Below are 57,671 nucleotides of genomic sequence, written 5' to 3'. Positions count from 1 at the left end.
GCCACGACGCCGTACAGGAAAAAGTCATACCATTCGACCGTCGCCCCTATCACGCTCGCGAACGCAACGCGGCGGATAACCCGCTTATCGATTGCCATAGCGCCTCCTCCAATGAATGGCCGCGTGCCGTCCCGGCAACGCAGCACTTTTGAGCCCCTGTCTGTCTCCTCCTCGGGGCACGAATTTCGCCACCTGCACGCTGCTGTTTTCTGCTTCGGATGCAGCGGGTCAGGTCGCGATCGTTTTACTTCCTGCAGCTACTTCGGTTCGGTGCTTCAGGTCTGCTTTTTGTTCTGCCTGGTTTTCCACTTTTGCGTCAATACTGCGCTTCCATGCTCCGCGACTGCACTTGCGCGGCGGGCAGACCGCCCGCGCGCGCATCTTCGAGGATCATGCTGGACGCCTTTTCGGCGACCATCACGATCGGCACGTTGGTATTGCCCGAAACCAGCGTCGGCATGATCGAACAGTCGACCACCCGCAATCCCTGCGTGCCGTACACACGCAATCGTTCGTCGACCACCGCGCCGGGATCGCTCGCGATACCCATCTTCGCGGTGCCCGACGGATGAAAAATCGTCTGGCCATATTCACGGCAAAAGTGCAGCAGTTCATCGTCGCTTTGCGCCTCGCGGCCAGGCCGCACCTCGCGTTTCATCAGCGCTGCCATGGGCTCCGTGGCGGCAACGCGGCGCGCAAAACGCACCCCCGCGACCGTGGTGCGCCGATCGAGATCGGTCGCCAGATAATTGGGCTGGATCGACGGGGCATCGCGCATGTCGTTCGTGCGGATTCGCACGCTTCCACGCGACTCCGGCCGCAACTGGCAAATCGAATAAGTACAGCCAGGAAATGCGTGGACGTCGCCTCCCGCGGTGTCGGCCGAGAGTGTGGAGAAGTGAAACTGGATGTCCGGCGTTTTCGCCTCATCCGGTAATGCACGGCAAAACATGCCGCCCTGATTGATACCGACGGACAGCGGCCCCTCGCGAAACAACGCCCATTGCAGACCCATCTTCGCGCGGCCGGTCCAGGAGTGCAGCAGGTCGTTCGTCGTGATCGGCCGTGTCACCTCATACGTCAGACGTATCTGCAGGTGATCCTGCAGATTTTCGCCAACGCCGGCCCGATTGGCGACCACAGGAATACCCAGTTCACCGAGCAGTTTCGCCGGTCCGACGCCCGACACCTGCAGCAATTGCGGCGACTGCAACGCGCCTGCTGTCAGCACCACCTCGCGGTGCGCACGCACTTCGTGAGTCTTACCGTGCTGCTCATACCGGATACCCGTCGCACGCGTGCCGTCGAACAGGATCTTCGAAGCCAGCGCGTCGGTCTCGATCTGCAGATTCGGACGCTTGCGCGCGGGTTTGAGGTAGGCGACGGCAGTGGAACACCGCCAGCCGCGCCGCGTGGTCAACTGGTAGTAACCGACCCCTTCCTGATCGCCCTGATTGAAATCGTCGACCGTTGGGACACCCAGGCGATTCGAGGCGGCGATAAATGCATCCACGAGTTCATGGCGCTGCTTGATCGTGGAAGCCCACAGCGGACCGTCCACGCCGCGCGTCGGCGATGCCCCAAGCTCGTTGTGCTCGAGCCGCCGGAAATAAGGCAAGCAGTCCTTCCAGCTCCAGCCACGATTGCCGAGCGCGGCCCACTGGTCGTAGTCCTCTTTCTGGCCGCGAATATAGATCAGCCCGTTGATGGAACTGCAGCCGCCCAGGGTGCGTCCGCGCGGCCAGTAGAGCTTGCGGTCGTTCATGTTCGGATCCGGGTCGGTGTAAAAGCCCCAGTTGTAGACCGGATGAAACATGGTTTTGCCATAACCGATCGGGATATGGATCCACAGAAAGCGGTCGGGCGGCCCGGCTTCGAGCAGGCATACCGAATAGCGGCCATTCTCGGAAAGGCGGTTGGCCAGCACACAGCCCGCCGATCCCGCGCCGACGACCACGTAGTCGAAACTCCGTACCATTGATGACGTCTCCGTGCCAATGCCTTTGCTTTTAAAACCGGATCATTTCGTCCCAATTTATTGGATGAGAGTTTCGACTTCAAGCAAATCCGGTTACGATTGAATAAACCGGTACGAAAACCGACTTTTTCGTTTCACTATTCAATCTGTCCGCACGCGTTCATCCGGGTTGTCACTGATCCGTTCGGACTGCATTCACCTTCATCCGCCTCGGGAAGGACAATGAGAGACACCACGCATCTCCCCTCACCCGCTCACGAACCCGCCGACGACACCCGCGTGCTGCGCGCGCTCAGCGTGCTGGAACAGCTTGCGTCCGCCGGACAACCGTCGTCGCTCTCGCAGTTGTCCTCACGTCTGCAGATTCCGAAGGCAACCTTGATGCGCCTGATCGAGTCGCTCGAAGCACGCGGCTACGTCACGCATATGCCGGACTCGCGCGGGGCCGATCGCGCCATTGCGCTCGGGCCGCGCGCCGCGCAACTCGCCCTGACCACGCTCGCGAACAGCACGTTCACACGAGCCTGCCGTTCGTTGCTGCGCACGCTCGTCGAATCGCTCGGCGAGACCTGCAACCTCACCGTGCTCGACGGCGATACCGTGCTGTACGTCGAGCGCGTGGAGACGAGCGAGCCCTTGCGTCTGCATCTGCAACCGGGCACGCGCGTGCCGCTGCATTGCACCGCCAGCGGCAAGCTGTTTCTTTCGCAGATGGCGCCTGCCGAGCGCGGGCTCGTCATCCGGCGGTTGCCGCTTAAATCCATGACGTATCGCACCCTGACCGATATCGATCTGCTGGAAGCCGAGCTCGACCGCCTCGCCATGCGCGGCATCGGGGTCGACAACGAGGAATTCGTACGTGGAATGGTGGCGGTCGCCGTGCCGGTGCGCCACGTCGAGGACGGCCACGTGCTCGCGGCGTTGGCCGTTCACGCTCCCACGGCGCGTGCCAGCCTGGAGGATCTGTTAAAAGCGGTGCCGAAGCTCAAGGAGATCGCGCTGCGCATCGGACCGCTGCTTCAACCGGCCACGGCGGCGGCCGTGGCGGTGTCGAAATAACGGGGACGCGCCACCAGCCTCGCGTCCCCTCAAACTGGCAGATTGCAGCGGCGATCTCGAACGGCTCGCCGCTGCACGTCACATCGAACAACGCATGTCAGACAGGCCTCAATGAGGACGCGGCCGATACTCCACGAATTCCGGCTCGGTCGAAGCGACGCCCCTTTTCCGGGCTCGCCACACATACGCCACGAGCAGCACGCCGAGACTCACCACACCGAGCCACAGCGGCGTGCGCTGGTCCGGTATGAACGCCATGGCCACCAGAATGCCAATCATGCCGACAATCGCGAAACAGGTCAGATACGGATAGCACCACATCCGCACGCGCAGCATCTCCGGCGCCTCGCGTTCGAGCCGGGCGCGCAGCTTCAGTTGCGAGACGGCGATCAGCACGTAGACGAAAATGGCCACCGTGCCGTACGAATTGACGAGAAATGCGAACACCGTGTCCGGCGATACATAAGACATGACAACCGACACATAGCCGAACAACGTGCCGACCAGGATCGCGCGAACCGGCACACCGCGGCGATTGACCCTGGCAAGCGCAGCCGGCGCGTCGCCGTGGCGGGTCAGCGCAAACATCATCCGCGATGCCGCGTACAGGCCGGAATTGAGCGCGGACAATACCGCCGTCAGCACGATCGCATTCATGACGTTGGCGGCGGCCGGGATACCCATCGCGTCGAGCGCGCTCACATACGGCGTGGCCATACCCGGCGAATTCCAGGGCACCAGCGCCACCACGAGCAGGATCGAACCGACATAGAAAATCAGCACGCGCGTAATCACCGAATTGGTGGCTTTGGCGACGGCCTTGACCGGCTCATGCGCTTCGGCGGCGGCAATCGTAACAATCTCCGCACCGAAGTAGAAACCCGTTGCCGCCACTGCGCCGCTCAACACCGGTCCGATTCCCTTCGGCATCAATCCGCCGTGCGAAAGCAGGGTCGGCATCACCGCCGTGGTGTGCATCGAAGCGGGCCACAGACCCAGCACATAAAGCGCGCCGAGGAACAGAAACACGACGATCGCCGCCACCTTGATGGACGCGAACCAGAACTCGAATTCCCCGTAGCTGCCCACCGAAATCAGATTGGTCGCCGTCAACACGACCAGCAACACGAGACTGATCGCCCACGCCGGCGTATCCGGCAGCCAGAACTGCACCAGCTTCGCGCCGGCCACCGCCTCCACCGCCACGACGATGACCCAGAAATACCAGTACATCCAGCCGGTCAGAAAGCCGGCAAGTTTGCCGGGCCCGCGCTTGCCGGCAAAGGCCATGCGCGCATATTCGTAGAACGAACCCACCGCCGGCATCGCACAGGCCATTTCTCCGAGCATGCGCATGACGAGCACGATCAGGCCACCGGTAATCAGAAACGACAGCACCGCCGCCGGGCCGGCCTGCTGGACCACAACACCGCTGCCGACAAACAGCCCCGCGCCGATCACGCCACCTAGCGCGATCATGGTCATATGGCGCTCCTTGAGGCCGGTCTTCAGTTCACTTCGATTCGATATTTGCATGTCACCTCCACATCCTGTTGATGTCGGCGCCGGTGGTACGGGACTGCGTGCGCGCTTCTAAACGCTTATCTGGGTTCATGTGCGCAGTTGTGTGCATTCCCGGAGCCTCGGCGCCGTCAATTCGGATCGAGCGAGGGCGCTTGTGCGCCTCGCTGCATGATGTTTTTTTATGGCTTGACGCGCGGACCTGTCTGGCCGCACCGCGCCGCGCGCGCATGGCGCGCCGGCGGGCGAATGACGTGCCGCGGGTGGCTCGGCACGCAGCGTGCGTTCAGGGCTTCTCGTCGCGCCGGAAGTACAACTGATAGAGCATCCGTTGGCCCAGACGCCGGAAAGGTGCGAACGGATGACCGGGCAATGGCGAAGTAAAAATCGGCAGCGTCTGCTTCGCCCCTTTCCCCGCGATCCGTTCGGCGAGGCGACGCCCCGCCTGCTGGGAATATGACACACCGTTGCCGCCGTAGCCTAGTGCGTAAAACACCGACTGCCGCGGGTCGGGCTGGCACACGCGCGGCATCATGTCGTGGCTCACATCCACCCAGCCCCACCATGAATAGTCGATCTGGATACCGCGCAACGCTGGAAACTTGCGGCCCATTCCTTCGATGAGCAACTCGTAGTGACGCACATTCGGTGCATCCGCGCCGGTGATGGCGCTACGGCTGCCGATCTGCAACCGGTTGTCCGGCAGGAAGCGATAGTAGAAGCGCAAGGTGCGCGTATCGGTGAGCACCTGCGTCGTGCGGAAATTGCACGCGGCGATTTCCTGCTGCGTGAGCGGGCGGGTCACCATCGAATTCGACAGGATCGGCATCACGCGGCTCGTCAGCGAGGGATGCAGGTTCGGCGCCGTATACGCGCCGGTCGCGATGCCCACGGAGCGGGCCCGCACGATGCCGCCCGGCGTGCGCAGATGATGAATGCCATTCACGGTTTCCCAGCCGATCACCGGGCTCGCCGGATGAACCCGCGCGCCCGCTTCGCGCGCAAGCCGCTGATAGCCGTACGCGAGCTTCAGTGCGTGGATGCCGATGCCTTCGGGTTCGTGCAGCGCGCCGGCCGCCTCGGAATCGTTGACATACTCGCGGCGCAACGTGGCCTGATCGATCAGTTCGGACGGGTAGCCGAACACGTCTTTCCAGACTTTGGCTTCGGCGGCGAGTTTGGCCATCATGCGCGGCCGGTGCGCAATCAGAAAGTGGCCACCTGGTTGCGGATCGCAATCGATTTCGGCCACCAGCGACTTGAAGTTGTCGAAGCCTTCCTGGATTTCGTCGTGCATTTTCAGCGCGACGTCTTTACCCCAACGCTCGATCCATTGCGAACGCGACAGACGTCCCGACGCATTCTGCCCTTGCCCGCCGTTGCGGCTGCTGCAACCCCAACTGGTTTTGTTGGCCTCGAGCACCACCGCCTTGATGCCGTGCTCGCGCGCGAGACAAAGCGCCGTCGCGAGCCCCGTATACCCTGCACCGATGATCGCCACATCCACGTCGATGTCTTTCGTGATCGGACCATCGTCGGGTGGCGGCGTGCCGGCGGTCGCGGCCCAGTACGTGGGGGCGTATTGCTTGCCGTGCCCGGGCCCCGGCGAGACCAGCGGGTCGTAGCGCGGGTCGTACTGTGTCGCCCCGTCCCGCCCTGCGGACAGACCGTCGCCGACCCGTGTGATGACACTTTGCTCCATGATGAAGCTCCTCGTCGGCGTCAAACGTTCTGCTTCGGACGTTCCTTGCGGAACGCGCGCTTGACCGCAATCAGGCCGTCGCGGAACTCGAACAGATCGCAGCCTTCTGCTTCGATGCGCCAGCCCTCCGCATGCGTGCCCGTGAACAGCCACTCGGACACGCCACGCTCACCGATAACGTAATGACGCCCGTCGCCCCAATGCGCATCCGGGAAAGTCTTGAAGACCGTTTCGAATGCCGCGCGCACTGCGTCGCGACCGACGAAGCGCGCACCGTAAACTTCGCTTCCGCCGGCGGCGTCGAACACACAGTCTTCGGTCATGAAGCCCATTAGCGCATTGGCATCGTGACGATTGAACGCAGCGGAAAATGCGGCGAGTGTGTCCGCGGTGACCTTCGCTGCGGACGTTTCTGTTGTGGCCATTCATGTCTCCTGCTTGGTGAATTGGGTGAAGCTCGTGAGGTCGCCTGAGCGGCGATCTGTTAAGGAAAAGTGTAAGTTTGGTGTCGGCGCGACGGTAGGGCCAGTGCGCTGGTTTCGCCTGGTGCAGCGTGCGGTGAGGAGGACGCGGGTTGACTGGCCTCGAATCGCGTTGCGGATTCAGGCCGTGGGTTTGCTTCGTGTGGTTCGTGCGCTTTGTGTGGTTCGTGCGCTGGGTACGCGCAGGCGCGATGAGCGCGGCACGCTAACGCGAACTGGACACTAACTCAGCACGCGCGTGCTTTCGAGGCAACGTTTGATCGCACGCTCGTCTTCGTCGGTGAAGCGGCCGATCAGCACGAGCGTCGATTCGGCCGGCGCGTGACCCGCGAATGGCGTAATGAGAATGCGGCCGCCCGCCACGTGAAGTTCTTGCGCCATGGCATCCTGATCCAGCCAGACAATGCCCTTCGCTCTCAGCAGCGTTGAGGACAGGCTGCGCAGCGCAGCCCTGAGCTTCTTCCTGTCCAGCGCAAAGTCCGACCTGAAGGAAAAGCTGCAGATATCCCGATGCAGATTCGAGGCGCCCGCCGTCGTAGCGCCGATTCCACCCGCGCGATGGCGAGGCACCACGCTCGCGTCGAAGATCAACGCCGGCGGTATCTGCCCATTGACCGACTCGAACAGAATGGACGTGCTTGCGAGTGTCAGCACCGCGTTCGTCACCGCGGTCTTTTCCTGCTCGGTCACGAGGTCGGTCTTGGTGAGCACGAGGGCCGTTGCACCCGCGATCTGCCGGCGCACGATATCGCCGACGTACGGGTCGAGCAAGGTTGCGCCGATGCGCCCGGTATCCACCGCAACGATGATCCCGACCAGCCTGAATGCCCGATCGAGCAGGCCGATCTGCGCGATCTTCACAGGATCGGAAACGCCGCTGGCTTCAATAATCAACAGCTCAGGGCGTTCGGGCCGCGCGCCGATTTTCACGAGCGCATCGACGAGACGGCCGCCAATCGAGCAGCAGATGCAACCGTTCTCCAGATTGATGACATCGTCCGTGCGTTCGCGGATCAGCGCGGCGTCGATATTGATATCGCCGAAATCGTTGACCAGCACGGCCACTTTGCGCTGCCCCGCCATCGACAGCACATGGTTGAGCAAGGTGGTCTTGCCCGCGCCCAGATAACCGCCGAGCACCACCAGCGCAATAGGCGGCCGGCTATTCGACGCAGCCATTTCTTTCGCAGTGCCGTTCATTTTTCCGGCGACTGGAACACGCGACCGCCCAGCACCGTGCCCCACACTTCGACGTCTTTCAGCCGCTCGGCGGCGACCTCGCTTGGGTCCTCCGCCAGCACGGCGAAGTCCGCGAATTTGCCTACCTCGATGCTGCCGATCAGATGATCCATCTTGAGCGTATAGGCCGCACCCAGCGTGATCGCACGCAAGGCGTCGGGCACAGGAATGCACTCGCTCTCGCCCAGCACGCGGCCGCTCGCCGTCTTGCGCTGCACCGCGCACCATGCGGTGAACAGCGGGCTCAACTGCGTAATCGGCGCATCCGAATGAAAAGCAAACGGAATGCTCAGACGCCGAGCCGACTCCGCCGCATTCATGCGGTTCGCGCGGTCGGGGCCCATGGTTTGCGCGTAGTGGGCGTCGCCCCAGTAGTAGATATGGTTGGAGAAAAAGTTAATGCACATGCCGAGTTTCGCCGCGCGCGCCAATTGGCTCGCATCGGCCATCTGACAGTGCTGCAGCGTGTGGCGGTGATCGCTGCGCGGAAAAGCGTCGAGCATCTTCTCGACGGCGTTCAGTACCACCTCGGTGGCTTCATCGCCGTTGGTATGAATATGGAGTTGCAGCCCGGCGCGATGAAACGGCGTGAACACCTCCTCCAGCTGGCTGGGCGGAATCAGCCACAATCCGTTCGGCTGCCCGCCGACATAACCCGGCCACTTCAGCCGCGCGGTGAAGCCCTGAATCGACCCGTCGACAATGAATTTGACCGGGCCAAACATCAATTTTTCCGTGCTGTCCTGAATCGCCGACAGCACTTTCCCGGCGCCGCCTTCAGGGCTTCGCTGCGGTGCGAACGCGGGCACGATCCTGACCGGATACTGCGGGTCGGCCGTGACTTCGCGCAGATTGCGATTGCCCAGCGCCGACAGATCGTTGACCAGGTCCGTCGCGGTGGTCACACCGGCGAGTTGCGCTACCTTGCCGAAATTCCAGATCGCCGCTTTCTTTTCACTCGCCGCGATGGAAAGCTGGCTGCCGATCACCTCGTACACCGGGAACATGGCGGCGAATTCCTGCAGTTCGCCGCTCGGCTGGCCCTCTTCGTCCTTGTCGATGCCGTCGATGTCGGTGTTCTCATCGATGCCGGCAAGCGCCAGCATGGCGGAGTTGACGTTCATCAGGTGCACGCTCGCGTGCAGCACGACGATGGGCCGGGTGGTCGAAACGGTGTCGAGTTCCTTGACCGACAAGCGGCTCGCGCCGAAGAAAATCGGATCGAAGCCCCACGCGAGCAATGGCGCCGCCGCGTCCGTCATCGTGCGTTGCGCTTGCGCGAGCCGCGCGATCACCTCGTCCAGCGTTCTCAGCCCTCGCCACAATGTGCCATCCGGGCCGCGCCGGTCGTAGTAGCCGAGATACACGGCGTCCCACATGGCGCCTTCCATCAGATGACAATGCCCTTCGACAAGACCCGGCATCAGCACCTTGTCCTTGAACGTCTCGACGATCTCAACCTCACCCCAACGGCTCACGTCCTCCAGATTGCCGACGGAAAGAATCTTGCCGTCGCGCACGGCAACATGCGTGGCATGCGGCTGGGCCGGATTCATCGTCAGAATTTTTCTGGCGACAAAGACAGTGATGGGACCTCGTTCAATCGAATTCATAAGTAGATATTCTCTGATTCAGGACGCGGACTGAGCGATCAGGAGAGCGCATGAACCGGTTTGCGCTTCCAGCCATGGTTCAGCACGGCAGTCACCGCGATATTGATCACGAGACACAGCAGGCCGAGGTTGAATCCACCAAGATCGGCGTGAAGGATGTACAGGATGATCGCGAGTATCTGGCCAGTCAGAATACCTGTTGCAATGGCGGCCGGTTTGACGCGAAGCGAAAACAGAATGACCATCACGCCCGGGAAAAACTGGGTCACGCCGTAGTACGCGGTATTGATCAGCGTGAGCATCAGATTCGGCGTCAGGAGTGTCATCACGATCGAGACCAGCAGGTAGATCACGATCACTGTTTTCGCCGTAGCTTTCTGCCGGTTCTCGGGCATTTTCGGCAACAGATTGCGCGTCACGATCGGGCCGATGGCAAGACAGATACCTGTGAGCACCAACAAACCGGATAGCGAGGCGCCGGCCGCAACCAGACCCAGCAGCCAGCCTGGCAGCAAGCGGATCGCCGCCGCAAAGAATGCCTCATTCGGCGAGCCGAGGTGCAGGTTCTGACTGATCGCATAGTACGAAGCAATCACCAGAAACGGATACATCAGCATATACAGCGGCATCGCCACCTGGGTGCGCCGGATCGTATTCGGGCTGGTGGCCGTGAAGAAAACCTGCACCGCGAACGGCATCACGTAGAACCCCAACGACTGGAACAGCATGGTGCTCATCGAGAACGTCAGTTGGTTGGCGTTCATGCTGTTGCTGACGTGCAAGCTGGCGGTGTGAAAAACTTCCGTGACGCCGGATTGCCAGGCGACCGCAATCCCGGTTATCACAATCGCCACGACCATCAGCACATCTTTAAGGATCGCGATGTACGCCGAGGCCCGCACGCCCGAAATGGCGATATAGGTAAAGGCCAGTACCGCGGAGATCAGAATCAGATAGAACGGCTGGAAATTCCAGCCAAGACCTTTGAACGCGGCGACGAGCCCCGTGAATTGCAATTCGCCCCACGGCAGCAGGAACAGAATTGCCGAGCCCGCGACGATCAGCTCCAGCGCCCGGCTGCCGAAATGGCCTTTGAACAGGTCAGGCAGCGTGATGGCGTTATAGCGTTTGCCGGCCTCCCAGATCTTCGGTCCGATGAAATAGCCAACGGGATAGGCCAGCAGGATATAGCCCAGAAACCAGACCCCATACGTGGGCCCCTTGGCATAGATGCCGCCAGGAAAGCCGACCATCGTGCCAATGCTGTAGATTTCGCCTGCGGCGAGGAAAAAGACCAGATACGCGCCAAACTGACGGGACGCGACAAAGAAGTCATGAACGCTTTGCGCGCCATGCCCTTTTTTGGACCGTATCGCCAGATACAGCGAGAAGAGGATCAAACCGAGAAAGACAACGGTGGACATCCGGGCTCTCCTGCTGCTTCAGTGGGTTTGCGGATCTGCATCGTCCGCGCGACGATCGAACAGCCGCCAGCAGACCTGCAGGCAGAGCGACGTCAGCACAAACCACGCGAAGATCCACGCATAGATGAACGGTACGCCCAGCACGAATCGATCGACTGAAGCGACCCAGGGCAGCAGGCCGATCACGCCGACGTAGGGGATGCCGATCCCAATCAAGAACTTGAGCATGAAGTCTCCGTCTGCTTTTTGTAACCCATGAAATCACCTCTGCCGAGTCCCCCCGTTCATTGACGGACCGGACCGCTTGACGCGGGTCCGCGGCGAGCGGATGCGGCAGGACGGTCCTGGCAGACGATTACAATGATTTCAGTATCGGTGGCCGAAAATGCACCTGACTAGTACCAGCGATAATAAATCGCCTGGTCCACATGAACGTGAACCGTGAGCGGACATTGCACCCGCTCATACCCCTGTGGCAAGGTCGTTTTTACGTGTTTTTTTACGCGCCATTACGTGCAGTGCGTGCAGTGCGCGCACTACGTGCCATCACGTGACCAGGGCAACCAGCCCGGAACACAGCAGCAAAACGCTCACGAGATGCTCGACCCGGCGCACCGGCACGCGCCGGCCCAGACGCTCCCCCGCGCAGACCCCGAGTACGAATACCGGCACGAGCAGCAGCAGCGAACCGAGCTGAGGCGTGTGAACCTGATGTTCGGCGACAAAAAGGGCCACCACCCCCACATAGAGCACCGCAAAATAGGCGAGAAGATTGGCGCGCAGCGCCGCGCCCTGGCCCACGCCGTTGAGATAGTAGACGGCCGGTGGACCGCCAATGCCGCCTAGCGCGGTCAGCGCGCCGCTCATTGCACCGGCCGTGAAGGTCGGTCGCCAGCCGCTATCGTGAAGCCAGCGCCAGCCCCTCATGTGCATCACGGTGGAGGCCAGAACGGCGAGCGCGACGAGCCGGCGCAGCGCCACCGCGTTTTCGCTCGCCATCCATAGGGTCGTGACTGCCGTGCAAGCCATGGCGACCAGCGCGAGTGGGATCACCGTGCGCCAGCGCACCGCGCTCGCCCAGTTGCGCACGCCTTGCAGCGAGGTCGCGAAATGGATCAGCACGATCAGCACACCGGCTTCGGGCGCGGGAATCAGCAACCCGAACAGCGGCGCCATGACGAGCGCGCCGCCGAATCCGGTCAAGCCCTTCGCCATGCCCGCCACCAGGGTCACCAGGGCCAGACATCCCAGTATGGAAGGGGTATCGGCAACATTCATGAGTCGTTCGTTCGCAATAGACGGAGAATCGAAGGTCAAATCGATTGCTACGTTTCGCGCACGACGACAGCTTCAGGAAAGGGCCAGCATAGTCGCAGTATTCCGAACGCCCGCGTAGTGCCAGTGGCGTCCTTTCGATGGTGCCAGAGCTTGACGGGCACGCCAGACGCCCCATAAAGCGCCGGGTCAGTCTGTGGCCGTGTTTCTGGTTCCTGGTCAAGCACGCTCAACAGGCATCGCTGCCCGCATAGCGCGTCGCCACGGCCAACGCGATACCCCAGACCAGCGCGGCCAGCAGCGACAAGCCGATCGCCAGATAGACGGCCACGCGAATCCCGGCGTCGAGCGGCTGGACCGCGCTCATCAGTGCGCCAAAGATCGCGACACCAAATGCGGAACCCGTCTGCCGGCTCGCGTTGAGCACGCCCGCCGCGACGCCGGCACGCGCCTTGTCCACCGCCGTCATCAGCGCAGCGGTCGCCGCCGGCGTAATCACGCCGGCCCCGAAACCGACCGCCGGAAAGCAAAGCGCGATACGCCAATACGAAGCGTTGTCCGCAAGCGCGAGTAGCCCGGCAAAGCCCAGTGCATAAAGCAGGAAGCCCCCGCAAACGAGCCTTTGCGCGCCATAGGCCCGGTTCAATGCACCGGATACGAAGCTGCCGATCGCCACCATGACGGTCAACGGCAAAAACGCCAGGCCGGTCTGCAACGGCGACCATCCGCGATCGGACTGGAAGTACAGACTCAGCAGGAAAAACAACCCGTAGAACACCAGACCGGAAATCGACGAGGCAAACGCCGAGGCAGAAAACACCGGACTACGAAAGAAATGCAAAGGCAGCATCGGCTGTTTGCGTTTGGTCTCGACCAGCACGAACCCAATCCACGCGACGAGCGCGACCACCGCGCCCGCACGTATTGCGCCCGCGTGCCACCCAAGCTTCGCGCTCTCGATCAACACGGCGACCGACGCGCCGAGCGCCACGATAGCGAGCATCTGACCCGCGATATCCATCGGCCGCTGCGCCGCGTCCGGGCGGACCGAATCGACGCGCGTGGTCAGCCAGGCGCCGAGCAGCGCGATCGGCACATTCACCAGAAAAATGCTTCGCCAGCCGAGCAGATGAATCAGCAGCCCGCCGGCGAGCGGGCCGGCCGCCATCGCGATGCCGCCGCATCCGGCCCACACACCAATCGCGCTGGCCCGCTGCCGCGCGACCGGGAAAGCGCGATTGATCAACGTCAGCGAACACGGCACCAGCAAGGCCGCGCCGACACCCTGCCCGATCCGCGCGGCAACGAGCACCGGCAAAGTCGGCGCCAACCCGCACAAGGCCGACGCGCAGGCGAAAATCAGCAAACCGGCGAGATAACCGGTCTTTGCGCCGATCCGGTCGCCGAGTGCGCCGCCGCTCAGCAGCAAGCTGGCAAACGTCAGCGTATAGGCGTTGACCACCCATTGCAGGCCGCTGATATCCGAGCGCAAACTGGCCGCAACCGGCCCGAGCGCAACATTTACGATCGATGTATCGAGTATGACAATGACATAGCTGAGGCTCGTCGCGATCAATACCCGTTTCTGATATTCACGTTCGTTGTTCAAGAGTTCCAGCCTTTGGTGATCGGTTCGCCGTTGACTATAAGGCGGCCCGCACAGAGAATGCTTCGGCCCGTATCGAAGTGTCGAGTCGAAGTGTCGAATCGCGCCGCCGCACCAGGACACCGAACAAACGAGCGGTTTTTCCCCCGCCAATAGACATCAAACGCGCATTCATGAAGGACGCCGCAAATCAATGGGCCAGCACAATATTTCGAGCGTTGCGCATCTGATCGCCGAACCGGTTCGTTCGGTGATGCTGATCACACTGGCCGACGGCAGCGCCATGTCGGCCGGCGCGCTGGCGAAAGCGGCAGGCGTCACCGCGCAAACCGCCAGTTCACACCTCGCCAAGCTGCTCGACGGCGGCTTGCTGAGCGTGGAAAGCAAGGGCCGGCATCGCTATTACCGGCTCGCCGGCGCACACGTTTCGCACGTACTCGAAAGTCTCGCGTCGGTCGGGCCGGTCACCCCGGCCTGGCGCAACACGCCGAACCGGCCGGCTCAGGCGCTGCGTTTCGCGCGCTGCTGTTACGACCACCTCGCGGGCCAGATCAGCATCGCGGTGACGCAAAGCATGCTCACGCGGGATTTCATCGTCGAAGCGGGCGAGCGTCAGTACGTCCTCACCCCGTCTGGCTGCGCGTGGCTGCAGCAACTCGGCGTCGATGTGAGCGATCTGGCATTCGACCAGCCCGACCATGCGCGCCAATGTCTTGACTGGACCGAGCGCCAATATCACGTCGCGGGACTGTTAGGCGCCCGCCTGATGGACGCCTTCCTTGCATGGGGCTGGCTGTGCAAGTCGTCCACTGCGCGCTCAGTGACCGTCACCGCGCTCGGCTGGGAAGGACTCAAGCAACATTTCGGCGTCGCCCGCGACGCCTTCGGGCCTGGCTAGAACTTGACGTCCGGCAGATGTGAAGGTAACCTGCGAAGGTAACCTTCACATCTGCCCGCATGTCCAGCAACGACACCTCCCCCCGCTCCCCCTCCGATCAGGACGCCCTGCACGGTACAGCCGAAGACTTGCGCGTGCTCATCGGCAAGCTGCGGCGCCGCTTGCGCGAAGAAGCGCATGTGGGCGATTTCACACCGTCGCAGGTGCAGGTTCTCCTCCTGCTCGAACGCGAAGGTCCCGCAACGGTCACCACGCTCGCGCGCATCCAGGGGATGCGTCCGCAATCCATGGGCGAGACACTTTCAATTCTGAAAGCTGCCGGGCTCGTGAGCGGCGCCCCTGACCCGAACGACGGGCGGCAAACCGTTCTCTCCCTCACACCGGCCTTCCGCAAGAAGATCAAGGCAAGTCGCGCGGCGCGCGAAGATTGGCTATTCCGGACGATGCAGACCCGCTTCTCCGCTGCCGAACAGAAACAACTCGCGATTGGCGTCGACCTGCTCAAACGCCTAATCGACTCGTAACGCTCAGGAAAACACCATGGCTCTCACTACGCTCGACACAAAGACCGCATTGGTCGTCATCGATCTGCAGCAAGGCATCGTTGCGCTGCCCACCGCCCACCCCACTGCCGAGATCGTCAAACGCTCAGCGCACCTGATCGATGCATTTCGCCGTCACGGTCTGCCCGTGGTGCTCGTCAACGTGGCGGGCGGCGCACCGGGCCGCGCGGAACAGTCGCGCCCCACGGGCGATTTCCCGGCCGGCTTCGCTGATCTCGTTGCCGAGTTGAAGCAGCAGCCGTCGGACCATCTGGTGACCAAGCGCACCTGGGGCGCGTTCACGAACACGGACCTCGAAGCGTATCTGCGCCAGCAAGGCGTCACGCAAGTGGTGCTGGTCGGCGTGGCCACCAGCATCGGCGTCGAGTCCACCGCGCGTTTCGCACACGAACTCGGCTTCAACGTCACGTTCGCCGTCGACGCAATGACGGACATGAACCTCGACGCCCATACCAACAGCATCACGCGAATTTTCCCGCGCCTCGGCGAAACCGGCACGACGCAAGACGTCCTCGATCTGCTCGATCAATCGCGCGCATGATCACTTGTTTGAACCGCTGCGCCGCGCGGATCGTCCACCTGGGGATAGGCTCGTGAGCGGCACATTCCGTTCGCTTCGTACGTTCAACTACCGGATCTGGGCCAGCGGCGCGATCGTCTCCAACATCGGCACATGGATGCAGCGCACGGCGCAGGACTGGCTCGTGCTCACGGAGCTCACGCATCACAATGCAACCTCCGTGGGCATTGTGATGTCGCTGCAGTTCGGGCCGCAAATGCTTCTGCTGCCCCTAACCGGCTACGCGGCCGATCATTTCGACCGCCGCAAGCTGCTGTTCTTCACTCAGGCGGCAATGGGCACCCTGGCGTTAGGCCTCGGGATTCTCACTGTGACCGGCCTCGTGCAGTTATGGCAGGTCTATGTGTTTGCCGGACTGCTCGGCTGCGTCACCGCATTCGATTCGCCGGCGCGTCAGACCTTCGTCTCCGATCTGGTGGGAGAGGCCGATCTGTCGAACGCGGTCGCGTTGAACTCCACCTCGTTCAACGCGGCGCGCATGATCGGGCCGGCCGTCGCGGGGCTGTTGATCGCCTCGGTGGGCACAGGCTGGGTGTTTCTGATCAACGCGCTCTCGTTCGTCGCCGTGCTCGGTTCACTGCGCACGCTGCGCCTTAACGAACTGAAGCTGAAGCCTCGCGCAACACGCACGCGCGGCAGTTTCGTGGAAGGCTTCAAGTATGTGTGGACGCGTCCCGATCTGAAGGCTGCGCTGTTGATGCTGTTTCTGATCGGCACCTTCGGGCTGAACTTCCCGATCTTCATCTCGACCATGTCGGTCACCGCGTTTCACGCGGGCGCGAGTGAATACGGCGTATTGAGCTCGACCATGGCGATTGGCTCGGTGACGGGCGCGCTGCTCGCCGCACGCCGGGCGAAACCTCGCATGGCCATTCTGCTCGGTGCAGCGGCGATTTTCGGCGTGAGCTGCACGGTAGCCTCACTGATGCCGAACTATGTCCTGTTCGGCCTCGCGCTCGTGGTGGTCGGCGCGGCCACGCAGACGTTCAACACCTCGACGAACAGCCTCGTGCAAATCTCCACCGAGCCGGCCATGCGCGGCCGGGTGATCGCGATTCTGCTGGCCATCTCGCTAGGCTGCACGCCGCTCGGTGCGCCGGTGGTGGGTTGGGTGGCGGACCGCTTCGGTCCGCGTTGGGCGCTCGGCGTGGGGGCTGCGTCGGGCTTTGCCGCGGCGGTGGTCGGTTTGATGTATCTGGTGAAATATCGCCAGTTGCGCGTGTATGTCGAGGCGGGGCGGTTGCGGTACAGCATCGATGATCCGCGCCAGGCGCCTGCGTATGTCACTCCTATCGTGGCCGTGCAGCAGGCTGTGCTGAGTGAAGCGGAAGAGGATTCGTCGGCTGGGGTTTAGAGGGGTGCGTAAGAAGCGGTGGCGTAACCGCTCAATTCATCGAGCGGTGCGCCACGCCCGCAGCTATACTCAACGGCATCATGAAGCCCGCCGCGTCGTCATTCCGCCGAAGCCGCAGCCGCCACGCCGATCCGGCGTGCGCGCACGCGCGTCTCGCCACGGCGCGTCTCAATCCCCTGCTGAACGTGATCCTCGCTTTCTGGGCAATCTGGCATTGCCGTCACGCACGCCCTCCGCTGTTCTCTCTGCATCCACCCGTTTGAACTGAATCCGAGGCCGCCATCCGCGCGGCCCCGCCGATTTTCTTCGCCGCTGCGCACAACTGATGCGCAGGGCAACGCACGCGCCAACGCGCAGAGAGAACCCACATGCAATTCGCTCATGAACAGGAAGCGTTGACTTTCCTCGAACAGCATCCCGACATCGACCTATTCGAACTCTTTATCGTCGACGCCGCCGGCGTGCCACGCGGCAAGCTGCTGCATCGCGAGGAGTTACTGGCCGTGTACCGCAGCGGCCGGCCACTGCCGAGCGCGATCATGAACCTGACGATCAACGGCGACGACACCGAAGATAGCGGTCTCGTCTGGGACGTCGGCGACATCGACTGCCGTGCGTATCCGCTGCCGGGCAGCCTCGTGCGCTTGCCATGGCGCAAGATGCCGACCGCTGCCGTGCAGGTGCAGATGCATCCCGAAGAAGGCCTGCCCGCCGGCGTCGCCGATCCCCGGCAATTGCTCGCGCGCATCGTCGACGGTTTGCAAGCGGAAGGTTTCTATCCGGTGATGGCGTGCGAACTCGAGTTCTACCTGCTCGACGCCAAACTCGATGCGCAAGGCCGTCCGCAACCCGCGCTCGATACCGACGGCCGACGCCCGCGCACCACTCAGGTGTACGGTCTGCGTGAACTCGAACAGATCGAGCCGTTTCTGAAGGACCTGTATGACGCCTGCCGTGAGCAAAACATCCCGGTACGCACGGCGATTTCCGAGTACGCACCCGGCCAGGTCGAGATCACGCTCGAACACGGTCCCGCACTCGAAGCCATGGATCATGCCGTGCGTTATAAGCGCGTGGTCAAGGGCGTGGCCAACGCGCACGGCATGAACGCGTGTTTCATGGCGAAGCCGTTCGCGGATATCGCCGGCTCGGGCATGCACATGCACGTGAGCCTCGCCAATCAGGCCGGCGACAATCTGTTCGCTGCCGAAGACAAAGCCGGCACGCCGTTGCTGCGCCATGCGGTGGGTGGCATGCTGCACGGCCTGCTCGCTTCGATGCTGATGTTCTGCCCGAACGCGAATTCGTACCGCCGCTTCCAGGCAAACAGCTACGCGCCGCTCACGCCGACATGGGGCGTCGACAACCGCACCGTCAGCCTGCGCGTGCCAGGCGGTCCGGCGCCGAGCCGGCACGTCGAACATCGTGTATGTGGCGCCGATGCAAATCCGTATCTGGCAGCGGCCGCGATTCTCGCCGCCTCGCATCACGGTATTCGCGAACGCCTCGATCCGGGGGCGCCGATCGAAGGTAACGGCTATGCACAGGCCACCACCCTGCTGCCGACCGACTGGCTCAGTGCGTTGAACGCGCTCGAACAATCGGACTGGGCGAAGGACGTATTCGGCGCGAAGTTCCTCAAGGTGTTCATGGCGATCAAGCGCGCCGAATACCGGCAGTTCATGGGCGAAGTCGGTGAACAGGACTGGCGCTGGTACCTGAACCAGGCCTGATTGCGGCCCTCAAATAAAAAAACCGCGCCTGAGATCAGGCGCGGTTTTTATCGCTGCAATATTGCCCGGTTGCCTACTTCGCAACCGGCATCGTAAACTCCGCACCCTTCGCGATACTATCCGGCCAGCGCTGCATGATGCTCTTATAGCGCGTGTAGAACCGCACGCCTTCCTCGCCGTACGCATGGTGATCGCCGAACAGCGAACGCTTCCAGCCGCCAAACGAGTGCCATGCCATCGGCACCGGAATCGGTACGTTGATGCCGACCATGCCCACCTGAATCTGCCGGCCGAACGCGCGCGCCACGCCGCCATCCGACGTGAAGAGCGACACGCCATTGCCGAACTCATGCGCGTTGATCAGTTCAACCGCGCTCGCGAAATCGGGCACACGAACCACCGCCAGCACCGGGCCGAAGATTTCTTCCTTGTAGATCTTCATCTGCGTGCCGACCTGGTCGAACAGCGTGCCGCCGATGAAGAAACCGTCTTCCTTCGCCACCGGATGAGCGCGCCCATCGACGATCAGCTGCGCGCCTTCCGCCACGCCCGAATCGATATAACCGGCCACCTTGGCCTTATGTTCGGAGGTAACCAGGGGACCCATTTCGGCGTCGAGGTGCTCGCCGTTCTTGATCACCAGCGACTTCACGCGCGGCACGAGGCGCTCAATCAGTTCGTCGGCGACATTGCCGACCGCCACCGCGACCGAGATCGCCATGCAGCGCTCGCCCGCCGAACCGTAAGCGGCGCCGATCAGGGCGTCGACCGCCTGGTCCAGATCGGCGTCCGGCATCACCACCAGATGATTCTTCGCACCGCCGAGCGCCTGCACACGCTTGCCGCGCTTCGACGCTTCCGTATAGATGTATTCGGCAATCGGCGTGGACCCGACGAAAGACAGCGCCGCGACGTCCGGGTGTTCGATCAGCGCGTCCACCGCCACCTTGTCGCCGTTCACGACGTTGAACACGCCGTCCGGCAGACCGGCTTCCTTCAGCAATTCGGCAATGCGCAACGCCGCCGACGGGTCACGTTCCGAAGGCTTCAGCACGAACGTGTTGCCGCAGGCCAGCGCCACCGGGAACATCCACATCGGCACCATCACCGGGAAATTGAACGGCGTGATCCCCGCCACCACGCCCAGCGCCTGACGCAGATTCCAGTTGTCGATGCCACCGCCGATCTGGTCGGTGAAATCGGTCTTCAGCAGGTTCGGAATGCCGCAGGCGAACTCGACCACTTCGATACCACGCACCACTTCGCCTTGCGCGTCCGTGAACACCTTGCCGTGTTCGCGCGTGATCAGCATGGCGAGTTCGTCGTGGTGCCGGTTCAGCAGTTCCTTGAACTTGAACAGAATGCGGGCGCGCTTGATCGGCGCCGTTTCGCTCCAGGCGGGAAAGGCGGCCTTCGCGGCCTTGACCGCCGCGTCCACTTCCTCGACCGACGCCAGCGCGACCGAGCCGGTCACCTGGCCGGTGGCGGGATTGAATACGTCCTTGAAGCGGCCGCTGGTCGCCGCAACCGGCGCACCGCTGATGTAATGGCCCAATTGCTGCACCGACAACTTCGCTTGTTCGTTCACTGCATTCATTTCGTTACCTCTGTTCGGAATAGGCCGCAAGCGTGGACCACTGGGCCATAAGCAAAAAGATCAGGCTACGTCGCGCGGCATACGAGCGGCGAAACGCCGGGGGCGTCCGCCAGGCGGTCCCCAGCTCGTCGGCAGGCTCCATCAGGACCTGCAAACTGTATCGACGGTGCCGGTCATATTCCCGATACAGCACAATAAAACCGCGCCTCACTGTATTGTTTTTTGCGCGGCAACTGTATTGGCAGGCGAAGTCAGAGAAGGATAGGAAACGGGCGCTATGCGGGTAGACACAGCCCCGTGCGGCGCGGCGCCGTCAGGTTGTGCGCCCGTACGCGACGATTCGCGTCGCCGTCGCCGCGTTCATATCGAACACTCAGCGCCATTGCTCGGTCAATTCGTTGGCCAGCACCATCTTCTCGCGAATGAGTTCGACGAGATCCGCGTCGGCGCCGCCTTGCGTCTTGAGGAACTTCAGCGCCGCGGAATGGACCGCCCGCATCGACCGGCCGTCGATCCCGGTCATGCGCGCCGCGCTGCGACGCGTTTCCTCGACCAGATCGCGCGCGTTGCTGAAATCGGGCGACAAGCCGCTCCGGGCCAGAAATCCGGCGCGCAGCCCGGCTGCGTAGTCGCGCGACTGCCCCAGGCGGTCGATGTCGATCATCAGATCGACGCCATCCGCCATCCGCAACGCGCAGAGAATCCATAGCGCGACAAACGCCCGATAGGCGTTGTTGCCCTCCGCCGTGCGTGCATACTGCTCGCACGCCATGGCGTAGGCATCATCCGAAGCCGGTGCAACGGGCGGCAGGCTCACGCCGCAGATCTCGATGGCCTGCCGGACCAGCGGCTCCGACTGATTCAGACCCAGCACGCGAAACGGTGCGGCCACAAAGAACGGATTGTTCCATTGCTGATTGAGCAGCCATCCCGAGGCAAACTGCGATGCGGGATTTCGCAGCACGGCGGCATGCATGACTTGCGGGAAGGCGCGCTTAAGCCACGGCAGCCGGCCCGACGAGCGGCAAAACTTGAAGACAGGTACGCTGCCTTGCTCGGCCGTGTATTCGCACAGTTGAGTCAAATAGGCCTGCAACGCGGAAAATTCAGCGTCGGGCGCAGGTGCGAAACGATCGGTGCCGAAGCGCTTCCTGTATCCGGCTACGCCGCGCGCGCCCTCCTGCAGAAACGGCCGGTACTCTTCGAAGTACGGCGCGGCGAGCGGAGGATGCCCGGAAGTCAGAGTAGGACGGGATGCCGAAACGTCGGCGAGGCTCAGATCGGCGAGCACATTGCTGAACGGCTCGTAGAATCCGGTCACGGAATCGAGCGCGCGCAGGCGCGACCAGATCCACGTTCCCGCGCTGCGCCAGCCCGTGTGCAGAAATATCCCCTGTTTCAGGGCACCGTGTTGCGGGTCTTCGGCTGGCTGGGAAGCTGGATCGTTCGGCATGCTGGTCAGACTGTCGGCTTCGTTACGGAAGCATCAGTTTACCCTGCGGCTGCGGCAAGCACCTCCAGTTGCGCAAGCAGCGCCGCCGGTATGCCAATGCCCTCACGCGCGGCGAGCGCGGCCACCTCGTCTCGCCGATAACCCGGCAGACGTACGCCGTCGTCCGCGAGCATCAGCTCGATCAACGTCTCGAGCCGCGCCTCGTAGATCGCGGTGCCCGCCAAGGCAGCCGGGTCGATGATCCAGAAGAGATGTCCGACGCGCGAACGCGCGCCCTCGGCGGTCAGAAACGATCCCGCTTCCGCGCCGAATTGCGCGCCCGATAGCGCTGCCGCCAACAGTTCGACCATCAGCGCAAGCATCGCGCCCTTGGCGCCGCCGAACGGCAGCATCATGCCGTCGAGCGCGGCCTGCGCATTGGTGGTCGGCTGGCCGTCCGCGGTCGTCGCCCAACCCTGCGGGATCGGCTTGCCGTCCCGCGCCGCCACCATGATCTTGCCGCGCGCTACCTGCGATAACGACAGGTCGATAGTGAGCGGCCGCCCCTTCGAACGAGGAAAGACCGCAGCAATCGGGTTCGTGCCGAAGAGCGGTTTCTTGCCGCCCCAGGCCGGCATCGACGCAGGCGCGTTGCTGAATGCGAGCCCGACGAGCCCGGCCGCGCCGATCGCTTCGAGGTGATACGCCCCCGCGCCAAAATGATGACTGCGCACGACGCTGGCCGCTGCCGTACCGAACTGCCGCGCACGTTCGATGCCGGTCGCAATGGCCAGCTCGCAGGCCGCGAACGCGAGGCCGTCGGCGGCATCGATCAGAAAGGCCGCGCCCTTGTCCCGTACGATGCCCGGCACAGCCGCCGGATCGACCCGGCCGTTGCGCAGTTGCGCGAGGTACATCGGCAGGCGCGCAACGCCGTGCGACGCGAGTCCGTGGGTGTCCGCGTAGACGAGCGCGCGTGCGGCAGCGTCGGCGGTCACAGGTGTTGCTCCCGCCCCGAGCAAGGCTGCGCGAGCCAGTTCGGTCAGTTTGCCCGCCTGAACGTATCGCAGGTCCGGATCGCTCATTTGTGACCCTCGCGTATTGCCTGACGCGAAGACAGCGGCATCATCCCGCCGTCCACTTCAGCCGTCGTTGCCTGCGGCTCCTTGTTACGCGGCGAGGCCAGTACCGCGCGCGCCGTCTCGACATCGAACACGCCTTCCCAGCGCGCGACGACTAACGTCGCCACCGCGTTACCTATCATGTTCACGATAGCGCGCACTTCGTTCAGCACGCGGTCGATGCCGATGATAAGCGTGATGCCCGCCACCGGAATGATGTTGTGCGTCGACAGTGTCGCCGTCAGCGCAACCAGCGCCGCTCCAGCAACGCCCGCCCCGCCCTTCGACGTCAGCATCAGGATCGCAAGCAGTCCGATCTGCTGCATCAGCGTGAGGTGCGTGTTGGTCGCCTGCGCGATGAAGAGCGAGGTCATCGTGAGGTAGATGGCGGCGCCATCCAGGTTGAAGGAATAGCCGGTCGGCAGCACGAGACCGACGACCGACTTCGGACAGCCGAGCCGCTCCAGTTTTTCCATCAGGCGCGGCAACACGGATTCGGTGGTCGAGGTGCCGAGCACGATCAGCAACTCTTCACGCAGGTATTTGAGGAGCGGCCACAGCCCCACGCCCGCCCAGCGGCAGGCCGTACCCAGCACGATCACGACAAACAGGATGCTCGTAATGTAGAAGCACAGGATCAGCAGGCCGAGCTGCTGGAGACTCGCGATGCCGTACTTGCCCACCGTGAATGCAATCGCACCGAAAGCGCCGAGCGGCGCGAGCCGCATGATCATCTCGACGATGCGCATCAACACGTCACCGAACTGCTCGATGCCGCGCTGAAGAATCCGGCTGCGCCCGGACATGATCGACAACGCGATCCCGAACAACACCGAAAAGAGCAGCACCTGCAACAGATCCCCGCGCGCGAACGCGCCGACGACCGAATTCGGCACGATCTGATCGAGGAAGCTCGTCTGCGCCTGCGTATGTGCCTCGCTGACAAAGCGCGTCACGCCGCTCGCATCGAGTGTTGCGGGGTCGATGTTCAGACCCGCGCCCGGATGCACGAGGTTCGCGATCACCAGGCCGATGACGAGCGCGATCGTCGTGACGACTTCGAAATAAAGGATTGTCTTGAAGCCCACGCGCCCGACCTGCTTCAGGTTCTCCATGCGCGCGATGCCAACCGACACCGTGCAGAAGATCAGGAGCGTGATCAGCATCTTGATCAGGCGGATAAAAGTGTCGCCGAGCGGCTTGAACTGAACGCCGAGCGACGGCGCGAAATGACCGACCAGAATGCCGGCCGCAAGTCCGATCAGGACCTGCACATAGAGATGCTTGAGCACGCGCAAGATGGTGTCTCCTCCACTCGCTGCTGCCAGAAGATAGACGGGCGCGCCGTAAGGCACGCACCGCTTCGTCGAGCGGTGTCGTGCCGGCGCGCACCGGACGGGGACTTCGTTCTCCCTGCTGCTATCGGTGACGCGGTGTTGCTTGGGTGCTTGCGGTTTATCAGGCCTATCAGGCCTACCAGACGTATCAGGCGCTTTCGAACAGCCGCGTCAGCACGAACTCACGATGGCCGAGCGTTTCCGCCGAGGTCCAGCGGCCGTTCGCCGTGGCGAGCATGCATTCGAGCAGGCGGTCGCCGGACTGGTCGAGGTTCTGCTCGCGTTGCAGGATGCCGGACACGTCCACGTCGATATGCTCACTCATCGTGCGCACGGTGCGTGGGTTCGCGCAAATCTTGATCACCGGCACGATCGCGTTGCCGATCACGTTGCCCTGCCCCGTGGGGAAAAAATGCACCGCGAAACCCGAGGCCGCGCACAGCGTGACCATCTCGGCCGCGGCGGACGACGAATCCATGAACCAGAGGCCCGGATGCGTCGGCGTTTCGGCCTTGTCGAGCACGCCGTCGACCATGCACTTCTTGCCGATCTTCTGGATGTTGCCAAGCGCCTTTTCCTCGATGGTCGTGAGGCCGCCCGCGATGTTGCCCTTGGTTGGCTGCGACTCGGAGAGGTCGTCGGTTTTCCAGCGATTGATCATGTCCTGGTAGCGATCGAACATCAACTGGAAGCGCTCGCGCACGCCGTCGTTCGCGCAGCGCGCAGCAACGATCTGCTCGCCGCCCGTCAACTCCGAGGTCTCGCCGAACACGAGCGTGGTGCCGAAGCCGTACAGTTTGTCGAACGCATTGCCGACAGTGGGGTTCGCGCCGCAACCGGAGGTGGTATCCGACTCGCCGCATTTGGTCGACACCCACAGGTCGCTCAGCGGACATTCCTCGCGCTCCAGCGAGGTCGCATATTGCACCATCTCCTTCGCTGCTTTCGACGCGCGCATGATCGTGTCGTGGTCGCCATGCAGTTCAATCCCGAAGCCCATGACCGGCTTGCCCGACGCCGCGATGCCATCGACCACGCGCTTGGTCCAGCCCTCCTCGATTCCGATCACGACGACCGCCGCGACATTCGGGTTGCTGCCTGCACCGATCAGCGTGCGAAAGTGCAGGTCGAGGTCCGCGCCGAACTGCAAGCGGCCATACGGATGCGGCAGCGCCATCGTGCCCTTGATGTTGTTCTCGACGGCCTGCGCGGCCGCGTTCGACAGATCGTCCACCGGCAGGATGATCACGTGATTGCGTATGCCCACGCGGCCGTTGCTGCGGCGATAGCCGCGGAAAGTCGTATCCAGTTCAATGACGCTCATAGTCTCTCTCTCGATATGGGGAAGCGAAATGTTTGCTGCTTAGGGAGCACGCCGCTTACCAGCGTTTCGTCTTGATGTTGTGCACATGGGCGTGCTCGCCCGCGCTAATCGGTGCGACCACCTTGCCGATATCGACGCCGTACTTGAACACGGTGTCGCCGACGGCCATGTCCTTGAGCGCCACCTTGTGGCCGATTGGAATGTCCTGCTTCGCGGCCACGGTCACGATCTCGTCCTCATCCATGATCCACGCGTTCAGTTGCGTTCCGGCCTGGATCCCTTCGACAACGGCCACGCCCACCGTGTCTCTCGCCTCGTGCAGCACGATATGGATCGTCTTGCGTTCGCCCGTTTCAGCCGCCGCGCTCGCGGCGCCTTTCTGTTCTGCTGCTGCGTAACTCATCTGCGTCTCCTGGTTGACTGGTTAGCTGGTTGACTGGTTGAGTTCAATAAGTGGCCAGTGCATGCCGCGCGGCGAATCGCATGTCGCCGCTGCGTTGTGTCGAAGTCATCCTAGGCGTCAAATTCATCCATGTCAACTAGATCATCTATATGTGTTACATGAGTCATGTTATGCCGTAAAATTGCGTCAACGCGTTTCACAAGAATTCAGGGAGAACCATGAGCACCATGACGGAAACGCCAGCCGCCGTCGGCGGTACGCGGTACAAGGAAGTGAAGAGCGCGCTGCTGGCGGCGCTCGCTGCGCACGAATGGAAGGGTGGCGAGGCGATTCCGGCGGAAAAACGTCTCGCGGAACGCTTTGGCGTCTCGATCGGCACACTGCGCAAGGCCATCGACGAACTGTGCGCCGAGAACATACTCATCCGGCACCAGGGCCTCGGCACGTTCGTCGCGATGCATCAGCGCGACCGGCATTTCTTCCGCTTCTTTCGCATCGTGCGCAACGATGGTGACAAGACCTATCCCACGGTAAGCCTCGTCAACTTCCGTAAAGCGAAGGCGACCCAGCAGGTCGCGGCCCGGCTGCGAATCAGCGAGGGCGCGCCGGTCTTTCAGTTCACCAATCAGCTCGCGCTGCACGGCGTGGTCGTGATCGTCGAGAACATCGTGGTGCCGCAGGCGCGCTTCCCTGATCTCACGGAAGCCGCCCTGCGCAATCGCCCCAACACGCTTTACAACTTCTATCAGGACGCGTTCGGCATCAACGTGGTGAGCACGGACGAGCGGGTGCGCGTCGGACAGGCAAGCGAGCTTGAGAGCGGCCTGCTCGAACTCGCCTCTGGCGCGCCCGTGCTGGAAGTCGAGCGGATCGCGTATTCCTACAATGAACAGCCGGTCGAGTACCGGCTTACTCACGTGAACACGCAGGAATACGACTATGTATCGAGTTATGCGCGCCCCTCGAGCGGCACATAAGCATTGGTCACGTTGAGAAAGCGACCGGGCCACTAAAATTTCCACCATGAACGACTCGGCCGATATCCGCTTCCTGCTGACCATCCGCGAAAGCGGCAGCCTGATCGCCGCCGCGCGAAAACTGGGGCTGTCGCCCTCGGCGGTAACCCAGCGCCTGCAGCAACTGGAAAAGAAACTGGGCGCACAGCTGGTGAATCGCACGGCACGCCGTCTGCAGTTCACGGAAGAAGGCGCGCTGCTGTGCGAACGCGGCGCCGAGCTGGTCCAGCAGTTCGATTCGCTGTTCGAAGACTTTCAGACCCATCGGGGCGGGCTGATCGGCACGCTGAAGATCAATGCGCCGCTGGGATTCGGGCGGCGCCACCTGGCGAGCGTCATCGCCGAGTTCCAGCAGGAGAATCCGGATATCGACGTGGCGCTCACGCTGTCCGATCAGCCATTGACCGAGACGACAGACCGCTTCGATATCGTCGTGCATATCGGTGAATTGCCGGTATCGAATCGGGTCGGCTACGCGATTGCGCCGAATGCACGCTTCGTATGCGCCGCGCCGGCGCTAGTCAAGCGCATGGGTCACCCGGAGTCGCCGGAAGAACTGGGCAAACTGCCGTGCATCGTGCTGCGCGAGAACAACGAGGACGTCTCGCTATGGCAGTTCAGCAAGGGCCGCACGCGAAGCAGCGTGCGCGTGTCCCCGCATTTGAGCTGCAACGACGGCGATGTGATCCGCCAATGGGCTTGCGAAGGCCGCGGCGTGATCCTACGCTCTGAATGGGACGTGGCCGACGACATCGCCCAGGGACGACTCGTGCGCCTGCTGCCAGGCTGGAAGGCGCCGGACGCGAACGTGATCGCGCTCACGCATCAGCGGGCCGGCTTGCCGGCTCGTACGCGGCATTTCATGCAGTATTTGCAGGGCAGATTCCGGCCGTTGCCGCCATGGAGAAGATAGCCGTCGAATTGCGGCAAATTCATTCTGACTGAATTTGACAGTTAGCCTGACTGAACGCCACGCGAACGGCGAAACTTTATAATCGGCTCACCGCCCCTCGCCGGTTAAATCATGAACTCACTCTCGCCCTCCATCGCTTATCCCAAGGCGGTTCTCTTCGACCTCCTGACCGCCCTGCTCGATTCGTGGACGTCATGGAATCACGCCGCGGGCTCAGAATCAGCAGGCCGTGCGTGGCGTGCCGCCTATTTGCGCCGCACCTACGGTTGCGGCCAATACATTGCGTATGAAAAACTGGTGCGCGAAGCGGCCGCCGAAGTTGGGTTGCCGGAATCCGCGGCGCTCGCGCTCGAAGCCAACTGGCTGAAGCTCACGCCCTGGAGCGGTACGCTCGACGCATTGCAGGCGCTGCGCCCGCATTGCAAACTGGCGATCGTCACCAACTGTTCCATTCATCTCGGCACCCAGGCTGCCGGGCTTTTCCCCATCCACTGGGACGCAATCGTCACTGCGGAAGAAGCAGGCATGTACAAGCCGGATCCGCTGCCTTACCGGCTCGCGCTCGGCAAACTCGGCGTCGGCGCCCATGAAGCCGCGTTCGTGGCCGGCTCCAGCTACGACATGTTCGGCACGGCCGCGCTCGGCTTGCGCACCTACTGGCACAACCGCGTGAGCCTGCCGCTGGTGGAGGGAGCGCAGCCGCCCGAGGTGGAGTCGCCAACGCTCGATGCACTGGTGCCCTGGCTCAGCCGGTTCGGGTCAGTCCCAAGCCACCCGATTTCCCGGTGAAAGCATGAAATTCGACCATATCGACACCCCCGCCGCGCTGATCGACATCCCCCGGATGCAGAAGAACATCGCGCGGATGCAGGCTCACATGAACACACTGGGCGTTGCCTTCCGCCCGCACGTCAAGACCACCAAATGCATCGACGTGGTCCGTGCGCAGATCGCCGCCGGCGCACGCGGCATTACGGTTTCGACCTTGAAAGAGGCCGAGGCTTTCTTCGCGGCCGGCGTGACCGATATTCTTTACGCGGTCAGCATCGCCCCGTCCAAGCTGCCGCGGGCACTAGCGCTGCGCCGCCAAGGTTGCGATCTGAAACTGGTGGTGGACAATTCAACCGCTGCCGCAGCCATTGCCGCATTTTCAGACCAGCACGGTGAGCGCTTCGAGGTGTGGATCGAGGTGGACACGGACGGCCACCGCTCCGGCATCACGCCGGAACAGGACACGCTGCTCGAAGTTGGCAGGATCCTGCATGAGAACGGGGTCACCGTTGGCGGCGTGATGACCCACGCGGGTTCCAGCTACGAGCTTCATACGCCGGCGGCACTCGCCGCGTTGGCGGAACAGGAACGCGCCGGCTGCGTGCGCGCGGCACAACGGCTGCGCGACGCGGGCATTGCATGCCCGGCCGTCAGTGTCGGTTCGACACCCACCGCCCTCGCCGCCGAGCAGCTGGATGGCGTGACCGAAGTGCGCGCAGGCGTCTACGTTTTCTTCGATCTGGTGATGTACAACGTCGGTGTGTGCGCGCTTGAAGATATCGCGCTCAGCGTGCTCGCCACCGTGATCGGGCATCAGCCGGATAAGGGCTGGGCGATTCTCGACGCGGGCTGGATGGCAATGAGCCGCGATCGCGGCACCTCGAAGCAGCCGCACGACTTCGGCTACGGCCAGCCTTGTCTTCTGAACGGAACCCCGCTTGCCGGCTATGTGGTGAGCGGCGCCAATCAGGAACATGGGATTCTGTCGTCATCGGAAGATGGCGTACAGGTCGACGACATCGCGGAGCGCTTCCCGATCGGGATGAAACTGCGCATCCTGCCCAATCACGCCTGTGCGACCGGTGCGCAATTCCCCGAGTATCACGCCGTTTCGGCGGACGGCGACAGCACCGAGTGGCGCCGTTTCCAGGGCTGGTGAGGATTACGTAGAACACCGGCACGGCGTGCAGGAACGCCGCCGCGCCGGGCGCATCCTTTTAGAACAGATGCTGGATGCCTGACGTCACCACCAGCTGCCGACGCGTACTCGAGGGCGACACGCCATAAATCTGCGCTACTGCATGACGCCCCTGCTGTGCAACGCCGATCAGATAGAGCGTGGTGCGCCTCGATATCGCGTACTCGGTGCCCAGGTTGATCTGATCCCAGCCTGGCTCTGCATCGCCCGTGCCGCTGCCTGAGTAGCGCCCATTGGTGCGAATGTAGGCCACGCCGGTTTGCCAGGACGGCGTAATCTGCCACGTCAGGTTCGCCTCATAGTTATCGAGCGTCAACGCGGTGGCATCCAGATAACGGTACTGCGTTTTCGAGTACATGCCGCCCAATGTGAGCGCGCCGAAGAACTGATACGAAGCCCCGGCGAGCCAGATACGCTGCCGTTCTACCCCTGCCGTGCTGGCAATGCTGCTGGAAAACGTATTCTCATAGTCGTCGTACACGCCGGCACCCGGTGCGCCGAGGGCGCCGGCGGGTTGCGCGTCGGGCCTGTCCGCCTGCAGAAAACCAAGGCCGGCAGCAAACGATCCATGTGTATAAGCCGCGCCGGCGCTCATCAGGCGATTATTCGCGAAGCCCGACGACGTGTCCGAGCCTGCTGCCTGATTGCTGAAACCATAGGTCGCCCCGAAGCTCAGCCCGGCGAACTGCGGACTCGCATATTTGACGGCGTTGCTAACCTTGAAGCTCGCATTGGTGTTGTCCGCATCGCCGACATGGGCGCCGATATAACCCGCCCATGTTTCGTTGGTCGCGAATCCCGAGACCGTGTCGATCGTCGTGTCCCACTGCCGGCCCACCGTCACCGTGCCGAAGCGATCGTCGGCGAGACCCACGTAGGCGACGTTGAATGCGCGACCGGTGCCGTGCCCGTTCTGAATATTGAACGGGCTCATCAAACGGAAAATCGCGTGCGATCCGCCACCCAGGTCTTCATTGCCGGTCATGATCCAGCGCGATGCCGTCAACTGTCCGCTCGTCGTCGACCAGTCGGCATGCCCGCCGCTATTGTTCGCGTACAGGATGCCCGCATCGATAATGCCGCTCAAGGTCACACGGCTCTGCGCATGAGCGGCGAACGGCACGCCGAACAGCCAGGCGCAGGATGCGGCGACGAGCGTCATCCTCACGGCCTTTTCTCGTGATTTCAAAAGTACTCTCCCAATCCGGATGATTATTGTTTTGCGCACGGCGTGAAAGCCGGCGCGTCTACGACCCAGGCAGTCTCAGCACCGTACGAAAACCGATGTGATTGGTGCCCATCGTCACGTCCTGCGCATGGCGCGCGCTCGGCCGGTAGCGTTTGCAATAGATCGGTGAACAGAGAAACGAGCCGCCTTTGATGGTGCCAAGCTCAGTGCTGCGCGCCTTCGCCACCAGCGCGTCTTCGAGATCGACGTTCGGGTTCGGCGGCGGCTCGCTCGCCTGTTGCGCGTGGTTCTGCTGCCACGGGTCCTTCACCCACTGCCAGACGTTGCCGACCATGTCATATAGCCCGTAACCGTTGGCCGGAAAGCAGCCGACCGGCGAAGTCGACACGAAGCCGTCTTTCGCGGTGTTCTGAAACGGAAAGGCGCCCTGCCAGGTGTTGGCCATCATCTTCGAGCGGATCGCGAAGGTGTCGCCCCACGGATAGGTGGTCGAGGTGCCGCCATGCGCCGCGTACTCGTACTCGGCTTCGGTCGGCAGATCGCGGCCACGCCATTTCGCGTAGGCGAGCGCATCTTCATAGGCGATATGCACGACCGGATGATTGCCGAGCCCGTCGATCGAACTGCCAGGCCCGGTGGGGTGACGCCAGTCGGCGCCGGGCACGAAATGCCACCACTGCATCGCGCCGACCAGCAAGTCCTTCGGCGGCAAAAAGACCGTCGAGCCGGGCCGCGTCATCTCCGCAGGCAACGACGGATAGCGTTTCGGATCGAGTCCGCGTTCGGCGAGCGTCTTGTAACCGGTCGCGGCAACGAAGCGGGCAAACTCCGCATTCGTCACGTCGTAGCGATCGATCATGAAGCTGCCCACTTTGACCGGCCGAGCCGGCGCTTCTTCCGGATAGCCGCCGTCTGAACCCATCACGAAGCTGCCGGCCGGCACACGGACCTGATCGTTCTCCGACGCTGCCGGCGGCACGCCGTTGAACGCCTTGCACGCCTGCAGGCTGCCAAGCGGCGGCACCGCTTGCGGTGCGGTACCGGCTGCCACCGTGACGGCCGGCGCCGCCTGGGTCAGCACGGCACACGCAAGCGCGGCGCCATACCGCACAATCGAGTTCCGGATGTGCCTGCTCATGCCCTCGCTCCTCAGTAGTCCATGCGCGGGTACGACGTATCGCGCCACGTCTCGACGACGTTGTTCTGCTGCACGTATTGCGCCCACTCGGTCAGCATCTGTTCGAGTATCTCGGGGCGCTTCGCGGAAAGATCGTGCAGTTCGGCGCGGTCATGCGCGAGGTCGTATAGTTGCCAGTGGCCCTTACCGTTGTCGTAGGAATAGACCAGCTTCCAGTTGCCCTTGCGCAGCGCGTTACGCCCCATCAACTCCATGCCGTACACGTAGTCCTCCACGTGCACGCGTTTGCGCTCGCCGGTCAGATACGGTTTCATCGACATACCCTGCATCGGCAGCACAGTGTGGCCGTGGAATTCGATGCCCGGTTGCTGGATATCGGCGAAGTCGAGAATGGTCGGCGTCAGATCCTTGACCGTGAGCACCTGTTCGCTCTTGCCCGCCTGAATATGTCCGGGGAACGAAATAAAAGCCGGCGAACGGATTCCGCCTTCATTGGTGTACGCCTTGAAGAGCCGGAACGGTTGTGCGCTCACCTGCCCCCACGCCGGTCCCTCGAACACGAACGAGTTGGCGCGGCCGATGTTGTCGAGCGAGTTGTCGAAGGTTTGCGCGATCCACTTGTCGTTGCCGGCGTCCTCGTCCCATTTGTTGCCTTCCGGACCGTTGTCCGAGAGGAACACGATCAGCGTGTTGTCGTACTGGCCGCTCGCTTTCAGGTAGTCGATCAGGCGGCCGACGTTACGGTCGAGATCGGCCACCAGCGCCGCGTAGGCTTCCATCGTACGGGCTGAACGTGCCTTCTCGTCGGCGCTCAAGGCGCTCCACGGCTTCGTGCCTTCGGGCAGCGGCGCGGGCTTCGCATCGTTCGGAACGAGACCGAGGCGCTTCATCTTGTCGATCCGGCGCTGGGCGATCACGTCATAGCCAACGTCGTAATGGCCGCGCACTTTCTGCAATTCGTCGTCTGGGGCTTGCAGCGGCAAATGCGCCGCCGTATAGGCCGCATACGCAAAGAACGGCTTGCCGCCGCGCTGCGAATCCTGCAGGTAGGCAATCAGTTTGTCGGTATAGGTTCGCGATGAATAGAAGTCGGCAGGCAGTTCGACCTTCTTGCCGTTCTCGCGATAAGTCGGTTCCGGCGCATCCGATGTGATCGCCATCACCTTCTGCCTGAAATGCGACGCGCCGCCGTTAATCAACGTATAGGAGCGATCGAAGCCACGCTGGTCAGGGCGCATGCCGTCGCTGCCGCCCAGGTGCCATTTGCCGGCCATCACGGTCCAGTAGCCGGCGTCTTTCATGATTTCCGGCAATGCCGCTACCCGCTGATTCAAGCCACCTTCGTAGCCGGGGTGGTTGACCTCTTCGGGTGTCAGATGCGGCGTAATCATCTCCGCCATGTTGCCCACGCCGGCCAGGTGATTGTCCATGCCGGAGAGCAGCATCGAACGGGTTGGCGAACAGGTCGGCGCGACATACATCGTGTCGAGCAGGCGGCCGCGCGCGACCAGCGCATCGAGATTCGGTGTGGCGATCTCGCTGCCGAATGCGCCGAGGTCCGAGCGCCCGACGTCGTCGGCCACGATCAGCAGCACATTGGGACGCGCGCCGGGTTTGGCGGCCGGTGCTGCGGGTGAGGACGCAGATACCGCCGCGTTTGCCGCGTCTGCGGCATTCGCCGCCTGCGCGAGCGGCATCGCGACTGTACACACGCCGCCTACAAAGGTTGCGGCAAGGATGGTACGAAAACTCATTTGATCTCCATTTCCACGATGTTTTCCTGACCTCGAATCAAGTCTCGTCGTCGCGAGGTCTTAACGAAGCGCTTTACAACCTTGAGCGCCCTAGCCGCTCGAACGCGCCACGGTCGCGTTGCCTGAGTTTCTTCGCCGCAAGTACGCCAAGCACCGCAAAAATCGGCAGTAACGCGGTCAACGCGTACGACACACCGGCGCCCGCACCGGTCAGCAGCGGAAAATTCACGATTGCGAGCACCAGTACGACCGCCAGCGCGAGCCCGGACAGCACCGGCAACACCGCCACGCGCATCACGCCCGCGTCGTCATGGTCGATACGTTTGAAGAACACGAACACGGCGGCGGAAGAAAGCGCCATCAACGCGATAATGCAAAGGGTCGCCACATTCGTGAGCCAGGAGAACAGTGTCAACACCGGATCGGCATGCGCGACGATGAACACCAGCACCACGAGCGCCGCCACCGCCGTTTGCACAAGCGAGCCGATATGCGGACTGCAATGCACACGATGCGTGCGGCCAAGCGCTTGCGGCAACAAACCCTCGCGGCCGGTTGCGAAGAAGTAGCGCGACGCCGAGTTGTGAAACGCCAGCAGGCCTGCGTACACGCTCGTGATGAACAGCACGCTCATCGCCGCGGTCAGCGTCTTGTTGGCGTAGTGATCGGAGAGCGTGTAGAGGAACGTGGTCGGATCGCTCAACGCGGTGAGCGTCTTGACGATCTTGTCGCTGCCCGCGCCAATCACCATGCACCACGCGGAGAATGCATAGAACACGCCGATCAGCAGCACTGAAATATAAGTCGCGAGAGGCACCGTGCGTTGCGGGTCTTTCGCCTCTTCGCTATAGATCGTCGTTGCCTCGAAACCGATGAAGCTGGCGAAGCAGAACAGAAAACCGATCGCGGGCGTGCCGCTCATGATGGTGTGCGGCGTGAACGAGGCCGCGTTGATGCCGCTATCGCCGCCGCTCTTCAGAATGGCCAGATCGAGGATCAGCACAACGATATATTCGCCGAACACCAGCAGCGAAAGCACCTTCGCCGACAGATCGATTTGCCGGTAGCCGAACACGCCGATGCTCGCCATCGCAGCGAGCGAGCAGATCCACCACGGCGTATTGAGGTTGAAGTGGGTGTGCAGGAAGTCCGAGACCACGGCGCCGAACATGCCATACAGGCCGATCTGCATCGTGTTGTAGCCGAGCAGCGCGATCAATGCCGCCGCGCCGCCCGCGGTGCCGCCGAGACCCCGGGCCGTGAATGCATAAAAGCCGCCAGCGTTGGTCACGTGCCGCGACATGGCCGTATAGCCGGCGGAAAACATCAGCAGAATCACTACGGTGGCGATCAGCAAGGCCGGCGTGCCCGCGCCGTTGCCGAGCATGATGCCGATCGGAAAACCTCCTGCGATCGCGACCAGCGGTCCGGCCGCCGAAATCACGAAGAAGATGATGAAGCCCAGTCCCAACGCCCCCTTGCGCAGCTCGGTAGACGGTGACGGTTCAGCAACGATGCTCATAGTTTCGGCTCCTGGATTTTTCTTCGTCCGCGTCACGACGAAATCAGACGCAGCGCAAGTGTTGACGCACTGTAGAAAACCAAAAATGCCGAGCGGGAGCACAAATCGGCAACGCAGCACGAATCTGGGTTTACGCCTATGCGGCGTCGCTCATGCTCCGAACCAGGGACGTGAAAGATCGGGCGGCACGCGTGCAGGCACGCCCGCAAGCGGGAACCGTTCATGGGTGAAAATCAGGCAGAAAATCGAACCGGGAGCCTGGGCCTGCAGGCGCCCCCGCCCGCGCGGCCGAAGCAACGTGCGTTGGGCGCGCGTTGGGCCTTAGCTCAGGCGCTGTGTCTGCGACGGCAATTCGCCGAACAGGTCACGATACTCACGGGCAAAATAGCCGAGATGCGTGAAGCCCCAGCGGCAAGCGGCATCGCCGATCAGAAGTTCTTCCGCACTCGTCATACGCAGCAGCCGATGCACGGCATTGAGCCGGATCGAACGCAGGTATTCGACAGGTGTCACGTTGGCCACGCGCTGGAAACTGGTTTGCAAGGTTCTACGACTGCAGCGCAGTGCGCGGCACAGATCGAGCACGGTAATGGGTTGCTCGGCGTTGTCTTGCAGAATGCGTTCGCAGCGCCGCACGATGTCGCTATACGTGGTGTGCGTGAGATCGCGCGGCGGCGCCTGCGACGCGCTTTCGATCAGGCCGAGCAGGACGCTGATCATTTCGTCGCGGAACACCTTGGTTGCGGCGGGATGTGCAAACGCGGCGGCGTTGCGCTCCGCGGCGTCGAGAAACGGTGCGAGCCGCTCGCGCAGCATGACGCCCTGTTCATCGGAAAGCGCCAGCACACCGCCTTTCACCTGACGGCTGGCGTGCTCGCCCACCATCACGCCCAGCAGTTCGTCCATCATGTCGGCGCAGACGCTGATGCCGGCATAGTGCATCGACTCCGGCGTGTAGAAACGAAATTCCTCGCCCGCGCCGAGCAGCAGCAGCGCGTAACCCTCCACGCGCCGCCCCTGAAACGTACCGACGAGCGGTGCGTAAAGCGGCACGGCGATCGAAGCCAGACCGGCCGGCGAGACGCCATGCTGCGCCACACGGCGATTGGTGGTTTCGCGAAAGAAATGAAAGTCGTTCGAACTCGCCTGCACGAGCGTGCTCTGGAAGCGGCCCGGCGTCATCTGACGATAGACCTGCTCCCAGCCGCTCACGGCCAGCGAATGATCGTGCACGTCAGCAAGCGTGCTGACCCGGAAGTCCATGTCCCCTCCCGCCTACTCTGAACAGGCTACATTCATGCGATGACGGCCCGGCCTGTCATAGCGGGCGCCAACCTGGATGCAGGCGAACACCGCGGCGCGCGGTGTTCCTTTCTGCAAATGAAGAAGCAATGTTATGCCAGGTTGGCGGATGCGGTTCGATTCAGACAAACCGCGGCATTTCCGCGGATTCGATTTCACCGCGCGCTGCCCCAACCCGGAATGCACCTGTGCATTCTGCAGCGCGCCTCAACACTTGACCAAGTCAATTATGCAAATTTCACGTTATCGAAACCCGCAGCCAATGCGCCGACCAGCGCGTCGAGCTGCGCCGATTCGACCACCAGCGGCGGCGACAGAATGATTTTCGTACCGACCGGCCGCACCAGGGCGCCGTGCGCGCGCGCCACTTCGGCCACCGCGTTGGCATAGCCTGAGGTGGGGTCGATCGGTTCGCGGGTCTGTTTCGACTTCACCAGGTCGAGCGCCACCATCAGGCCCTTGCCGCGCACGTCGCCCACCGCCGCGTAGCGCTCGGTGAACGGCCGCAGCGCTTCGAGCAGATGGGCGCCCTGCTGTGCGGCGTTGGCCGGCAGGTTCTCGTCCTTGACGATCTTCAGGTTGGCGAGCGCCGCTGCGCACGCAACCGGATGTCCCGCATAGGTGTACCCGTGCATCAACGCGCCTGTGAAGTTCGCGTTGCTCATGAAGGCCTGCTCGATACGCTCGTTGAACGCGGTCGCGCCCAGCGGAATGTAGCCGGAAGAAATACCCTTGGCAAAGCACATGATGTCGGGCTTCACACCCCAGCCGCGACTGCCGAACATGCTGCCGGTCCGGCCAAAGCCCGTGACGATTTCGTCCGCGATCAGCAGAATGCCGTACTTGTCGCACACCTCACGAATCAGCGGCCAGTAGTTTTCTGGCGGCACGATCACGCCACCCGCGCCCTGCACCGGTTCAGCGATGAACGCGGCCACCGTGTCGGGACTCTGGAAAATGATCTCGCGCTCCAGCATCTCCGCGCAAATCCGGCCGAGCTCGGCCGGGTCCTGCGTGAACGGATTGCGATAGAGCCACGGCGTTTCAACATGAAAACAACCCGGCAGATTGGGCTCATAGTTACGGCGGAACGCCGTATTGCCGTTCACCGACGCGCCGCCGAAATGCGTGCCGTGATAGCCCTGCTTCAGCGAAATGAACTTGGTGCGGTCCGCCTCGCCTTTCAGCTTCCAGTACTGGCGCGCGAGTTTCAATGCGGATTCCACCGCATCCGAGCCGCCTGAACTGTAGATCACGCGGCGCATGCCTTCCGGCTCGAGCATCTCGATCAGCACTTTCGACAACTCCTCGGCGCGCGGATGCGAGATACCGTCGAAGAGCTGGAAGTATTCGAGCTCGTCCAGCTGACGCACGATCGCGTCCTTCACTTCGCGCCGGTTGTGGCCGACGTTGACGTTCCAGAGACCCGCCACGCCGTCGACCAGCTTATTGCCGCGATCGTCGAACACATAGCAGCCGTCGCCACGCACAATACGGATCGGCTCGCGTTGCTGCATTTCGGCCGGGTGCTGCATCGGATGCCAGAAGGCGGAATCGTTCGTTCCCATCATGCTTACTCCATTAAGTCCAGTATGTTGATACGTTCGTGTGTCTGCGCCCGGTTCAATGGGCAATGCTCAATGTGCGATGCACACGGACTTGGTTTCCGTAAAGCCTTCGATCGCGTACTTGCCGAATTCGCGGCCGATGCCCGACTGTTTGAAGCCGCCGAACGGCATGCCCGGGTCGAGCGGCACGTGGCAATTGACCCACACGGTGCCGGCCTCGATTTGCGGCACGAGGTTCATCACGGTCTTCAGGTCATTGCTCCACAGACTCGCGGCGAGCCCGTACGGTGAGTCGTTGGCCAGACGCAGCGCCTCGAGCGGATCGTCGAACGGAACGATGGCGAGCACAGGGCCGAACACTTCGTCGCGCACGATTGCTGCGTCGTGCGGCACGTCGGCGATCACGGTGGGGCGAACGTAATAGCCCGGCAGATCGACCGGCTTGCCGCCGGCAAGAAACGTCAGACCAGCCGCCTGGGCGCGCGCGATGTGCTGATTCACGCGGTCGCGGTGCAGCGCGGAGACGAGCGGATTGATCTGCGCGGCCGGATCGAGACCGGGTCCGAGTGTCATGGCGTCGGCAATATCGGCAAGACCTTCGGCCACTTGCCGGTACTTGCTGCGATGCACGTAGATGCGCGAGGCTGCGGCGCACACCTGCCCCTGGTTGAAGAAACCACCGGCCAGCGCCCCCTGAATCGCCTGCTCGACGTCGATATCGGCGAGCATGACCGCCGGATTCTTGCCGCCAAGCTCAAGCGAAAAGCGCGTCATGTTCTGCACGGCGGCCGCGCCGACCAGCTTGCCCGTCGGCGTCGAGCCGGTGAATGAAATCTTGCTGATACCCGGATGCGCCGCGAGCGCGGCGCCGCATTCGCGGCCCCCGGTGACGACGTTGAACACGCCTGCGGGAACACCGGCTTCCAGCGCCAGCTCGGCCAACCGCAGCGCCGTCAAAGGCGTTTCGGGCGACGGCTTGATCACAATGGTGCAACCCGCCGCGAGCGCCGGCACCAGCTTCCACGCGGCAATCATCAGCGGGAAATTCCATGGCACGATGCCGGCCACCACCCCGATCGGTTCCTTACGCGTGAACGCCGTATAGCGCGTACCGGGCGGAAACGGAATCGATACATCCAGCGTTTCGCCGGTAATCTTGGTCGCCCAGCCCGCCATGTAGCGCACATATTCGATCGTCGCGCCCACTTCCACCGCACGGGCGATGTTGATCGACTTACCCTGATTCAGGGTTTCGAGTTGCGCGAGGTCTTCCGCATTGGCTTCGAGCAGCTCAGCGAAGCGCAGCAGAATGCGTTCGCGATCGGCCGGGCGCAAGCCGCTCCACACACGTGCATCGAATGCGGCGCGCGCGTTGCTCGCCGCGCGATCGACGTCGGTTGCGTCCGCATCCGCTACTGTCGCGAGACGTTCGCCGGTCGCCGGATTGAACACGTCCAGACGACGCTCCGAGTGCGCGCGTTGCTGCGCGCCGCCGATAAACAGGCCGAAATCGCGTTGCACGAACGCGCGAACCGCGTCGCTGACGATAACCGTTGCATCGTTACTCATATCCTGGGTCTCTCGTTTGTGTCTCGTTGGTGTCCTGCTGCTGTCTGATCCATGGCCGCGAGGCCATCGTTTTGCAGCATCGTGTCACGCCGGTTTTTCGACCGTTAGCGCAGATCGGCAGCCGAGCCATTGCTTAAGGGAAAACATCTAACGCTCGCTCGCCTGCGCGCGCTTAGGCATACAGGCAGTGCTCGAATGCGTCACGCTGCACGAACAGCCGTTCGGGCAGCAACACCGCTTCAGCCGCATTGATCTGCATGAGCAGGGCAAAACGCGCGCCATCGCTATGGCCAACAATGGCGCAATTCGCTTCGGACAGGCCGTGGTTAAAGCGCGGATCGCCGGACAGAATGTCGGCATCGTCGTGCAGGCCGACACACCGCGCGCCGTCGACGATGTTCCAGCTATCGGGCAAACGCAGCAGAATGTCGGACACGTCTTCTTCACGCGAAATCACCGCGGCCAGCGCGGCCTGGCGGCGTTGGAACCAGGCTGCGCCATGCCTCTTGCCGGCGCGCTCCACGGCGACCGCCGCGACGGCGTAGAGCAGCATCGAGCCATCGGCCTCGACCGCTTCGACGCGCGTGCCATCCATCGCCCAGCTATCGATCATGGCGTCGGTCCTCTACAGAAAAAGCGCGCCGATCATTTCCGTGCGGCTCGACACGCCGAGCTTGCGGAACATGCGCAACAGGTGGGTTTTGACGGTGGGCTGCGCGAGCGCGAGCTCGCGTGCGATCTCCTTGTTCGACAAGCCGTTGCGTACGAGACGCGCGATCTGTTGTTCGCGATGTGTGAGATTGGACGGGGTGTCGGCGTCGGTGTCCACGCCATGGCGCCGATGCGTGCGCATTGGCCTCTGGTCGCGCAGCGCCGGCATCAGCGCGGCCTCCAGCAATGGCTGCACCGCTCTCGCGTGCTGCTGGTCGCTCGCGGAGAACGCCTCGGCGGGCGCCATGCGCAGCAGTGAAAACGCCGCCGCCGGCCGCGTGCCTTGCGTACATTGCGTGTTGTCGCGCAGCAGGACCTCCATCACATCGACCACCTGATGCGGATTCAGGAAGCGCCGCCAGTACACCGAGCCGCCGCGCACCGTCTCAGGCAGCTCGCCCGCGAGCGTGAGCACATTGCCGGTCTGAGTCGAAAAACGCGACGGATGCATCGGATCGAGCGTGCAATAACGCTGCAAATACGTGCGATGCATCGTCTCGGTCATGCCGAACAGCTCGAATCCCGACGGTTCGTTATCCGCGCCGACCCAGTAAAAAACCGTTGCCGACGGCCGCACCAGCTGCGCGAGCGCGCTCACTGCAGCGCCCAGCGCGGGCATGAAGGCGCTTTGAGACGCGGCTTCGTCGCGGATCGTGTTCAACATGGCGCTCTCCCGGTTCACCAGCTCAAGACCATCGTACGAACGTGCGATTCCAGAGCGTGAGCACGAATCGGCAAATCGACGCGCCCCGCGCGCACAAACGGCAGCGGCGTTGTCATCCTTTTGCCTGATTCCGCGCTGTCACCCGCGTGCCTAGACTTTGAGTTCACGTTTCACCCCTTCCATCACGCCAGATCGCGTTCATTCACATTCGCAAGGAACACCATGTCCAAACAACGCACGGTAGTCATCACAGGCGCAGGCACCGGGATCGGTGAAGCCTGCGCGCGGCTCTTTGTTGCTCGCGGCGCACGCGTGGCGCTGATCGGCAGGCGCCGCGAACCGCTCGAACGCGTGGCCCACGAAACCGGCGGCCTGGTACTCGACGGCGACGCAGCCAACGCTGCCGACTGGCAGCGCTTCATCGCCGCGATCAAGGCGGACGGCGGCGCTGTCGATGCGTTGATCGCCTGCGCCGGCGGTTTCGGCATGGGCACCGCTACCGAGACCGACGACGCTGCCTGGTCCGCCGCCATGCGTGCGAATCTCGACACCGCCTTCGTCGCCGCCCGCGCCTGCCTGCCCGATCTGATCGAACGGCGCGGCGCAATCGTGCTGGTCGCCTCGATCGCCTCGCTCGCGGCCGGACCGGCCGTATGCGGTTACACCACGTCGAAACACGCACTGATCGGCCTGACGCGTTCGCTCGCACGCGACTACGGACCGCACGGCGTACGCGTCAACGCGGTCTGCCCCGGCTGGGTCCGCACACCAATGGCCGACGCGGAAATGCAACCACTCATGCAGCGCTACGACGAAACACTCGACGCGGCCTATCAGCGCGTTTGCACCGATGTGCCATTGCGCCGTCCCGCGCACGCGGAGGAAATCGCCGGCCTATGCGAGTTTCTGGCGTCGCCGGCTGCGTCGATCGTGACGGGCGCCACCCTCGTTGCCGACGGCGGCGCCTCGATCGTCGACGTGCCGACCCTGGCGTTCGACCATATGTAAGCGGCGCCTCAACCCATCACGGCGGTCGACTCAGGCAAGGTCGCGCCGCCGTCGACCACGATGGTTTGGCCGGTGATATACGCTGCGGCATCAGAAGCCAGAAACAGCATGGCTGCCGCGATATCCGCCGGCTCGCCCAGCCGCCCAAGCGGGATTGCCTGTTCGATGCGGCGGTTGTGCGCGTCGTCGCCGAGATTGTCCATTGCCGGCGTGCGGATCATGCCGGGCTCCACGCCGTTGACCGTGATCCGGTGCTTCGCCAGTTCCAGCGCCGCGGCGCGAATAAAGCCGTTCACGCCCGCCTTCGACGCCGCGTAGTGCGCGAGCCCCGGATACGCCACGCGCGGCCCCGTCACCGACGAGGTCGCCAGCATCCGCCCGCCGCCTTGCCGGATGAACGCGGGCGTTGCCGCCTGGGCGAGCCAGAAGAGCGCGGCGAGATTCACGTCGAAGGTACGTTGCACTAGTGCGGGCGTAATCGCATCGAAGGCCGTGAGCGGAAAATACGCGGCGTTGTGCACCACCACGTCAAGCCTGCCGAAGTCCGCTTCCACACCGGCGACGAGGCGCCCGATCTGCGCATGCCCGGCCATGTCCGCCTCGTATGCGCGCGCCGTGGCGCCCTGCCGCGCGAGGCGCTGCGCCGTTTCCGAAGCCGCATCGATGCGCAGATCCGCAATCGCCACCGCCGCGCCGCGCGCAGCGAAGGCCTCGGCAATGCCGCGCCCGATGCCTTGCGCGCCGCCGGTTACCAGCACCGCCTTGCCGGCGAAATCACGCACGCTCGCCGTTTGCTGCGCGGCGCCGCTCATCGCGGATACCGGGTCACATTGAGCACTTGTGCGAGTGCGCCGACCGGGAAATTCGACAGCGCGTCGAACTGATTGCCCTGATAGCCGAAAATCTTGCCGTCGGTTTTCTTGCGCTCGAGGTCGATCATCACCACACCGAGCGTCGGAATGATTTTTTCGCGCCAGACGAACAGATACAGATCGTTGGCGATGGCGATGTAGTGGCAACGGTCCACGTCGGCGAGTCCGGCTTCCACGCCCGAGAGGCATTGCCACGCATAGAAGTTCTCGTTCAGATAGACGTGTTCGTACTGTTCCGTGGCGCTATACGTGTACAGGTTGCGCATGCCGATCAGCTCGCGGGTCGGATGATGCAATGCCGCCGGCGAGCCTGCTTCTCCACTTATCCGGGCGCCCTGCGGCACGATCCTGCCGTGACGGAAGCGCGCCTGCACGCCGGTCAGTTCCATGCCTCGCTCGACACGCGTGAACGCATCGGTACGGGCTTCGCTTTCGTTCGGCAAGGTGCCGGCCACCGAGGTGCACAAGCCCTGTTTCACATCGAGCACGTAACTCGTCGCCGCCGGCCGCGAGCCGTCGCCACCGCTGATATAGTCGACAAAGTAAATACCGTCGCGTACCGAGGTGATCCGGCATTCGAATTGATCGTTCGCCGTACGCACTACTCCGGCGGAGACGAACGTCAAGGTCTCGGCAGACCCATCCGCGAATTCGAGCTGCAATGTACGGCCCGTCAGATCGTCGACGGGCGGCAGGATATGGCTGTCGGGTGCGAAACCTTCGGCCAGTGCACCGACCTGAATGAAAACGGGTTGAGATGTCATGTCTGTATGGCTCCAGTAGTTCGATGATTGGCCGCGGCCCGACTCACATCGCGCATCGGGCCGCGGCGCCTTTGACTACTGTACGGAGGCCCCGGGCGCGGCGGCATCAACCATAAGGATGACAACGCCCGCGGCTTTCAGGCGTCCTGAAACATCCGAAGAACCCGCAGCGCATGGGCCTGCGAGGTTCCAGACGCATCAGGACGGTTGCGGGCATCACAGCCCGAATTCGCCTGCCAGTTCATCGATCAGGCCGCGCTGGAACGACTTGAAGCGATCATTGGGCTGCTGCGCGATCGCGAGGTCCAGCATCGGATCGCTCACCTCGGTTCGCACGTCCGCCAGCGTTTCGACAATCGCGTGGCCGCAGAACGGCACATACGCTTCCGAGTACCCGCCCTCGTGCACGATCACCAGACGTCCGCCGCAATAGCGTTCGGCGGCATCGCGCATCCATTGCGTCATCGTGCGATAGCTCTCGCTGTGCAGCAGCATGCGGGCGAGCGGATCGACCGCGCTCGCATCGAGCCCGCTCGCCACGACGATCAGATCCGGCCTGAACGCCTCGAGCGCGGGCAGCACGATGCGCTCGAACGCATACAGATAGGCATCGTGCCCGCCGCCCGGCAGCAGCGGAATGTTCAGGTTGGCACCCACGCCCGCACCCGCGCCGCGCTCGTCCGCGCCGCTATAGCCAGGCGGAAAGCAGCGATCCTGGTGCAGCGAAATCGTCAGCGTGTTCGGATCGTCGTAGTAGATCGACTGCGTGCCATTGCCGTGGTGGACGTCCCAGTCAATCACCGCGACCCGTTCGACGCCATGCTTCGCACGGGCCGCTTCGATCGCAATAGGGATGTTGGCAAACAGGCAGAAGCCCATCGGCTTGTCGCGCAGACAGTGATGGCCGGGCGGGCGCGACAGCGAGAATGCGTTGCCGGCCCGTTGGCCGAGCACGGCGTCGACTGCGCCAATCGCAAGCCCCGCGGACAGCGCGGCGATCTCGTAGCTCCCCTTGCCGAATGGCGCGAGTTCGCCCAGGTCGCCGCCGGTCGTGTCGCTGAGCGCCTTGAAACGGCTCAGATAATCGCGCGGATGGATGCGCAGCAAATCCTCCTCGGTCGCGAGCGCCGCGCCCTGCATGTCGAGCGACGCCGCCAGCCCCGAGGTTTGAATCAAGGCCAGCAGCCGGCGTTTCGAATCGGGCGATTCCGCGTAACCGCTGCTCGATGGCGGCTGCACCCAGCCGCCGACCGGAAAGAACAGCGCGTGCGTGCCCCCCGTATGCCAGAAAGTGCGTTCGTCCGTGAAAAATGCGGTTTTACTCATGATTTCTCTTACCTATAGTTCACCTGCGGATTCAGATCGACCGGGTTGGGCAGCGCGATCATTGATGCGCACCCGGCACTTCGCGCCCACTGCGCTCGACGCGCAGCAGGCAAACAAAAGACAGCGCGCAGATCACCGCCGCGCCCTGAAACAAGGTATTGAGTCCCGCGCCGGCGTCGAGGAGAAAGCCGGCGATCAGCGGACCGACCGCGAGCCCCGCGCCGATCACGAAGTTCAGCGTGGCGATCAAACGGCCCGACGTATCGGTTTTTGCAGCCGCGGCGAGGATGAACGGCAACACGAAGGTCCACGCGAATTTGAAAGCGAAGATCGCGGCGGCGTAGCCCGTCGAACCCGGATGCGCCGACAGACCGAGCAAAGCCGCGACGAGAATCGCGTAGCCTGTCAGCAACATCGCGGCACGCGCGATCCGGTTGCCGATGAACGACGCGCACCCCGCGCCGACGATGCCCATCACGCTCGCGATCGCCAGCAGTTCGCCGGTATGCCCGGCGTCGAGTCCGGCAAGCGATGCCGCCTTGCTTGCGAACGTCCAGACACCGCCGATCGCCACATAGAACGTGAGCACGCCGCCAATCACCAGCGTCGCCAGCAACCACCTGCTACTTCCGCTGCGGGTCCCGTCGATGCCGGACACGGTCTGTTGCACCGGCTTCCCGCCCGCCCCGCCCAACGCCGGATCGAAGCCGCGCGTGAGCGGCGAGGCGATCAGCGCGAGCACGGCCAGCGTGACATACAGCGCGCGCAGACCGAACGCGTCGAACAGATGCGGCAGCACGACGAGACCGAGCGCACCGGCCACCAGTTGGCCGACTACCCACAAGCCATACACGCGATCGCGATTGCCGCTGGTCGCCGCGCTCGTCATGCACAGCACCATCAGCGTGCCGCCGCCGAGCGCGGTCAACGCGCGCAGCACCAGCAACGCGACGAAACCCGGCATCAGCACCGCAGTGGCGAGATTGCCGATGCAAAACACCGCAGTGGCGATCGCCGCGACACGGCGCGCGTCGGCACGACCGAGCCACAGCAGCGACGGCAAGGTCGCGCAACTGAACGCGCCGAGTTCGACGAAGAAGTACGTGCCGATCTGCGAGGCGCTCAACCCGAGCTGTCCGCCGAGTTGCGCTGCCACTGCCGGCGCGACCAGCAGCAACAACGGTGTGATGGCGGCGAATACCACCAGCGACAGCAATGTGGACGTCGCGAATTCGCGCGGCGCGGCCGTGGGTGTCGCGGCCGCGGTGGCCGCGGCAAATGAGGAGGTCGAAGAAGTTTTCATGGGGCTCATGAGGTAACGGTTGCGGTTGCAACGAAGGCCGATACGCGGCCTGCGACGGCGGCCAATCAGAACGTGTGATACATGCCGAGCATCGCGCCAAACTGCGAGGCGCCGTTGAGCGGCGTTGCGTCGTATTCATAGACCGGCTGCGAGCTTTGACTGCTGTTGCGCGAGTAGCCGAGATTCACATACGCCACCGTGCGCTTCGACAGCGCATAGGTGCCGCTCGCGATGAACAGCGTCGGATGACCGACGCTCGGCGTGCTCGACCAGGTCTGATAGACGCCGCCCGCCAGGCCGACGAAATTGTTGAGCTGGTAGCGCGCCCCACCCCACGCCACGGTTTTCGAAGGCGCGAGCGTTCCGGTTTGCCGTTCCGCACCGCCGTACAGCGAAAGCGTGGCGATGTCCCAATGCGCGGCCAACGTGCCGATGGTCTGTTGCAGTCCCGAGGTGTCCGCGTCCGCGGACGCCGTGCCTTGCGCACGATGCAGCGCGGCGCTGACGCCGTAGCCATTGCCGCTGTATTGCGCGCCGATTTCCAGCACCCGGCCCGAGCGCGAATTGCCGGCCACACCACCGGTTGCCGCCAGCGCTTCGGCGCTGAAGCCGCCGTAGTCGGCGCTTTTGAACTTCACCGAGTTGTCGATGAAATTGGCCGACAGCGGCACCAGCACGCCCTGCCCGCTATACGCCGCATACAGCAGCGGGTCGTAGAAAACCGTGCGATCGAACAGCACGCTGAACTGCCGCCCAAGCGTGACGGTGCCGAATTTGCCCGTCAATCCCACGTAGGCACCGCGAAAAAATGCATAGCCGGGCACCGTGGCCGTCCCGTCGTTCACATTGAGACCCTGCTCGAGGCGGAAGATCGCCTGCAGACCGCCGCCCAGATCTTCCGTACCCGTCAAACCGATTTGCGACGGCAACACCCCGTAGTTCTGCAAGTTGACCGCGCTGTGCTGGCCGTCCGCGTTGCTGCGGTACTGAATGCCGGCATCGATCAAACCGTACAGCGTGACACTCGATTGCGCGTGCGCGGTCGAGGCGCACAAGCCAGCCGCCGCGCTCAATACCGCCAACGTCTTTCGTCGGCCACCGCGCTGCCGTGATTCGTTTCGTTTCATCGCGAAGCTCCAAACCGTCTGATGTTTTTGTAATGTGTCCGCCACTGCGGGCTGCATCCCTGATCGAGTGCAACGGCAGTGTCCGTAGCGGCAATTGCGCTGACTAGACGTCCAGATGAACGGTATGGAAAACCCGCACGCGATTGCGGGCAGCCCCGGTGCGGTTGACATGGAAGGCCGGTTCGGGCGGCCCGGCGGGTTGACGCGGCACGGCATGAGCGGCCGGGGGCCGTTCAAATGAGGGGGCGCAGGGCCATTTCGAGCGATGCGTTTTTCAAAAAAGCGCCACGTATAATCGGTCGGCACACCGCACGAGCGGCCAGAGCGCCATATCGACAGCCGAAGGAAACAGCGTGACAGTCACCGCAGACACCAGGCGGGTTTTCGATCAGTGGGGTGAAATGCCCGCTGCCATTCCGCTCGACGATTACGCAGGCGCGCCGCTCCAGCAGCGCAGCGCCGACTTCGAAGGCACGCTTGCCGGCAACGGCACCGCGACGCGCGGCCTGAGCCTGTTCCTGCTCGACCTCTACGCGCTCGCCAACCGCACCGGCATCGGCGAATTCGAGCATGGCTTCTTTCGCCTGCTCTCCCAGCATTTAGCCTTCGACGCCGGTTGGACAGGCGTGGCCACGCACACGGCCAATGGTCCCGTGATGCATAACAGTTTCGTGTATGGCCTGCCCGGCGAGTTCTTTACCGACTGGCAGCGCGTGCGCGACTGCGACCCGCTCGCGCTCGGCTCGATGAACAGTTACGGCCGTGCGCTGCCGGTGTCGATCGTGGCGCCCGGCATCGATCAGCGCTTTCGCAACTGGGCGATCAAATACGGCCTCGCACAACTGATGGTGGTGTCGGCGCTCGATCATCGCTTCGGACTCGCAACGTTCCTCTCGGTGTATCGCCGCGCGCTCGACAAACCGTTCTCAGCGGCGGATGCGCAAACGCTGGAGGACGTGATTCCGCATCTGAGCGCGGCACTCACGATCAATCGCTCGTTTCAATTGACACGCGAGCGCGGCGAGGGCGTCACGACGCCGGCGCGCGCGATCTGCGATAGTTTTGGTGCGGTGCATCAGGCGGATAAAGCGTTCGAGACCATTCTGCGCAGCGAGTGGCCGGGCTACCAGAACCAGCATCTGCCGGCGCCGCTGATCGCGCATCTGCATGCGGACACGGGGCAGCCGTATGTCGGCGAAACGGTGACGGTGAACTGTTCGCCGGTCGTCGGCCTGTTCCAGCTGGAAGCGCGCCAACGCTCGCCGCTCGACCGTTTGAGTCCACGCGAACTGAGTGCGATCAAGTTGTACGGCGACGGTCTCTCACACAAGGAAGTCGCGCAGCGCATGGCGATTTCGCCCACCACCGTGCGCCACTATCTGCGCTGTGCCTACAAGAAGCTCGGCATGCACGACAAAAGCCAGATTCCGTGGCTGCTCGGGCTCAGGGAGAACGCTGCCGCCAATGCCCCGGCGCCCGATCAGGGCGATTGAGCGGCTGCTTCACTCGTCCTCCTCTTCCAGGCCGGCAAGCAGATCGTCGACCGCGCGATACACGCGCTCGACGATTTCCGGCCCTACTTTGCGCTCCAGCTCGCGATAGTGCGCTTCGAGATCCTTCGAGATCACGCGCACCAGTTCCACGCTCGTATCGGTGAGCGAGACCAGCACGCGGCGCTGGTCTTCCGCGAAACGCTCCTTCGTCACCAGTTCCATGCTCTCCATGCGCGCGAGCACGCCGGCCATGCTCGGACTGGAAATCGTGCAGATGTCGGAGATATGGCGCGGCTCCATCGGGCCGTGCTCATTGAGCGCGCGAATCACGCGCCACTGCTGTTCGGTCAGCCCGTGCGCGGTAATCAGGGGGCGGAAACGCTCCATCATTTTTTCTCTGGCGCGCAGCAACAACATCGGCAGATTGCGATGCAAAACTCGGATAGAAGCAGAAGCGGACATGGCGGAAGATAGTTAAAAGCAGCCGTCGAAGCTTAAGGGAAAACCCGCAATCAGCCGACAGGCTATTGACCGTAGATGATATCAAGCGCAATACTACTAACATGTTAGTGTTTTCTCCGAGAGACAACAGATTTATGTTTGCACTTGCCGATTACCTGCTGCATCCCGAAGGCGACGCGCTGCCTCGCGACGTGGACGCGCAAACCGTTGCCGCGCTGCTGGCGCGCGGCGTGGCCTGTCGCGCTCCCGTTTCCGGCGCCGTGTACGGAACCCTGCTGAACGACCGCGCCGCCCTGCAAGCCCTGGGCGAGGCGGTGCATGCCGCTCCGTACAAAGCGCCGCCGAAGGCCCCCATTCTCTATCTGAAGCCGCGCAATACGCTCGCCGGTCATCGCGCGCGCGTTGTCGTGCCTGACAATGCATTGGGTGTGGAAGTGGGCGCTTCGCTGGGTATCGTGATCGGACGCACCGCCACGCGCGTCGGCGCGAGCGAGGCGTTCGGCTACATCGCCGGCTACACGCTGGTCGCCGATCTGAGCGTGCCGCACGCGAGCGTATACCGGCCCTCGGTACGGTTCCGGGCCCGGGACGGCTTCTGCGTGATCGGACCGGCAGTGGCGGCCGCCCGTCACGTTGCTGCGCCTGACGCCCTGAGCATCGAGGTTGCGCTTGGCGGACGTGAAGTCTTTACCGCCAACACCGCGTCGTCGGTACGCAACGTGGCGCAACTGATTGCGGATGTAACCGATTTCATGACACTCAATGCCGGCGACGTCATTACGCTCGGCGTGCCTCATGGTTCGCCGGTGGCTCATGTCGGCGACACGGCCACACTGTCGATCGGCGGATTACCGCCGCTCGAGGTGTCGTTTGTCGGTGCAAAAGAACACGCTGGAGAACAACCATGATGCGCGGCCGCGTTGCCTATGCAGGCGCGATTCACGAAGCCTACCCGGACGCCCAGGGCGTACGCCTCGCCGACGGCCGTGTGCGCCGTGAGGATGAAGTGGTGTGGCTCGCACCGATCGAGGTCGGCACGATCTTCGCGCTCGGCCTGAACTATGCCGAACATGCCAAGGAATTGCAGTTCAACAAACAGGAAGAACCGCTGGTCTTTCTCAAGGGCCCGGGCACCGTAATCGGTCATCGCGGCTTCACCCGCCGCCCCGCCGACGTCACCTTCATGCACTACGAGTGCGAACTGGCTGTCGTGATCGGCCAAACCGCGCAGAACGTCAAGCGCGAAAACGCCATGCAGCACGTGGCCGGCTACATGATCGCCAACGACTACGCGATCCGCGACTACCTGGAAAACTACTACCGCCCCAACCTGCGCGTGAAGAATCGCGACGGCGGCACGGTGCTCGGCCCCTGGTTCGTCGATGCGGCCGACGTCAAAGACGTCACGCAACTCGAATTGCGCACCTTCGTGAACGGCACGCGGCAGCAACACGGCAACACGCGCGATCTCGTCACCGATATCCCCGCGTTGATCGAATACCTGAGCAGCTTTATGACGCTCGCACCCGGCGACGTGATTCTGACCGGCACGCCGGAAGGCATTGTCAACGTCAATGCGGGCGACGAAGTGGTCTGTGAAATCGACGGCCTTGGCCGTCTCGTCAATACGATTGCATCGGACGCGGACTTCGGCCGCGCCTGATCGTCAGTGAAAAGAGAAAGGACAAGGCAATGCGAATCGAACATCTGATCAACGGCAAATCGAGCGCCGCGAACGACTACTTCGAAACCGTCAATCCGGCCACGCAAGAGGTGCTTGCGGAAGTGGCGCGCGGCGGTGCGCAGGAAGTCGACGCCGCCGTGCGCGCGGCTAAGGAAGCGTTTCCCGCATGGGCCGGCAAGCCCGCGGCAGAACGCGCAAAAGCCATTCGCAAGCTCGGCGAGTTGATCGCGAAGAACGTGCCGGAAATCTCGGAGACCGAAACCAGGGACACCGGCCAGACGATCTCGCAGACGCGCAAGCAACTTGTGCCGCGCGCCGCCGACAACTTCAGCTATTTTGCGGAGATGTGCACGCGCGTCGACGGTCATACGTATCCCACCGATACGCACCTGAACTACACGCTGTTCCACCCGGTTGGCGTCTGCGCGCTGATCTCGCCCTGGAACGTGCCGTTCATGACCGCGACGTGGAAAGTGGCCCCCTGTCTCGCGTTCGGCAATACCGCCGTGTTGAAGATGAGCGAACTGTCGCCGCTGACCGCCTCGATGCTCGGCAATCTCGCGCTCGAAGCCGGCATTCCCGCCGGCGTGCTGAACGTCGTGCACGGCTTCGGCAAGGACACCGGCGAACCGCTGGTGGCGCATCCGGACGTGCATGCGGTGTCGTTCACCGGTTCCACGGCAACCGGCAACCGTATCGTGCAAACCGCGGGCCTGAAGAAGTTTTCGATGGAACTGGGCGGCAAATCGCCGTTCGTGATTTTCGACGACGCCGATTTCGAACGCGCGCTCGACGCCGCCGTGTTCATGATCTTCTCGAACAACGGCGAGCGCTGCACGGCCGGTTCGCGGATTCTGGTGCAACGCTCGATTTACGCGCGCTTTGCCGAACGTTTCATCGAACGCGCAAAACGCCTGAGCGTGGGCGATCCGCTGGCCGACAGCACGATCGTCGGCCCGATGATCAGCCAGGGGCATCTGGCCAAGGTTCGCAGCTATATCGAACTGGGTCCGAAAGAAGGCGCCACGCTCGCGTGCGGCGGACTCGACACGCCGGATTTGCCTGACGCCATGCGCAAAGGTAATTTCGTTCAGCCAACGGTGTTCGTCGACGTCGACAATCGCATGCGGATCGCCCAGGAAGAAATCTTCGGCCCGGTTGCCTGCCTGATTCCGTTCGAAGACGAAGCCGACGCGATCAAACTCGCCAACGACATCTCCTACGGCTTGTCGAGCTACATCTGGACCGAGAGCACCGGTCGCGCCTTGCGCGTCGCCGCCGCAGTCCAGGCCGGCATGTGCTTCGTCAACAGCCAGAACGTGCGCGATCTGCGCCAGCCGTTCGGCGGCACCAAGGCATCGGGCGTGGGCCGCGAAGGCGGTACGTGGAGCTACGAGGTGTTCCTCGAACCGAAGAACGTGTGTGTCTCGCTCGGCTCGCATCATATTCCGCACTGGGGCGCCTGACACGCGCCGCCATGGCGCGCGGGGCCAGCAGGCCTCGCGCCACACAGAACAGGAGATCGCGATGGGCAAACTCGCGTTGGCAGCAAAAATCACTCACGTTCCGTCGTTGTATCTGTCCGAACTTGACGGTCCGCACAAAGGCTGCCGTCAGGCTGCGATCGACGGCCATCATGAAATCGGCCGGCGCTGCCGCGAACTGGGCGTGGATACGATCGTCGTGTTCGACGTGCATTGGCTCGTGAACAGCGAGTACCACATCAATTGCGCGCCGAATTTCGAGGGCGTCTATACGAGCAACGAACTGCCGCACTTCATCAAGAACATGCCGTACGCGTACCCCGGCAATGTCGGACTCGGCAATCTGATTGCGGAAGTCGCCAATGAAATGGGCGTCAAAAGCCGCGCGCACAGCGAGACCACGCTCGAACTCGAGTACGGCACGCTGGTGCCGATGCGCTATATGAACGGCGACCAGCACTTCAAGACCGTATCGGTATCCGGCTGGTGCATGTGGCATGAACTCGAAACCAGCGCGCGCTTCGGCCTTGCCGTGCGCAAGGCCATCGAGGAACGTTACGACGGCACCGTGGCGATTCTGGCGAGCGGTTCGTTGAGCCATCACTTCGCCGACAATGGCACCGCCGAGCAGTTCATGCACAAGGTGTGGAGCCCGTTTCTCGAACAGATGGACCGCAAGGTGGTCGAGTTATGGGAAGCCGGCGACTGGAAGACCTTCTGCGAGATGCTGCCGCTCTATAACGAGAAATGCTGGGGCGAAGGCGGCATGCACGACACCGCGATGCTGCTCGGCGCGCTCGGCTGGGATCGTTACGAGGGCAAGGTGGAAGTCGTCACGCCGTATTTCGGCAGTTCAGGCACCGGCCAGATCAATGCGATCTTCCCCGTGACACCCCTGCCCGCTTAAATCCTGAGAAAGGAGCCTGCCGTGCCGCATTTGACACTCGAATACAGCGCCAATCTTGCTGATGAAGACAGCATCGGGCGGCTGTGCACATCGCTCGCTCAATGCCTCGACGCACAACGCGAGAACGAACAACGCATTTATCCGCTTGGCGGCATCCGCGTGCGCGCCTTGCGCTGCGAGCAGTACAGCATTGCGGATGGCCGGGCCGACGCCGCCTTCCTGCACGCAAGCCTGAAGATCGGCGCAGGCCGCTCGGACGCGGCCAGGAAGGCGACCGGAGACGCGCTGTTTGACGTGATCAAACAGCACTTCGCCGCCGAGTTTGAAAAGCACGGCCTCGCGCTGTCACTGGAAATCAGTGAATTCAGCGAATCGGGCACGTGGAAACACAACAATTTGCACGCACGGCTTAAGGCCTGATACCTGGGCTAGAGGCATGAGCCTCAAACCTCGACCTGAGATTTGGGCCCAGGACCTGGGCTTGACGCTCCGGCCTGATATTCCGACCCGGTAGCTGGGCGCGGCAGCCGCTCATAGAGAATCCATCATGCTAGACGAACAGACAATCCGCGACCTTGCCGCGGAACTCGACAACGCCGAGAAAACGCGCACCCAACTGCGCCACTTCTCGGCAAGATATCCCGGGATGACCGTCCAGGACGGTTACGCGATCCAGCGCGAGTGGGTGAAGCTCAAACTCGCTGAAGGACACGTGATCAAGGGCCGCAAGATCGGCCTGACTTCGCGGGCGATGCAGCGTTCGTCGCAGATCGACGAACCCGACTACGCGCCGCTGCTCGACAGCATGTTCATTGAAGCCGGCCAGGACATCCGCGCCGACCGCTTTATTTCGCCGCGCGTGGAGGTCGAACTGGCCTTCGTGCTGAGCAAGCCCCTGAAGGGCCCGGGTGTCACGCTATTCGATGTGCTGGACGCCACTGCCTACGTGACGCCGGCTGTCGAGATTATCGACGCACGCATCGAGCAATTCGACCGCGAGACAAAAGCGCCGCGCAAGGTCTACGACACCATCTCCGACTTCGCGGCCAACGCGGGGATCGTATTGGGCGGTCGTCCGGTGCGTCCGCTGGACGTCGACCTTCGCTGGGTTGGTGCGTTGCTTTACAAGAACGGCGCGGTGGAAGAAAGCGGCCTCGCCGCGGCGGTGCTGAACCACCCGGCGACCGGCGTTGCATGGCTCGCCAACAAGATCGCGCCCTACGACGAAGTCCTGAACGCGAACGACGTGATTCTGAGCGGCTCGTTCACGAGCCCGATTCCCGCGCGGGCGGGCGACACCTTCCATGTCGACTATGGTCCGCTGGGCGGGATTGGTTTGAATTTCATCTGAGTGGGCGACATGTCACTACCGCAAAACACATTCAAGCGTGCGCTGGCCGAGGGAAAACCGCAATTTGGTTTGTGGGCGGCATTGGCCGATGCGTACGTCACCGAGTTGCTGGCCACGGCCGGGTTCGACTGGCTGTTGATCGACAACGAGCACGCACCGAACGATGTACGGAGCACGCTGACGCAATTGCAGGCGGTGGCGGCATACGCATCGCATCCGGTGGTGCGTCCGGTGCGCAGCGACAGCGCGTTGATCAAGCAGCTGCTCGACATTGGCGCGCAGACGTTGTTGCTGCCGATGATCGATACGGCGGAACAGGCTGCCGACGCTGTCGCGGCGACGCGTTATCCACCGCAGGGCATTCGTGGCGTGGGGAGTGCGTTGGCACGGGCATCGCGATGGAACCGGATACCGGATTATCTGAACACCGCGGCCGATGAGTTGTGTGTGCTGGTGCAGGTGGAGACTGTGCAGGGGTTGGAGAATCTTTCGGCGATTGCGGCAGTGGAAGGTGTGGATGGTGTGTTTTTTGGTCCGGCGGATTTGAGTGCATCGATGGGATTGTTGGGAAAGCCAGGCGACGCGAGTGTGCGCGAGGCGATTTGCAACGGTATCAGGAAGGTGCGGGATGCAGGTAAGGCGGCGGGCGTCCTGGCACCGGACGCGGGGATTGCCTCGGAGTATCTGGCGGCGGGTGCGACTTTCGTTGCGGTGGGGACGGATACTGGGTTGTTGAGTCGGGCGGCGGCTGATCTGGCCGCCTCGTATAAGAAAGTTGCTGTGATGGCTGCGCCTGTGAAGGGCGGGTATTGAAGTTGGGGGCACCCTGAGGTGCGGGTTTTGCCTGCGCGGCGCTTTGGTTGTGGTTTTATGGCGTTGGCCTTTCCTTGATTTCTTAATGGTCTGTTTTGTTTGTGCTTTTATGGCGTTGGCCTTTCCTTGATTTGTTATTGGATTATTAGCGTTGCCCCTGTGCGGGGCGGCACTTACTCTTTGGCCTTTCCTTGATTTGCTATTGGTCCATTAGTGTTGCCCCTGTGCGGGGCGGCACTTACTTTCTTTGCCGCCGCAAAGAAAGATAAGCAAAGAAAGCGGCCTTGGATTCAACCGGTCAATGCAACACCCAACGTTTCTGCGAGTTTTTCAGCAGGGTTCATAAATTGCAAGGTCTGACGGGGGCGTCCGTTCAGGCGCGCGGCAACCTTGTTCAGCTCTGCCTGCGAATAGCCGTCCACCGGGACCCCTTTGGGGAAGTACTGGCGTAGAAGGCCATTCGTGTTCTCGTTACTGCCTCGTTGCCACGGGCTTTGCGGATCGCAGAAATACACCTGTACGTCCGTCGCAACCGTGAAGTTCCTGTGGCTCGCCATCTCCGTGCCCCGGTCCCATGTGAGCGAGCCGCGCAGTTCCTTTGGCAGCCTGTTCACCTGTTTTATCAGGGCAGAAACCACGCTTGCCGTGTCCTTGCCCGCTACCTTGACCAGCATCACGTAGCGCGAGTGCCGCTCCACCAGCGTGGCAATGTAAGTGTTGTCTGAACCGGCCAGCAGATCGCCTTCCCAATGCCCGGGCACCGCGCGGTCTTCCACTTCGGCCGGTCTTTCGCTGATCGACACGGCCCCGATTATCCTGCCCCTGTTCTGCCCGCTTGCCGAGGCGCTCTTCGCCTGACGCATCGTACGATTGGTACGAAGATGCTCGACGAGTTCCTTTTTAAGGACCCCGCGTGCCTGGATGAACAGGCTCCGGTAGATCGTCTCGTGTGATATCTGCATGTCCTTGTTGACCCGGAACTCGCGCCTGAGCCATCCCGCTATCTGTACAGGGGCCCATTTTAATTTGAGTCTGGCCGCCACCAGCCGGCGCAGCCGCGCATTGCCTGACAACGCACACACCTTGGGCCGCCGTGCACGCTCCCAGGCGTTCACATCGGCCTCGTGCGCCCGATATCGGTGGCTGCCGCCATTACGCGAAATCTCCCGGCTGATGGTCGATTTCGAGCGCCCCAGTTGCAACGCAATCTCGCCCATCGTACCGCCTGCGACAAGGCCCCGCGATATCTCCTCGCGTTCGGCCAGCGTCAGTGCCCGTGCAGATCGTGTGCGCACGGGCGGGGAAAATCCGCCGTTCCTGTTCACAACGTGATAAACGGCACTCGGCTGGCGCTCGAGCATCCGCGCGATTTCACTCAGCGACTCGCCCTCGCGCCACAGCTTCCAGATTTCCGCCTTCTGTGCGGTGTTCAACCACGGTCTTCTTTGTCGTCCCATCGTGCTCCACTCTCCATTTCCCTATTGGAACAGAGGTGTTGCAACGACCGGTTGAATCCGCCGC

The 57,671-nt window shown here is 62.8% G+C and carries 52 protein-coding genes (1 of these 52 running past the window's edge); 19 read left to right on the top strand and 33 right to left on the bottom strand.

Features of this window, described 5'->3' with window-relative positions; all coding sequences use genetic code 11:
- Positions 1–98, bottom strand: the start of a protein-coding gene (locus BCY88_RS24105) for an MFS transporter (RefSeq protein ID WP_120346676.1). It extends 1,207 nt beyond the left edge of the window; 98 of the gene's 1,305 nt are visible here — the first part of the coding sequence; it begins with the start codon at positions 96–98; its stop codon lies beyond the left edge, outside the window.
- A 218-nt stretch (positions 99–316) separates the two neighbouring features.
- Entirely contained in the window at positions 317–1,978 is a 1,662-nt protein-coding gene (locus BCY88_RS24100) for a GMC family oxidoreductase (RefSeq protein ID WP_120346675.1), read from the bottom strand.
- Positions 1,979–2,200: 222 nt separating this feature from the next.
- Between BCY88_RS24100 and BCY88_RS24095 the strand changes: the two genes are divergently transcribed.
- Complete coding sequence (locus BCY88_RS24095) at positions 2,201–3,037, top strand: IclR family transcriptional regulator (RefSeq protein WP_120346674.1); 837 nt, start codon at positions 2,201–2,203, stop codon at positions 3,035–3,037.
- A gap of 108 nt (positions 3,038–3,145) precedes the next feature.
- Here the strand turns inward: BCY88_RS24095 and BCY88_RS24090 are convergent, their stop codons facing one another.
- The 9 genes from BCY88_RS24090 to BCY88_RS24050 form a co-directional block, all read right to left on the bottom strand.
- Entirely contained in the window at positions 3,146–4,573 is a 1,428-nt protein-coding gene (locus tag BCY88_RS24090) for an amino acid permease (protein ID WP_120346673.1), read from the bottom strand.
- A gap of 271 nt (positions 4,574–4,844) precedes the next feature.
- Positions 4,845–6,260: an NAD(P)/FAD-dependent oxidoreductase gene (locus BCY88_RS24085; RefSeq protein WP_120346672.1), complete on the bottom strand. Its 1,416-nt coding sequence runs from the start codon at positions 6,258–6,260 to the stop codon at positions 4,845–4,847.
- A gap of 20 nt (positions 6,261–6,280) precedes the next feature.
- The gene (locus BCY88_RS24080) at positions 6,281–6,685 is read right to left on the bottom strand and encodes a nuclear transport factor 2 family protein (RefSeq protein WP_120346671.1); all 405 of its coding nucleotides are present in this window, start codon (positions 6,683–6,685) and stop codon (positions 6,281–6,283) included.
- 279 nt (positions 6,686–6,964) lie between these two features.
- On the bottom strand, positions 6,965–7,942 hold the full coding sequence (locus BCY88_RS24075) for a CobW family GTP-binding protein (RefSeq protein WP_259461498.1): 978 nt from the start codon (positions 7,940–7,942) through the stop codon (positions 6,965–6,967).
- Positions 7,939–9,594, bottom strand: coding sequence for an amidohydrolase (locus BCY88_RS24070; RefSeq protein ID WP_120346670.1), 1,656 nt, complete (start codon positions 9,592–9,594; stop codon positions 7,939–7,941). The genes BCY88_RS24075 and BCY88_RS24070 overlap by 4 nt, the downstream gene beginning before the upstream one ends.
- Positions 9,595–9,632: 38 nt before the next feature.
- Entirely contained in the window at positions 9,633–11,018 is a 1,386-nt protein-coding gene (locus BCY88_RS24065; RefSeq protein WP_120346669.1) for a sodium:solute symporter family protein, read from the bottom strand.
- 18 nt (positions 11,019–11,036) lie between these two features.
- Entirely contained in the window at positions 11,037–11,246 is a 210-nt protein-coding gene (locus tag BCY88_RS24060; RefSeq protein WP_120346668.1) for a DUF3311 domain-containing protein, read from the bottom strand.
- 318 nt (positions 11,247–11,564) lie between these two features.
- Complete coding sequence (locus tag BCY88_RS24055; RefSeq protein WP_120346667.1) at positions 11,565–12,296, bottom strand: sulfite exporter TauE/SafE family protein; 732 nt, start codon at positions 12,294–12,296, stop codon at positions 11,565–11,567.
- 226 nt (positions 12,297–12,522) lie between these two features.
- The gene (locus BCY88_RS24050) at positions 12,523–13,902 is read right to left on the bottom strand and encodes an MFS transporter (protein ID WP_120346666.1); all 1,380 of its coding nucleotides are present in this window, start codon (positions 13,900–13,902) and stop codon (positions 12,523–12,525) included.
- Between the two features lie 190 nt (positions 13,903–14,092).
- Between BCY88_RS24050 and BCY88_RS24045 the strand changes: the two genes are divergently transcribed.
- The 5 genes from BCY88_RS24045 to BCY88_RS24020 all read left to right on the top strand — a co-directional run bounded on the left by BCY88_RS24045 (position 14,093) and on the right by BCY88_RS24020 (position 19,027).
- A complete protein-coding gene (locus tag BCY88_RS24045; protein WP_120346665.1) occupies positions 14,093–14,797 on the top strand; it encodes an ArsR/SmtB family transcription factor in 705 nt (234 codons plus the stop codon).
- 59 nt (positions 14,798–14,856) lie between these two features.
- Positions 14,857–15,321: a MarR family winged helix-turn-helix transcriptional regulator gene (locus tag BCY88_RS24040; protein WP_120346664.1), complete on the top strand. Its 465-nt coding sequence runs from the start codon at positions 14,857–14,859 to the stop codon at positions 15,319–15,321.
- Positions 15,322–15,337: 16 nt separating this feature from the next.
- Positions 15,338–15,901 carry an isochorismatase family protein gene (locus BCY88_RS24035; RefSeq protein WP_120346663.1) on the top strand — a complete coding sequence of 188 codons (564 nt, stop codon included), beginning with the start codon at positions 15,338–15,340 and terminating at the stop codon, positions 15,899–15,901.
- A 52-nt stretch (positions 15,902–15,953) separates the two neighbouring features.
- Positions 15,954–17,294: an MFS transporter gene (locus BCY88_RS24030; protein WP_120346662.1), complete on the top strand. Its 1,341-nt coding sequence runs from the start codon at positions 15,954–15,956 to the stop codon at positions 17,292–17,294.
- Between the two features lie 368 nt (positions 17,295–17,662).
- On the top strand, positions 17,663–19,027 hold the full coding sequence (locus BCY88_RS24020) for a glutamine synthetase family protein (RefSeq protein WP_120346660.1): 1,365 nt from the start codon (positions 17,663–17,665) through the stop codon (positions 19,025–19,027).
- A 73-nt stretch (positions 19,028–19,100) separates the two neighbouring features.
- Here BCY88_RS24020 and BCY88_RS24015 read toward each other — a convergent pair whose 3' ends face one another.
- The 6 genes from BCY88_RS24015 to BCY88_RS23990 all read right to left on the bottom strand — a co-directional run bounded on the left by BCY88_RS24015 (position 19,101) and on the right by BCY88_RS23990 (position 26,163).
- Complete coding sequence (locus BCY88_RS24015; protein ID WP_120346659.1) at positions 19,101–20,624, bottom strand: CoA-acylating methylmalonate-semialdehyde dehydrogenase; 1,524 nt, start codon at positions 20,622–20,624, stop codon at positions 19,101–19,103.
- Positions 20,625–20,997: 373 nt separating this feature from the next.
- Complete coding sequence (locus BCY88_RS24010; RefSeq protein WP_120346658.1) at positions 20,998–22,077, bottom strand: hypothetical protein; 1,080 nt, start codon at positions 22,075–22,077, stop codon at positions 20,998–21,000.
- 38 nt (positions 22,078–22,115) lie between these two features.
- Positions 22,116–23,141, bottom strand: a complete 1,026-nt coding sequence (locus tag BCY88_RS24005) for an Ldh family oxidoreductase (RefSeq protein WP_120346657.1) — start codon at positions 23,139–23,141, stop codon at positions 22,116–22,118.
- A complete protein-coding gene (dctA, locus tag BCY88_RS24000) occupies positions 23,138–24,475 on the bottom strand; it encodes a C4-dicarboxylate transporter DctA (protein WP_120346656.1) in 1,338 nt (445 codons plus the stop codon). Before dctA ends, BCY88_RS24005 begins: the two co-directional genes overlap by 4 nt.
- Positions 24,476–24,662: 187 nt before the next feature.
- Positions 24,663–25,838 (bottom strand): UxaA family hydrolase, encoded by a 1,176-nt coding sequence (locus BCY88_RS23995; RefSeq protein WP_120346655.1) that lies wholly within the window; start codon positions 25,836–25,838, stop codon positions 24,663–24,665.
- A 55-nt stretch (positions 25,839–25,893) separates the two neighbouring features.
- Positions 25,894–26,163, bottom strand: coding sequence for a UxaA family hydrolase (locus tag BCY88_RS23990; protein WP_120346707.1), 270 nt, complete (start codon positions 26,161–26,163; stop codon positions 25,894–25,896).
- Between the two features lie 296 nt (positions 26,164–26,459).
- Here BCY88_RS23990 and BCY88_RS23985 point away from each other — a divergent pair, with 296 nt between their 5' ends.
- The 4 genes from BCY88_RS23985 (at position 26,460) to BCY88_RS23970 (ending at position 30,100) form a co-directional block, all read left to right on the top strand.
- Positions 26,460–27,218 carry a GntR family transcriptional regulator gene (locus tag BCY88_RS23985; protein ID WP_120346654.1) on the top strand — a complete coding sequence of 253 codons (759 nt, stop codon included), beginning with the start codon at positions 26,460–26,462 and terminating at the stop codon, positions 27,216–27,218.
- Positions 27,219–27,264: 46 nt separating this feature from the next.
- Positions 27,265–28,170 (top strand): LysR family transcriptional regulator, encoded by a 906-nt coding sequence (locus BCY88_RS23980; RefSeq protein WP_120346653.1) that lies wholly within the window; start codon positions 27,265–27,267, stop codon positions 28,168–28,170.
- A gap of 111 nt (positions 28,171–28,281) precedes the next feature.
- The gene (locus BCY88_RS23975; protein ID WP_120346652.1) at positions 28,282–28,959 is read left to right on the top strand and encodes an HAD family hydrolase; all 678 of its coding nucleotides are present in this window, start codon (positions 28,282–28,284) and stop codon (positions 28,957–28,959) included.
- 4 nt (positions 28,960–28,963) lie between these two features.
- The gene (locus tag BCY88_RS23970; protein WP_120346651.1) at positions 28,964–30,100 is read left to right on the top strand and encodes a DSD1 family PLP-dependent enzyme; all 1,137 of its coding nucleotides are present in this window, start codon (positions 28,964–28,966) and stop codon (positions 30,098–30,100) included.
- A gap of 58 nt (positions 30,101–30,158) precedes the next feature.
- Here BCY88_RS23970 and BCY88_RS23965 read toward each other — a convergent pair whose 3' ends face one another.
- From BCY88_RS23965 to BCY88_RS23925, 9 genes are all read right to left on the bottom strand, one after another.
- Entirely contained in the window at positions 30,159–31,328 is a 1,170-nt protein-coding gene (locus tag BCY88_RS23965) for a porin (RefSeq protein ID WP_147408550.1), read from the bottom strand.
- A 58-nt stretch (positions 31,329–31,386) separates the two neighbouring features.
- Entirely contained in the window at positions 31,387–32,466 is a 1,080-nt protein-coding gene (locus tag BCY88_RS23960; RefSeq protein ID WP_120346649.1) for a formylglycine-generating enzyme family protein, read from the bottom strand.
- Between the two features lie 11 nt (positions 32,467–32,477).
- A complete protein-coding gene (locus tag BCY88_RS23955) occupies positions 32,478–34,220 on the bottom strand; it encodes an arylsulfatase (RefSeq protein WP_120346648.1) in 1,743 nt (580 codons plus the stop codon).
- A gap of 73 nt (positions 34,221–34,293) precedes the next feature.
- Positions 34,294–35,742: an APC family permease gene (locus BCY88_RS23950; protein WP_120346647.1), complete on the bottom strand. Its 1,449-nt coding sequence runs from the start codon at positions 35,740–35,742 to the stop codon at positions 34,294–34,296.
- 321 nt (positions 35,743–36,063) lie between these two features.
- Positions 36,064–37,005 carry a helix-turn-helix domain-containing protein gene (locus tag BCY88_RS23945; RefSeq protein ID WP_120346646.1) on the bottom strand — a complete coding sequence of 314 codons (942 nt, stop codon included), beginning with the start codon at positions 37,003–37,005 and terminating at the stop codon, positions 36,064–36,066.
- 266 nt (positions 37,006–37,271) lie between these two features.
- Complete coding sequence (locus BCY88_RS23940) at positions 37,272–38,612, bottom strand: aspartate aminotransferase family protein (RefSeq protein ID WP_120346706.1); 1,341 nt, start codon at positions 38,610–38,612, stop codon at positions 37,272–37,274.
- A gap of 69 nt (positions 38,613–38,681) precedes the next feature.
- Positions 38,682–40,181: an aldehyde dehydrogenase family protein gene (locus BCY88_RS23935; protein ID WP_120346645.1), complete on the bottom strand. Its 1,500-nt coding sequence runs from the start codon at positions 40,179–40,181 to the stop codon at positions 38,682–38,684.
- Between the two features lie 172 nt (positions 40,182–40,353).
- Entirely contained in the window at positions 40,354–40,794 is a 441-nt protein-coding gene (locus BCY88_RS23930; protein WP_259461497.1) for a hypothetical protein, read from the bottom strand.
- Between the two features lie 12 nt (positions 40,795–40,806).
- Positions 40,807–41,556 (bottom strand): helix-turn-helix transcriptional regulator, encoded by a 750-nt coding sequence (locus BCY88_RS23925; RefSeq protein WP_120346644.1) that lies wholly within the window; start codon positions 41,554–41,556, stop codon positions 40,807–40,809.
- A gap of 222 nt (positions 41,557–41,778) precedes the next feature.
- Here BCY88_RS23925 and BCY88_RS23920 point away from each other — a divergent pair, with 222 nt between their 5' ends.
- Entirely contained in the window at positions 41,779–42,564 is a 786-nt protein-coding gene (locus BCY88_RS23920) for an SDR family NAD(P)-dependent oxidoreductase (RefSeq protein ID WP_120346643.1), read from the top strand.
- 8 nt (positions 42,565–42,572) lie between these two features.
- Here the strand turns inward: BCY88_RS23920 and BCY88_RS23915 are convergent, their stop codons facing one another.
- From BCY88_RS23915 to BCY88_RS23895, 5 genes are all read right to left on the bottom strand, one after another.
- A complete protein-coding gene (locus tag BCY88_RS23915; RefSeq protein ID WP_120346642.1) occupies positions 42,573–43,376 on the bottom strand; it encodes an SDR family oxidoreductase in 804 nt (267 codons plus the stop codon).
- Positions 43,373–44,200 carry a MoaF C-terminal domain-containing protein gene (locus BCY88_RS23910; protein ID WP_120346641.1) on the bottom strand — a complete coding sequence of 276 codons (828 nt, stop codon included), beginning with the start codon at positions 44,198–44,200 and terminating at the stop codon, positions 43,373–43,375. Before BCY88_RS23910 ends, BCY88_RS23915 begins: the two co-directional genes overlap by 4 nt.
- Before the next feature lie 216 nt (positions 44,201–44,416).
- On the bottom strand, positions 44,417–45,526 hold the full coding sequence (locus tag BCY88_RS23905; protein WP_120346640.1) for a class II histone deacetylase: 1,110 nt from the start codon (positions 45,524–45,526) through the stop codon (positions 44,417–44,419).
- 58 nt (positions 45,527–45,584) lie between these two features.
- Positions 45,585–46,829: an MFS transporter gene (locus tag BCY88_RS23900; protein WP_120346639.1), complete on the bottom strand. Its 1,245-nt coding sequence runs from the start codon at positions 46,827–46,829 to the stop codon at positions 45,585–45,587.
- Positions 46,830–46,894: 65 nt separating this feature from the next.
- The gene (locus BCY88_RS23895; protein WP_120346638.1) at positions 46,895–47,956 is read right to left on the bottom strand and encodes a porin; all 1,062 of its coding nucleotides are present in this window, start codon (positions 47,954–47,956) and stop codon (positions 46,895–46,897) included.
- Positions 47,957–48,309: 353 nt separating this feature from the next.
- On the opposite strand from BCY88_RS23895, the gene BCY88_RS23890 reads away from it, so the two are divergent.
- Positions 48,310–49,449, top strand: a complete 1,140-nt coding sequence (locus tag BCY88_RS23890) for a helix-turn-helix transcriptional regulator (protein ID WP_404935731.1) — start codon at positions 48,310–48,312, stop codon at positions 49,447–49,449.
- Positions 49,450–49,458: 9 nt separating this feature from the next.
- Here BCY88_RS23890 and hpaR read toward each other — a convergent pair whose 3' ends face one another.
- Entirely contained in the window at positions 49,459–49,866 is a 408-nt protein-coding gene (hpaR, locus tag BCY88_RS23885; RefSeq protein WP_042277081.1) for a homoprotocatechuate degradation operon regulator HpaR, read from the bottom strand.
- 179 nt (positions 49,867–50,045) lie between these two features.
- Between hpaR and BCY88_RS23880 the strand changes: the two genes are divergently transcribed.
- The 7 genes from BCY88_RS23880 (at position 50,046) to hpaI (ending at position 56,150) form a co-directional block, all read left to right on the top strand.
- Positions 50,046–50,819 (top strand): fumarylacetoacetate hydrolase family protein, encoded by a 774-nt coding sequence (locus tag BCY88_RS23880; protein ID WP_120346637.1) that lies wholly within the window; start codon positions 50,046–50,048, stop codon positions 50,817–50,819.
- Positions 50,816–51,574, top strand: coding sequence for a fumarylacetoacetate hydrolase family protein (locus BCY88_RS23875; protein WP_120346636.1), 759 nt, complete (start codon positions 50,816–50,818; stop codon positions 51,572–51,574). The genes BCY88_RS23880 and BCY88_RS23875 overlap by 4 nt, the downstream gene beginning before the upstream one ends.
- A gap of 29 nt (positions 51,575–51,603) precedes the next feature.
- Complete coding sequence (hpaE, locus tag BCY88_RS23870; RefSeq protein WP_120346635.1) at positions 51,604–53,061, top strand: 5-carboxymethyl-2-hydroxymuconate semialdehyde dehydrogenase; 1,458 nt, start codon at positions 51,604–51,606, stop codon at positions 53,059–53,061.
- 61 nt (positions 53,062–53,122) lie between these two features.
- The gene (gene hpaD, locus BCY88_RS23865; protein ID WP_183081439.1) at positions 53,123–53,986 is read left to right on the top strand and encodes a 3,4-dihydroxyphenylacetate 2,3-dioxygenase; all 864 of its coding nucleotides are present in this window, start codon (positions 53,123–53,125) and stop codon (positions 53,984–53,986) included.
- A 21-nt stretch (positions 53,987–54,007) separates the two neighbouring features.
- The gene (locus BCY88_RS23860) at positions 54,008–54,406 is read left to right on the top strand and encodes a 5-carboxymethyl-2-hydroxymuconate Delta-isomerase (protein WP_120346634.1); all 399 of its coding nucleotides are present in this window, start codon (positions 54,008–54,010) and stop codon (positions 54,404–54,406) included.
- A 127-nt stretch (positions 54,407–54,533) separates the two neighbouring features.
- Positions 54,534–55,337 (top strand): 2-oxo-hept-4-ene-1,7-dioate hydratase, encoded by an 804-nt coding sequence (gene hpaH / locus BCY88_RS23855; RefSeq protein WP_120346633.1) that lies wholly within the window; start codon positions 54,534–54,536, stop codon positions 55,335–55,337.
- Positions 55,338–55,346: 9 nt separating this feature from the next.
- Positions 55,347–56,150 carry a 4-hydroxy-2-oxoheptanedioate aldolase gene (gene hpaI, locus BCY88_RS23850; RefSeq protein ID WP_120346702.1) on the top strand — a complete coding sequence of 268 codons (804 nt, stop codon included), beginning with the start codon at positions 55,347–55,349 and terminating at the stop codon, positions 56,148–56,150.
- 290 nt (positions 56,151–56,440) lie between these two features.
- On the opposite strand, the gene BCY88_RS23845 is transcribed toward hpaI, so the two are convergent.
- Positions 56,441–57,607 (bottom strand): IS30 family transposase, encoded by a 1,167-nt coding sequence (locus BCY88_RS23845; protein WP_120346632.1) that lies wholly within the window; start codon positions 57,605–57,607, stop codon positions 56,441–56,443.
- Positions 57,608–57,671 lie beyond the last annotated feature (64 nt).

It is taken from the genome of Paraburkholderia fungorum (genome assembly GCF_003610895.1).
Classification (GTDB): Bacteria; Pseudomonadota; Gammaproteobacteria; order Burkholderiales; family Burkholderiaceae; genus Paraburkholderia; species Paraburkholderia fungorum_B.
Note: the sequence above shows the minus strand (reverse complement) of the source record. Positions and strands in the feature narration are given on the sequence as shown.

Excerpts from the sequence above, each read along its gene's own strand:
- BCY88_RS23935 (WP_120346645.1), bottom strand. The coding sequence starts at position 40,181 with ATGAGTAACGATGCAACGGTTATCGTCAGCGACGCGGTTCGCGCGTTC.
- BCY88_RS23945 (WP_120346646.1), bottom strand. The coding sequence starts at position 37,005 with ATGGACTTCCGGGTCAGCACGCTTGCTGACGTGCACGATCATTCGCTG.
- BCY88_RS23910 (WP_120346641.1), bottom strand. The coding sequence starts at position 44,200 with ATGACATCTCAACCCGTTTTCATTCAGGTCGGTGCACTGGCCGAAGGT.
- BCY88_RS24080 (WP_120346671.1), bottom strand. The coding sequence starts at position 6,685 with ATGGCCACAACAGAAACGTCCGCAGCGAAGGTCACCGCGGACACACTC.
- hpaR (WP_042277081.1), bottom strand. The coding sequence starts at position 49,866 with ATGTTGTTGCTGCGCGCCAGAGAAAAAATGATGGAGCGTTTCCGCCCC.
- BCY88_RS24040 (WP_120346664.1), top strand. The coding sequence starts at position 14,857 with ATGTCCAGCAACGACACCTCCCCCCGCTCCCCCTCCGATCAGGACGCC.
- BCY88_RS24015 (WP_120346659.1), bottom strand. The coding sequence starts at position 20,624 with ATGAATGCAGTGAACGAACAAGCGAAGTTGTCGGTGCAGCAATTGGGC.
- BCY88_RS23955 (WP_120346648.1), bottom strand. The coding sequence starts at position 34,220 with ATGAGTTTTCGTACCATCCTTGCCGCAACCTTTGTAGGCGGCGTGTGT.
- BCY88_RS24060 (WP_120346668.1), bottom strand. The coding sequence starts at position 11,246 with ATGCTCAAGTTCTTGATTGGGATCGGCATCCCCTACGTCGGCGTGATC.
- BCY88_RS23900 (WP_120346639.1), bottom strand. The coding sequence starts at position 46,829 with ATGAAAACTTCTTCGACCTCCTCATTTGCCGCGGCCACCGCGGCCGCG.
- BCY88_RS23920 (WP_120346643.1), top strand. The coding sequence starts at position 41,779 with ATGTCCAAACAACGCACGGTAGTCATCACAGGCGCAGGCACCGGGATC.
- BCY88_RS23895 (WP_120346638.1), bottom strand. The coding sequence starts at position 47,956 with ATGAAACGAAACGAATCACGGCAGCGCGGTGGCCGACGAAAGACGTTG.
- BCY88_RS23875 (WP_120346636.1), top strand. The coding sequence starts at position 50,816 with ATGATGCGCGGCCGCGTTGCCTATGCAGGCGCGATTCACGAAGCCTAC.
- BCY88_RS24070 (WP_120346670.1), bottom strand. The coding sequence starts at position 9,594 with ATGAATTCGATTGAACGAGGTCCCATCACTGTCTTTGTCGCCAGAAAA.
- BCY88_RS24010 (WP_120346658.1), bottom strand. The coding sequence starts at position 22,077 with ATGCCGAACGATCCAGCTTCCCAGCCAGCCGAAGACCCGCAACACGGT.
- BCY88_RS23940 (WP_120346706.1), bottom strand. The coding sequence starts at position 38,612 with ATGGGAACGAACGATTCCGCCTTCTGGCATCCGATGCAGCACCCGGCC.
- BCY88_RS23930 (WP_259461497.1), bottom strand. The coding sequence starts at position 40,794 with ATGATCGATAGCTGGGCGATGGATGGCACGCGCGTCGAAGCGGTCGAG.
- BCY88_RS24095 (WP_120346674.1), top strand. The coding sequence starts at position 2,201 with ATGAGAGACACCACGCATCTCCCCTCACCCGCTCACGAACCCGCCGAC.
- BCY88_RS23915 (WP_120346642.1), bottom strand. The coding sequence starts at position 43,376 with ATGAGCGGCGCCGCGCAGCAAACGGCGAGCGTGCGTGATTTCGCCGGC.
- BCY88_RS24085 (WP_120346672.1), bottom strand. The coding sequence starts at position 6,260 with ATGGAGCAAAGTGTCATCACACGGGTCGGCGACGGTCTGTCCGCAGGG.
- BCY88_RS24075 (WP_259461498.1), bottom strand. The coding sequence starts at position 7,942 with ATGAACGGCACTGCGAAAGAAATGGCTGCGTCGAATAGCCGGCCGCCT.
- BCY88_RS23985 (WP_120346654.1), top strand. The coding sequence starts at position 26,460 with ATGAGCACCATGACGGAAACGCCAGCCGCCGTCGGCGGTACGCGGTAC.
- hpaE (WP_120346635.1), top strand. The coding sequence starts at position 51,604 with ATGCGAATCGAACATCTGATCAACGGCAAATCGAGCGCCGCGAACGAC.
- BCY88_RS23975 (WP_120346652.1), top strand. The coding sequence starts at position 28,282 with ATGAACTCACTCTCGCCCTCCATCGCTTATCCCAAGGCGGTTCTCTTC.
- BCY88_RS23960 (WP_120346649.1), bottom strand. The coding sequence starts at position 32,466 with ATGAGCAGGCACATCCGGAACTCGATTGTGCGGTATGGCGCCGCGCTT.
- BCY88_RS24045 (WP_120346665.1), top strand. The coding sequence starts at position 14,093 with ATGGGCCAGCACAATATTTCGAGCGTTGCGCATCTGATCGCCGAACCG.
- BCY88_RS23950 (WP_120346647.1), bottom strand. The coding sequence starts at position 35,742 with ATGAGCATCGTTGCTGAACCGTCACCGTCTACCGAGCTGCGCAAGGGG.
- hpaI (WP_120346702.1), top strand. The coding sequence starts at position 55,347 with ATGTCACTACCGCAAAACACATTCAAGCGTGCGCTGGCCGAGGGAAAA.
- BCY88_RS24100 (WP_120346675.1), bottom strand. The coding sequence starts at position 1,978 with ATGGTACGGAGTTTCGACTACGTGGTCGTCGGCGCGGGATCGGCGGGC.
- BCY88_RS23880 (WP_120346637.1), top strand. The coding sequence starts at position 50,046 with ATGTTTGCACTTGCCGATTACCTGCTGCATCCCGAAGGCGACGCGCTG.
- BCY88_RS23995 (WP_120346655.1), bottom strand. The coding sequence starts at position 25,838 with ATGAGCGTCATTGAACTGGATACGACTTTCCGCGGCTATCGCCGCAGC.
- BCY88_RS23905 (WP_120346640.1), bottom strand. The coding sequence starts at position 45,526 with ATGAGTAAAACCGCATTTTTCACGGACGAACGCACTTTCTGGCATACG.
- hpaD (WP_183081439.1), top strand. The coding sequence starts at position 53,123 with ATGGGCAAACTCGCGTTGGCAGCAAAAATCACTCACGTTCCGTCGTTG.
- BCY88_RS23970 (WP_120346651.1), top strand. The coding sequence starts at position 28,964 with ATGAAATTCGACCATATCGACACCCCCGCCGCGCTGATCGACATCCCC.
- BCY88_RS23845 (WP_120346632.1), bottom strand. The coding sequence starts at position 57,607 with ATGGGACGACAAAGAAGACCGTGGTTGAACACCGCACAGAAGGCGGAA.
- BCY88_RS23980 (WP_120346653.1), top strand. The coding sequence starts at position 27,265 with ATGAACGACTCGGCCGATATCCGCTTCCTGCTGACCATCCGCGAAAGC.
- hpaH (WP_120346633.1), top strand. The coding sequence starts at position 54,534 with ATGCTAGACGAACAGACAATCCGCGACCTTGCCGCGGAACTCGACAAC.
- BCY88_RS24065 (WP_120346669.1), bottom strand. The coding sequence starts at position 11,018 with ATGTCCACCGTTGTCTTTCTCGGTTTGATCCTCTTCTCGCTGTATCTG.
- BCY88_RS23925 (WP_120346644.1), bottom strand. The coding sequence starts at position 41,556 with ATGTTGAACACGATCCGCGACGAAGCCGCGTCTCAAAGCGCCTTCATG.
- BCY88_RS24055 (WP_120346667.1), bottom strand. The coding sequence starts at position 12,296 with ATGAATGTTGCCGATACCCCTTCCATACTGGGATGTCTGGCCCTGGTG.
- BCY88_RS24035 (WP_120346663.1), top strand. The coding sequence starts at position 15,338 with ATGGCTCTCACTACGCTCGACACAAAGACCGCATTGGTCGTCATCGAT.
- BCY88_RS24005 (WP_120346657.1), bottom strand. The coding sequence starts at position 23,141 with ATGAGCGATCCGGACCTGCGATACGTTCAGGCGGGCAAACTGACCGAA.
- BCY88_RS24090 (WP_120346673.1), bottom strand. The coding sequence starts at position 4,573 with ATGCAAATATCGAATCGAAGTGAACTGAAGACCGGCCTCAAGGAGCGC.
- BCY88_RS24020 (WP_120346660.1), top strand. The coding sequence starts at position 17,663 with ATGCAATTCGCTCATGAACAGGAAGCGTTGACTTTCCTCGAACAGCAT.